At 64.5% G+C, this 57,199-nt stretch carries 51 protein-coding genes, 7 pseudogenes and 1 riboswitch (2 of these 59 cut by a window edge); of the genes and pseudogenes, 32 read left to right on the top strand and 26 right to left on the bottom strand.

Annotation, left to right across the window (positions count from 1 at the left end; translation table 11 throughout):
- The 3 genes in view from MPSD_RS17590 to MPSD_RS17580 are tightly spaced (each overlapping or abutting the next) and all read left to right on the top strand, a layout consistent with a single transcriptional unit that may run on beyond the window.
- Positions 1 to 293, top strand: the end of a protein-coding gene (locus MPSD_RS17590) for an NADH-quinone oxidoreductase subunit B family protein (RefSeq protein ID WP_086084946.1). It extends 463 nt beyond the left edge of the window; only the last 293 of its 756 coding nucleotides appear in the window; the start codon falls outside the window, past its left edge; its stop codon occupies positions 291 to 293.
- Positions 293 to 1,585 carry a Ni/Fe hydrogenase subunit alpha gene (locus tag MPSD_RS17585; protein WP_086084947.1) on the top strand — a complete coding sequence of 431 codons (1,293 nt, stop codon included), beginning with the start codon at positions 293 to 295 and terminating at the stop codon, positions 1,583 to 1,585. Before MPSD_RS17590 ends, MPSD_RS17585 begins: the two co-directional genes overlap by 1 nt.
- Complete coding sequence (locus MPSD_RS17580; RefSeq protein WP_020786907.1) at positions 1,582 to 2,055, top strand: hydrogenase maturation protease; 474 nt, start codon at positions 1,582 to 1,584, stop codon at positions 2,053 to 2,055. Before MPSD_RS17585 ends, MPSD_RS17580 begins: the two co-directional genes overlap by 4 nt.
- A 10-nt stretch (positions 2,056 to 2,065) precedes the next feature.
- On the opposite strand, the pseudogene MPSD_RS17575 reads toward MPSD_RS17580, so the two are convergent.
- From MPSD_RS17575 to acsA, 8 genes and pseudogenes are all read right to left on the bottom strand, one after another.
- Positions 2,066 to 2,485, bottom strand: a pseudogene (locus tag MPSD_RS17575) (DUF302 domain-containing protein).
- A 53-nt stretch (positions 2,486 to 2,538) separates the two neighbouring features.
- Positions 2,539 to 4,338, bottom strand: a complete 1,800-nt coding sequence (locus MPSD_RS17570) for a PE family protein (protein ID WP_262491445.1) — start codon at positions 4,336 to 4,338, stop codon at positions 2,539 to 2,541.
- A gap of 166 nt (positions 4,339 to 4,504) precedes the next feature.
- Positions 4,505 to 4,924: a pyridoxamine 5'-phosphate oxidase family protein gene (locus MPSD_RS17565; protein ID WP_012395125.1), complete on the bottom strand. Its 420-nt coding sequence runs from the start codon at positions 4,922 to 4,924 to the stop codon at positions 4,505 to 4,507.
- Between the two features lie 101 nt (positions 4,925 to 5,025).
- Complete coding sequence (locus MPSD_RS17560; RefSeq protein ID WP_012395124.1) at positions 5,026 to 5,283, bottom strand: acyl carrier protein; 258 nt, start codon at positions 5,281 to 5,283, stop codon at positions 5,026 to 5,028.
- A 7-nt stretch (positions 5,284 to 5,290) separates the two neighbouring features.
- Positions 5,291 to 6,532, bottom strand: coding sequence for a dihydrolipoamide acetyltransferase family protein (locus MPSD_RS17555; RefSeq protein ID WP_020786911.1), 1,242 nt, complete (start codon positions 6,530 to 6,532; stop codon positions 5,291 to 5,293).
- Positions 6,529 to 7,505, bottom strand: a pseudogene (locus tag MPSD_RS17550) (alpha-ketoacid dehydrogenase subunit beta). The gene MPSD_RS17555 and the pseudogene MPSD_RS17550 overlap by 4 nt, the downstream one beginning before the upstream one ends.
- Positions 7,502 to 8,506 carry a pyruvate dehydrogenase (acetyl-transferring) E1 component subunit alpha gene (pdhA, locus tag MPSD_RS17545; RefSeq protein ID WP_086084948.1) on the bottom strand — a complete coding sequence of 335 codons (1,005 nt, stop codon included), beginning with the start codon at positions 8,504 to 8,506 and terminating at the stop codon, positions 7,502 to 7,504. The pseudogene MPSD_RS17550 and the gene pdhA overlap by 4 nt, the downstream one beginning before the upstream one ends.
- Positions 8,506 to 10,305 carry an acetate--CoA ligase gene (gene acsA, locus MPSD_RS17540; RefSeq protein ID WP_086084949.1) on the bottom strand — a complete coding sequence of 600 codons (1,800 nt, stop codon included), beginning with the start codon at positions 10,303 to 10,305 and terminating at the stop codon, positions 8,506 to 8,508. The genes pdhA and acsA overlap by 1 nt, the downstream gene beginning before the upstream one ends.
- Before the next feature lie 318 nt (positions 10,306 to 10,623).
- Between acsA and MPSD_RS17535 the strand changes: the two genes are divergently transcribed.
- The 9 genes and pseudogenes from MPSD_RS17535 (at position 10,624) to MPSD_RS17495 (ending at position 19,857) form a co-directional block, all read left to right on the top strand.
- A complete protein-coding gene (locus tag MPSD_RS17535) occupies positions 10,624 to 11,604 on the top strand; it encodes an Acg family FMN-binding oxidoreductase (RefSeq protein WP_167470904.1) in 981 nt (326 codons plus the stop codon).
- A 209-nt stretch (positions 11,605 to 11,813) separates the two neighbouring features.
- Positions 11,814 to 12,086: a hypothetical protein gene (locus MPSD_RS17530; protein ID WP_036426478.1), complete on the top strand. Its 273-nt coding sequence runs from the start codon at positions 11,814 to 11,816 to the stop codon at positions 12,084 to 12,086.
- Positions 12,087 to 12,303: 217 nt separating this feature from the next.
- Positions 12,304 to 12,522: pseudogene (locus tag MPSD_RS17525) on the top strand (Mtp family mycobacterial-type pilin); the annotation flags it as partial.
- A 195-nt stretch (positions 12,523 to 12,717) separates the two neighbouring features.
- Positions 12,718 to 13,149: an Hsp20/alpha crystallin family protein gene (locus MPSD_RS17520; RefSeq protein ID WP_015356340.1), complete on the top strand. Its 432-nt coding sequence runs from the start codon at positions 12,718 to 12,720 to the stop codon at positions 13,147 to 13,149.
- A gap of 12 nt (positions 13,150 to 13,161) precedes the next feature.
- Positions 13,162 to 15,199: pseudogene (locus MPSD_RS17515) on the top strand (erythromycin esterase family protein); the annotation flags it as partial.
- 28 nt (positions 15,200 to 15,227) lie between these two features.
- Positions 15,228 to 16,199: a 1-phosphofructokinase family hexose kinase gene (locus MPSD_RS17510; RefSeq protein WP_020786920.1), complete on the top strand. Its 972-nt coding sequence runs from the start codon at positions 15,228 to 15,230 to the stop codon at positions 16,197 to 16,199.
- A 141-nt stretch (positions 16,200 to 16,340) separates the two neighbouring features.
- Positions 16,341 to 17,105, top strand: coding sequence for a universal stress protein (locus tag MPSD_RS17505; protein WP_086084951.1), 765 nt, complete (start codon positions 16,341 to 16,343; stop codon positions 17,103 to 17,105).
- A gap of 208 nt (positions 17,106 to 17,313) precedes the next feature.
- Positions 17,314 to 17,967, top strand: a complete 654-nt coding sequence (dosR, locus tag MPSD_RS17500) for a hypoxia response regulator transcription factor DosR/DevR (RefSeq protein WP_036427243.1) — start codon at positions 17,314 to 17,316, stop codon at positions 17,965 to 17,967.
- A gap of 240 nt (positions 17,968 to 18,207) precedes the next feature.
- Positions 18,208 to 19,857: a sensor histidine kinase gene (locus MPSD_RS17495; RefSeq protein ID WP_223161135.1), complete on the top strand. Its 1,650-nt coding sequence runs from the start codon at positions 18,208 to 18,210 to the stop codon at positions 19,855 to 19,857.
- Positions 19,858 to 19,878: 21 nt separating this feature from the next.
- On the opposite strand, the gene MPSD_RS17490 is transcribed toward MPSD_RS17495, so the two are convergent.
- A complete protein-coding gene (locus tag MPSD_RS17490; RefSeq protein WP_232022573.1) occupies positions 19,879 to 20,661 on the bottom strand; it encodes a universal stress protein in 783 nt (260 codons plus the stop codon).
- A 335-nt stretch (positions 20,662 to 20,996) separates the two neighbouring features.
- On the opposite strand from MPSD_RS17490, the gene MPSD_RS17485 reads away from it, so the two are divergent.
- The 5 genes from MPSD_RS17485 (at position 20,997) to MPSD_RS17465 (ending at position 26,572) form a co-directional block, all read left to right on the top strand.
- Complete coding sequence (locus MPSD_RS17485) at positions 20,997 to 21,893, top strand: universal stress protein (protein ID WP_036427245.1); 897 nt, start codon at positions 20,997 to 20,999, stop codon at positions 21,891 to 21,893.
- A gap of 131 nt (positions 21,894 to 22,024) precedes the next feature.
- Entirely contained in the window at positions 22,025 to 23,473 is a 1,449-nt protein-coding gene (locus MPSD_RS17480) for a bifunctional aminoglycoside phosphotransferase/ATP-binding protein (RefSeq protein ID WP_020786926.1), read from the top strand.
- Between the two features lie 103 nt (positions 23,474 to 23,576).
- Entirely contained in the window at positions 23,577 to 24,566 is a 990-nt protein-coding gene (locus MPSD_RS17475; protein WP_020786927.1) for an Acg family FMN-binding oxidoreductase, read from the top strand.
- 28 nt (positions 24,567 to 24,594) lie between these two features.
- The gene (locus MPSD_RS17470; RefSeq protein WP_086084954.1) at positions 24,595 to 25,695 is read left to right on the top strand and encodes a 3-oxoacyl-ACP synthase III family protein; all 1,101 of its coding nucleotides are present in this window, start codon (positions 24,595 to 24,597) and stop codon (positions 25,693 to 25,695) included.
- On the top strand, positions 25,679 to 26,572 hold the full coding sequence (locus MPSD_RS17465; RefSeq protein WP_020786929.1) for a beta-ketoacyl-[acyl-carrier-protein] synthase family protein: 894 nt from the start codon (positions 25,679 to 25,681) through the stop codon (positions 26,570 to 26,572). The genes MPSD_RS17470 and MPSD_RS17465 overlap by 17 nt, the downstream gene beginning before the upstream one ends.
- A 6-nt stretch (positions 26,573 to 26,578) precedes the next feature.
- Here the strand turns inward: MPSD_RS17465 and MPSD_RS17460 are convergent, their stop codons facing one another.
- Positions 26,579 to 27,472: a haloalkane dehalogenase gene (locus MPSD_RS17460; RefSeq protein WP_020786930.1), complete on the bottom strand. Its 894-nt coding sequence runs from the start codon at positions 27,470 to 27,472 to the stop codon at positions 26,579 to 26,581.
- A 434-nt stretch (positions 27,473 to 27,906) separates the two neighbouring features.
- Between MPSD_RS17460 and MPSD_RS17455 the strand changes: the two are divergent.
- The 3 genes and pseudogenes from MPSD_RS17455 (at position 27,907) to MPSD_RS17445 (ending at position 29,470) form a co-directional block, all read left to right on the top strand.
- Positions 27,907 to 28,342: pseudogene (locus MPSD_RS17455) on the top strand (SRPBCC family protein).
- Positions 28,343 to 28,351: 9 nt separating this feature from the next.
- A complete protein-coding gene (locus MPSD_RS17450) occupies positions 28,352 to 29,137 on the top strand; it encodes an SDR family NAD(P)-dependent oxidoreductase (RefSeq protein ID WP_012395102.1) in 786 nt (261 codons plus the stop codon).
- 90 nt (positions 29,138 to 29,227) lie between these two features.
- A complete protein-coding gene (locus MPSD_RS17445) occupies positions 29,228 to 29,470 on the top strand; it encodes a hypothetical protein (protein ID WP_096370429.1) in 243 nt (80 codons plus the stop codon).
- A 497-nt stretch (positions 29,471 to 29,967) separates the two neighbouring features.
- On the opposite strand, the gene MPSD_RS17440 is transcribed toward MPSD_RS17445, so the two are convergent.
- From MPSD_RS17440 to MPSD_RS17420, 4 genes and pseudogenes are all read right to left on the bottom strand, one after another.
- On the bottom strand, positions 29,968 to 31,170 hold the full coding sequence (locus tag MPSD_RS17440; RefSeq protein WP_420811865.1) for an ISAs1-like element IS2404/ISMul1 family transposase: 1,203 nt from the start codon (positions 31,168 to 31,170) through the stop codon (positions 29,968 to 29,970).
- Between the two features lie 265 nt (positions 31,171 to 31,435).
- Positions 31,436 to 31,915 (bottom strand): annotated as a pseudogene (locus MPSD_RS17425) (IS1380 family transposase); the annotation flags it as partial.
- Positions 31,899 to 32,024: a hypothetical protein gene (locus MPSD_RS30280; RefSeq protein WP_257535291.1), complete on the bottom strand. Its 126-nt coding sequence runs from the start codon at positions 32,022 to 32,024 to the stop codon at positions 31,899 to 31,901. The pseudogene MPSD_RS17425 and the gene MPSD_RS30280, both read right to left, overlap by 17 nt.
- A 72-nt stretch (positions 32,025 to 32,096) precedes the next feature.
- Complete coding sequence (locus tag MPSD_RS17420) at positions 32,097 to 32,585, bottom strand: IS110 family transposase (RefSeq protein ID WP_086085771.1); 489 nt, start codon at positions 32,583 to 32,585, stop codon at positions 32,097 to 32,099.
- 634 nt (positions 32,586 to 33,219) lie between these two features.
- Here MPSD_RS17420 and MPSD_RS17415 point away from each other — a divergent pair.
- The 5 genes and pseudogenes from MPSD_RS17415 (at position 33,220) to MPSD_RS17400 (ending at position 38,143) form a co-directional block, all read left to right on the top strand.
- Positions 33,220 to 34,458, top strand: a complete 1,239-nt coding sequence (locus MPSD_RS17415) for an FAD-binding oxidoreductase (RefSeq protein WP_020786935.1) — start codon at positions 33,220 to 33,222, stop codon at positions 34,456 to 34,458.
- Between the two features lie 306 nt (positions 34,459 to 34,764).
- On the top strand, positions 34,765 to 34,920 hold the full coding sequence (locus tag MPSD_RS28195) for a hypothetical protein (protein WP_156091950.1): 156 nt from the start codon (positions 34,765 to 34,767) through the stop codon (positions 34,918 to 34,920).
- Between the two features lie 12 nt (positions 34,921 to 34,932).
- Positions 34,933 to 36,117, top strand: a pseudogene (locus MPSD_RS17410) (IS30 family transposase).
- 17 nt (positions 36,118 to 36,134) lie between these two features.
- The gene (locus tag MPSD_RS17405) at positions 36,135 to 37,313 is read left to right on the top strand and encodes an acyl-CoA dehydrogenase family protein (protein ID WP_086085772.1); all 1,179 of its coding nucleotides are present in this window, start codon (positions 36,135 to 36,137) and stop codon (positions 37,311 to 37,313) included.
- Positions 37,314 to 37,414: 101 nt separating this feature from the next.
- The gene (locus MPSD_RS17400; RefSeq protein ID WP_020786938.1) at positions 37,415 to 38,143 is read left to right on the top strand and encodes a 3'(2'),5'-bisphosphate nucleotidase CysQ; all 729 of its coding nucleotides are present in this window, start codon (positions 37,415 to 37,417) and stop codon (positions 38,141 to 38,143) included.
- An 18-nt stretch (positions 38,144 to 38,161) separates the two neighbouring features.
- Here MPSD_RS17400 and MPSD_RS17395 read toward each other — a convergent pair whose 3' ends face one another.
- Complete coding sequence (locus MPSD_RS17395; RefSeq protein WP_020786939.1) at positions 38,162 to 39,034, bottom strand: DUF3159 domain-containing protein; 873 nt, start codon at positions 39,032 to 39,034, stop codon at positions 38,162 to 38,164.
- 108 nt (positions 39,035 to 39,142) lie between these two features.
- Between MPSD_RS17395 and MPSD_RS17390 the strand changes: the two genes are divergently transcribed.
- A complete protein-coding gene (locus MPSD_RS17390) occupies positions 39,143 to 39,688 on the top strand; it encodes a PadR family transcriptional regulator (RefSeq protein ID WP_020786940.1) in 546 nt (181 codons plus the stop codon).
- Positions 39,689 to 39,691: 3 nt separating this feature from the next.
- Here the strand turns inward: MPSD_RS17390 and MPSD_RS17385 are convergent, their stop codons facing one another.
- From MPSD_RS17385 to MPSD_RS17375, 3 genes are all read right to left on the bottom strand, one after another.
- Positions 39,692 to 40,891 carry a MalY/PatB family protein gene (locus MPSD_RS17385; RefSeq protein ID WP_020725778.1) on the bottom strand — a complete coding sequence of 400 codons (1,200 nt, stop codon included), beginning with the start codon at positions 40,889 to 40,891 and terminating at the stop codon, positions 39,692 to 39,694.
- 67 nt (positions 40,892 to 40,958) lie between these two features.
- Positions 40,959 to 42,038, bottom strand: a complete 1,080-nt coding sequence (locus MPSD_RS17380) for a DUF190 domain-containing protein (protein WP_012395090.1) — start codon at positions 42,036 to 42,038, stop codon at positions 40,959 to 40,961.
- A gap of 188 nt (positions 42,039 to 42,226) precedes the next feature.
- Positions 42,227 to 42,301, bottom strand: a riboswitch (Fluoride riboswitch).
- On the bottom strand, positions 42,301 to 43,167 hold the full coding sequence (locus tag MPSD_RS17375) for a metallophosphoesterase (protein ID WP_020786942.1): 867 nt from the start codon (positions 43,165 to 43,167) through the stop codon (positions 42,301 to 42,303). (Overlaps the previous riboswitch by 1 nt.)
- Positions 43,168 to 43,568: 401 nt before the next feature.
- Between MPSD_RS17375 and MPSD_RS17370 the strand changes: the two genes are divergently transcribed.
- Entirely contained in the window at positions 43,569 to 43,889 is a 321-nt protein-coding gene (locus tag MPSD_RS17370; RefSeq protein ID WP_015356326.1) for a DUF732 domain-containing protein, read from the top strand.
- Between the two features lie 71 nt (positions 43,890 to 43,960).
- On the opposite strand, the gene MPSD_RS17365 is transcribed toward MPSD_RS17370, so the two are convergent.
- Positions 43,961 to 44,956, bottom strand: coding sequence for an alpha/beta fold hydrolase (locus tag MPSD_RS17365; protein WP_011740650.1), 996 nt, complete (start codon positions 44,954 to 44,956; stop codon positions 43,961 to 43,963).
- Between the two features lie 52 nt (positions 44,957 to 45,008).
- On the bottom strand, positions 45,009 to 46,343 hold the full coding sequence (locus MPSD_RS17360) for a M23 family metallopeptidase (protein ID WP_086085773.1): 1,335 nt from the start codon (positions 46,341 to 46,343) through the stop codon (positions 45,009 to 45,011).
- Between the two features lie 32 nt (positions 46,344 to 46,375).
- Between MPSD_RS17360 and MPSD_RS17355 the strand changes: the two genes are divergently transcribed.
- The 4 genes from MPSD_RS17355 to MPSD_RS17335 all read left to right on the top strand — a co-directional run bounded on the left by MPSD_RS17355 (position 46,376) and on the right by MPSD_RS17335 (position 49,826).
- The gene (locus MPSD_RS17355) at positions 46,376 to 46,849 is read left to right on the top strand and encodes a hypothetical protein (RefSeq protein WP_020786944.1); all 474 of its coding nucleotides are present in this window, start codon (positions 46,376 to 46,378) and stop codon (positions 46,847 to 46,849) included.
- A gap of 41 nt (positions 46,850 to 46,890) precedes the next feature.
- Positions 46,891 to 47,388: a hypothetical protein gene (locus MPSD_RS17350; RefSeq protein ID WP_232022571.1), complete on the top strand. Its 498-nt coding sequence runs from the start codon at positions 46,891 to 46,893 to the stop codon at positions 47,386 to 47,388.
- A 61-nt stretch (positions 47,389 to 47,449) separates the two neighbouring features.
- On the top strand, positions 47,450 to 48,652 hold the full coding sequence (locus MPSD_RS17340; RefSeq protein ID WP_420811937.1) for an ISAs1-like element IS2404/ISMul1 family transposase: 1,203 nt from the start codon (positions 47,450 to 47,452) through the stop codon (positions 48,650 to 48,652).
- 283 nt (positions 48,653 to 48,935) lie between these two features.
- On the top strand, positions 48,936 to 49,826 hold the full coding sequence (locus MPSD_RS17335; protein ID WP_086085505.1) for a CDP-diacylglycerol diphosphatase: 891 nt from the start codon (positions 48,936 to 48,938) through the stop codon (positions 49,824 to 49,826).
- Positions 49,827 to 49,901: 75 nt separating this feature from the next.
- Here the strand turns inward: MPSD_RS17335 and MPSD_RS17330 are convergent, their stop codons facing one another.
- Positions 49,902 to 51,068, bottom strand: a complete 1,167-nt coding sequence (locus tag MPSD_RS17330; protein ID WP_084472566.1) for a PPE family protein — start codon at positions 51,066 to 51,068, stop codon at positions 49,902 to 49,904.
- Positions 51,069 to 51,818: 750 nt separating this feature from the next.
- On the opposite strand from MPSD_RS17330, the gene MPSD_RS17315 reads away from it, so the two are divergent.
- Positions 51,819 to 52,304, top strand: coding sequence for a hypothetical protein (locus MPSD_RS17315; RefSeq protein WP_232022569.1), 486 nt, complete (start codon positions 51,819 to 51,821; stop codon positions 52,302 to 52,304).
- Here the strand turns inward: MPSD_RS17315 and MPSD_RS17310 are convergent.
- The 5 genes from MPSD_RS17310 to MPSD_RS17290 form a co-directional block, all read right to left on the bottom strand.
- The gene (locus MPSD_RS17310) at positions 52,298 to 53,032 is read right to left on the bottom strand and encodes a hypothetical protein (RefSeq protein WP_015356320.1); all 735 of its coding nucleotides are present in this window, start codon (positions 53,030 to 53,032) and stop codon (positions 52,298 to 52,300) included. The genes MPSD_RS17315 and MPSD_RS17310 overlap by 7 nt on opposite strands.
- The gene (locus tag MPSD_RS17305; protein ID WP_020786949.1) at positions 53,029 to 53,895 is read right to left on the bottom strand and encodes a TIGR03619 family F420-dependent LLM class oxidoreductase; all 867 of its coding nucleotides are present in this window, start codon (positions 53,893 to 53,895) and stop codon (positions 53,029 to 53,031) included. Before MPSD_RS17305 ends, MPSD_RS17310 begins: the two co-directional genes overlap by 4 nt.
- Positions 53,896 to 53,978: 83 nt before the next feature.
- Positions 53,979 to 55,505: an FAD-dependent monooxygenase gene (locus tag MPSD_RS17300; RefSeq protein ID WP_086085504.1), complete on the bottom strand. Its 1,527-nt coding sequence runs from the start codon at positions 55,503 to 55,505 to the stop codon at positions 53,979 to 53,981.
- Positions 55,498 to 56,148: a TetR/AcrR family transcriptional regulator gene (locus tag MPSD_RS17295; protein WP_041299381.1), complete on the bottom strand. Its 651-nt coding sequence runs from the start codon at positions 56,146 to 56,148 to the stop codon at positions 55,498 to 55,500. The genes MPSD_RS17300 and MPSD_RS17295 overlap by 8 nt, the downstream gene beginning before the upstream one ends.
- 62 nt (positions 56,149 to 56,210) lie before the next feature.
- Positions 56,211 to 57,199, bottom strand: partial view of a Na+/H+ antiporter gene (locus MPSD_RS17290; RefSeq protein WP_020786952.1) — the 3' portion only. It continues 604 nt past the right edge of the window; only the last 989 of its 1,593 coding nucleotides appear in the window; its start codon lies beyond the right edge, outside the window; its stop codon occupies positions 56,211 to 56,213.

The raw sequence follows: 57,199 nt of genomic DNA, 5'->3' as shown, positions 1-57,199 counted from the left end.
GTAAACCGCGGCTGCCGGCCAAGACGGTGTGCACGGAGTGCAAACTGCGCGGCGTGACGTGCGTGATTGTCGCCGAGGGTACCCCGTGCCTGGGCCCGGTCACCCACGCCGGCTGCGGTGCGCTGTGTCCCAGGCACCATCGCGGCTGCTATGGCTGCTTCGGTCCATCGGCGGCACCGCAGACCGCGACCTTGATCCCGCTGCTGCGCCGGGACGGCATGTCCGAAGGCGGTGTCGACCGGGTGTTCTCGACTTTCAACGTCACCAGTTTCGCCGCGGAGCGGAGCAAGTGATGGCACCTGACAACCGGACGCTGAGCGTCGGAACGTTGACACGTGTCGAAGGCGAAGGGGCGCTCTACGTTTCGCTCAAAGATGGCGAGCTGGACCGAGTCGAGCTCAACATCTACGAGCCGCCAAGGTTTTTCGAAGCGTTCCTGCGCGGCCGCGCGCACACCGAGCCGCCCGACTTGACCGCGCGGATCTGCGGCATCTGTCCGGTCGCCTACCAGGTCAGTGCCTGCAATGCGCTCGAAGGTGCCTGCGGTGTCGAGCTGGACGCGGACCTGATAGAGCTGCGCCGGTTGCTGTACTGCGGCGAATGGATACACAGCCACGTCCTGCACATCTGCTTGTTACACGCACCGGACTTTCTGGGCTATCCCGACGCGATCGCCTTCGCCCGAGACGAACGTGAGATCGTCGAGCGCGGGTTACGCCTGAAGAAGGCCGGTAACCAGCTGATGGAGTTCGTGGGCGGGCGGGCGATCCACCCGATCAATGTTCGGCTGGGCGGATTCTATTCCGTCCCAACTCGATCGGACTTCGCGCCGATGGCTGAGCAGTTGCGCCGCGCTCTGGACGACGCGCTGGCCGCCGTGGAGTGGGTGGCCGGGTTCGAGTTCCCCGACCTCGAGTTCGACCATGAGTTCCTGGCGCTCACTACGCCCGACCGCTACCCGATCGAGAACGGCACCATCGCGCGCAGTGCCGGACCGGTCTTTCCGGTGGCCGAATTCACCGACCACGTCGTGGAGCTGCAGGTGCCCCATTCAACCGCCCTGCATGCCACATTGGACGGCGGCTGCCATGTGACCGGTCCGCTGGCCCGCTACGCGCTGAACTCGTCGTTACTCACCCCGATAGCCGCGCAGGCCGCCGCCCGGGCCGGACTTTCCGCCCAGTGCCGAAATCCATTCCGCAGCATCATCGTTCGTGCCGTGGAAGTGGTGTACGCGATAGAAGAGGCGCTGCGGATCATCGAGAACTACCAGCGGCCGGCGCGACCGTTCGTCGAGGTGCCGGCTCGGGCCGGGGTGGGCCATGGCGTCAGCGAGGCGCCACGGGGACTGCTCTACCACCGCTACCGTATCGACGATGCCGGATTGGTGTCGGCGGCCACCATCGTTCCGCCCACCTCGCAGAATCAGGCGGCCATCGAGGCCGACCTGGCCCGGGTGGTTTCGGAGAACCTCGCTCTTGACGACGAGGTGCTCACCACCATGTGTGAACGTGCGATCCGCAACTATGATCCGTGCATCTCGTGCTCGACACACTTCCTGACACTCACCCTCGAGCGTGGATGAACGCAGCTGTCGTCGTCATCGGGCTCGGCAATCGCTACCGGCGTGACGACGGTGTCGGGGTGGCCGCCGCCACGGCGTTGCGGGAGCTGGCGTTGTCGGGCGTTCGTGTGGTGACCGACCTCGCGGATCCGATTAGTCTGCTCGAAGCGTGGTCGGGTGCCGGGCTGGCCGTGCTGATCGATGCCGCGGTCGCGACGCCAGCAACACCGGGCCGGGTGCGTCGCTGTGCCCTGGGCGACCTGGCGGCCGGATCCAGCGGGGTGAGTTCGCACCGGGCCGACGTAGCCAAGGCATACGCACTGGGACAAGCCTTGGACCGGGTGCCCGAACGGCTGGTCATCATCACCGTCGACGTCGCCGACATCGGCCACGGCGTTGGTTTGACGCCACAGGTCTTGGATGCCATTCCGGTGGTGGTCGGCCTGGCCGTCGATGAAATCGGTCGCCCGCGGCCACGCGCCGAAGTGTAGCGGACGTCGATCAGGCCGGCGCGGCCGCTTCGGTGGCGGCCAGCAAGGCGATGGCGGCGACTAGCTTCTGGGTCGCCTCATCGGCGATCGAGATGAGCGCCGCCTCGCCCGTCACCGCGAGCAGCATGCCCGGATTCACCGCCTCGACCAGCACGTCGCCCGGGCGGTCCGGGTCGGCGCGAACCAAGACGTTGCAGGGCAGCAGCAGCCCGATCTCGTGGTCGGCTTCGATGGCCCGGTGCGCCAGGTCCGGGTCACAGGCGCCGAGGATCAGATAGTCCTCCATCTGCGCGCCGAGTTTGGCTTACAGCGTCGCCTTGACATCGATCTCGGTGAGCACCCCAAGCCCTTGGGCGGCCAGAGCCGCCCGGGTGCGTGCCACCGCGTCATCGAACGGGGCCGTCAACCTTGTCGATAACGCGAGGCCCATGGTGATTCCTTCCGTAGCTGACCCCGACGGTGAGGTGCCGGGCGGTGTGTCGCTCATGGTGCTAACTCGGTTGGCGCCCGAGCCGACCACCGCGTCCGTAGCGACGAGCTAGAGCTATCTGAGCATCGACGCACACCGTATGGGAGGGTCCGAAGTCCCTTTCTCGCAGAGACATTCGTCGTGAGAGGCAGGTATGGGACCGGCCGGGCCGAACGCACCGGAATTGGGAATGGCCGCCGACCCATTACTCGGGTGCAATCGCCTCGGCGACGCGTTGGGGTATCACGTTCAGCAGGGTAGGAACGACACCCGCAACTTGCATATCGGGGATCGTGATGTCGAGCGGGGCGGGACTCCCCGTGCCCGGAAGTTCGATTGTCGCGGTGATCGGTTGCGGCTGGGCCAGCACTCCGCCGAAGGGCATCCGGACCAGGACCGGCGTGTTGGCGCCGACGACGATGGGAGGCGTCAGGGGCGTCAACGGGATAGTCACCGTCTCGCTCACCGGCACCCTTAGCTCCACGACGGTTTCGCCGTTGAGGAAACCGTCCAACACGTAGGCGGGCATATCGAGCAAGGCGCCGACAGCCCCCACACCGTTTCCCGTGGCCACCGCTCCGCCGGAGCACCGTCAGGCCCGTTGCAAACCCATCGAGCGTGGCGATCGGCGGGCCGATTGCGGCCAAGGCGATCGAGTTGACGACCGTGCTGGTGGCGTTGAAGCTGTTCTGCACCATTTGCGTGAGAATGGCGCCCGGCGGAAGCAGGTCGATCAGGTCCTGCTGCATCTGCGCAGGCAGTGACATCAGCGGGAGTAGCTCTCCCGCTGGGCCCTCGACGGTGATCTGCGAGAGGTTGTTGATGTTGACTCCGCTGAGGAAAAGATCCACCGCGGCTCGCGGGACGTAGTCCACCGCGTCGTTGTAGTCGCCCGCCATCACCGCTTGGTTGGCCTTGTCGACGTCGCCGAAAAAGTTGGGCAAAGTCTGCGGCAGCTCCGCGCCCGCGTTCTGCAGCGCGTCCACAACTACCTGGCCGTAGCCAACTTGCTTGCCGAGGTATCCCTGCAGCTCCGCCGGGAAATTCACGGCGTCGGCGACGGCGAGTCCGATGTTCGCCGGCAGGTTCGCCACAGTTGCGGGGAGGTCTTGCGCGGCGGCCGCGAGTCCGCCGCCTATCGTCCGGGCGTATTCGGCTTGGTTTGCGATCACCTGCTGCGCGGCCGGGAACGGATGGGCAGCCCAGTCGCTATAGATGGTCTGCAGATTGGCGCAGGTATTGGCGAACAGGGTTTGCCATGGCCCCTCGGCAACGGCAGGCGAACCGGTTGTCGGAGCGAACGGGCCAAACCCGAACAGCCCGGGCAACAGGGAGCCGCCGCCGAGAACAGATATGGCGGCACCAATCTCTGGCGGGGCGCCCGGGAGAAGTTCTCCCACCGAGATTGCACCGGTGATCGGGCCCAACTCGGTGTTGCCCGCACTCAACTCGGCGAGGAAGGCGCCGCCGGGCGCCGCGGCCGCCGGAGCCGGCGAGTTCGCCGGGTTCGCCTGGCCCAGCCGGGCGTTGGCGAACTCGGTGTCGAGGTATGCGGCCGCGCCGCCGCGCAAGAGGCTGACAAATTCGTCGTGAAATGCTGCCGCCCGCGCACTGAACGTCTGAAATTGCTTGCCGTAGGTACCGAAGAACTCCGAGATAGCGATCGACACATCATCAGAGGCCGCGGCGGCGACGGTAGTTGTGGGACCGGCCCCGGCAGCCGTCGCATCCTCGATCTTCGAGCCGATACCCGCCAAATGCCCGGCTGCGTTGCTCAACGCGTCGGGTTCGGCGACTACCAGCGACACTGCCATCCCCCCCGGTTCGACGTACGGCCCCGTGCGGCCCATCTTCACAGGCGAGCACGTCAGCCGTATCCGAAATCTGTCGTTTTCAGGGCAGATCTAACCCAGATCTAACAAACTCGCCGTGCTGGCGCCGGCGATCACGAGTCGGCGCCGGCGCCAGCTGGCGGTTGGTTTATTCCTGGCCCGGTGGACCGAACTGGAACCGCCGACCTGTCACCGCGTCCGGCAGAATCCGCACATAGTGGGTTTTCTCCGTTGCCGTCCACGTCAACAGGTGAGCGCTCTCGGCCTCCGCGATCTCCTCGTCGGTGCGCATCGAACGGGCCCTGCCCTCGACGATGACGCTCCAGCCCTCGCTGGAGGTGTGATCGTCAACTTCGAACAGGACTTTGTGGTTTATCGCCGTGCTGACCAACTTGGTGCCCTCGGCCGTGCGGAACAGCACGGTGCGGCGCTGGACGACGAAGTTCACCGGGAAGATCTGCGGCCGCCCGTCGACGCTGGTAACCAGCCGTCCTAACGTGACGCTTTTCATCAGGTCCCAGCATTCGTGCACGGGCAGGATGGTGATCCCATCACCGGCTCCCGACATCAGCCAACCCCTCTCCTTTGGTAGGTCACAAGCATGATGCTATTGAAGTCGGCGGCGCGCATCGCCGGCCCAAGGTCCTACCGGGCAGGGACCAATGTCGTTCAAGCGGTTTTGGACGCGTGTGTCTCGACGTAGGTCACGACATCGTTGAGGGTGCGCAGGGTCGCGTAGTCGGATTCGGGGATGTCCACGTGCATCCGTTTGTGGATACCGAGTAGAAAGTTCAGCCAATCCATCGAGTCAAGATCGACCTGATCGCGCAGCAGCACATCGTCACAGATGTCATCGGCGTCGACCTCGGGCGCGATGGTCGTCAATACCGACAGGACCACGGCGCGGGTGTCTTGTTGTGTCGTCATGTGCCCATCACTTCTCTAGCAGGTCGGGCTGCTGAAGCAGCTCGTTGATCGCGGCCAGAAATAGGGCGCCACGGTGTACATCGCTGGCCCGGTGGTCTGCGGCGAGGGTGCCCTCCACGGTGGTGACAACGCGAATCCCGCCGTCGATGACGCACACTCGTTGGGCCGGTTTCCCGAACCCGACAATGGCCACCTGCGGCGGGTAGATCACGCCGAAGACGGTGTCGACGCCCTGGTCGCCAAGGTTGGTGACCGTGATGGTCGGGTCCGACATCTCCGAACTGCGCAGCGAACCGGCGCGTGCCCGCGCGACGAGGTCGGTGAGGTCACCCATCAATTCGTCGAGCTTCTTGTCGGCGACGTCGTGGATGGCCGGGGCGACCAGCCCACCCCCGCGAAGTGATATCCCGACCCCGACATGCACGCCGGTGGCGGCCTGGAACCCATCGTCGCGCCAGAAGCCGTTGAACTCGCCGAAGCGTTGGGCGGCCAGTCCGACGGCCTTGAGCAGCAAGACGGCCGGCAGCACCCGCTCGGTGATTGAGCGTTGCGCATTTCGGGTGGTCAGCCAGTTCAGTGACTTCTCCATCAGGATTTCGTCGGCGAGATAGTAGTGCGGGATCTCCCGCTTCGACCGGCTCATCGCCGCGGCGATGGATTTGCGCATTTGCGCGGCACGCTCGGCGATCTTGTTCTGGGCCGTGGATTTGGCCCCGATGGATTTGGCGGACGTGCTCGCAGCCGTGGCCGCGGGCCGCTTGGCAGGTACGGCGCTGGCGGCGGCGTGCTCGACGTCGCTGATCGTGACCGCCCCTTGGGGGCCGGTGCCGCTGACCGCGTCGAGATCGACATGCAGGGATTGGGCCAGCCGGCGGGCGGCGGGGGAGACCCAGCGCCGGTGGCGCGGCGCCGCGGTGGCGCCGTGGGCGGGCGCCGGTGCCGATGCGGCTACCGTGGGGGCGGGTTTGGCGCGCTTGCGGGGTCGCTGGCGCGGCGACTTCTGCGGACTGGCTCCCGGCTCCAGCAGGGTGGCCAGTACCGTTCCGACTTCGACAGTATCGCCGACGGGGACGACCAGCTCATCGACCGTGCCCTCCTGCCAGCACTCGATCTCCACGGCGGCCTTGGTCGTCTCGACGATCGCCACGATCTGTCCGCGGCTTACCTTGTCACCCGGCTTGACCAGCCATTCGTTCAGCGTGCCCTCGTCCATGTCGGAGCCCAGGGCGGGCATTTTGAACTCGATCATGACTGGTCACCGAACAGCGCTTGGACCGCGGCAATGATCTTGTCGGGTTGGGGCAGCGCCGCCTGCTCCAAGTGTTTGGCATAGGGGATGGGGACCTCCACACTGCACACCCGCGAAACCGGTGCATCCAGGTCATAGAAGGCGCCCTCCATGATTTGCGCGGAGATCTCGCCGGCCAAACTTCCACTGCGCCAAGCTTCGTCGATCACCACCGCTCGATGCGTCTTGCGGACGGACTCCAGGATCGTGTCGGTATCCAATGGACGCAACACCCGCAGATCGACGACCTCACACTCGATTCCGTTCAGCGACAACTCGTTTGCCGCGTCCAGCGCCTTGGCCAGGCAGCCGCCGTAGGCGATCAAGGTGACGTCGGTACCGCTGCGGCGCACCGCCGCCTTACAGATGTCGGTCGGCTTGAGCACATCGATATCGGCGGAGGTGTTGTACAGCTGTACGTGCTCGAAGATGATCACCGGATCCGGGTCAGCCAGCGCGGGGGCGAGCATTCCGTAGGCATCCTCGACCGTGGCGGGGGCGAGGACCTTGATCCCCGGGACGTGGGCATACCAGGGCTCCAGGCTGTGTGAGTGCTGCGCCGCCAGCTGACGTCCGGCGCCGGTCGCCATTCGCACCACGATCGGTACCGAGAACTGCCCGCCGGACATGTGTCGCAGGGCGGCCGCGGTGTTGACGATCTGGTCGAGGGCCAACAGGCTGAAATGACTGTCATCACTTCCACGATGGGACGTAACCCGTTGAGTGCCGCGCCGATTCCGATGCCGACGAAGCCCAGCTCGGACAGCGGTGTGTCGCGCACCCGCTCGGGTCCGAACTCCTCGAGCAAGCCCTTGGATGCGGCGTAGGTGCCCCCGTAGCGGCCGACGTCCTCGCCCATCAGCACCACCCGCGGGTCGTTGCTCAACGCGTCGTGCAAGCCATCGTGGACAGCGGTTCGGTAGGTGGTCTTCATCGCGCCGGCTCCCAGATCGATTCCGCGGTCGCATCGCAGCTATCGGGCGGAGTCAGTACGTCGCGTTCGAGATCCGATGCTTCCTCCCATGTTCCGGCATCGGCGAAGGCAACCGCCGTAGCGATCTCGTCGGCCGCCGACCCTTCGATGTCGCGCACGTCGTCATCGGTCAGCGTGCCGCTGTTCAGACACTGTTCGGTGAACAGCCGGATCGGGTCGCGCTCGCGCCATCGCTGCACTTCCGCCTTGTCCCGGTACAGCTCGGGGTCGAACATCGAATGGGCCCGGAATCGGTAGGTACGGAACTCGATGAAGAACGGTCCGCCGGTGCTGCGGATGTGGTCGACACCCTGCTGGGTAGCGCTCATGCAGGCCGCTACGTCCATCCCGTCGACCGCCAGCGTCGCAACGTTGTACGACGCCGCCTTGACCGTGAGGTCGGTCTGCGACTGGGCTCGATGCAATGCGGTGCCCATGGCGTACAGGTTGTTCTCGCATAGGAACAGCACCGGCAACTTCCACAGTGCCGCCATGTTCAGTGACTCGTGAAACGCGCCTTCGGCGACGGCTCCATCACCGAAGTAGCATGCCGTGACCCGATTTCGCTTCAGCATGGAGTCGGCGAGCGAGATGCCGACCGCCAGTGGCAGGCCTCCGGCGACAATGGCGTTGCCGCCGTAGAATCGCCGGGCCTGGTCGAACAGATGCATCGACCCGCCGCGACCTCGCGAGCAGCCCTCCTGCTTGCCGAACATCTCGGCCATGATCGAGGTCATCGGAATACCGCGCAGCAGCGCGTGCGCGTGCTCGCGATATGTCGCCACCACCGCGTCGTCCTCGGCAAGCACTCGCAGAGATCCGGCGGCTACCGCCTCTTCTCCGACGTAGAGATGCAGAAATCCGCGGATCTTGGCTGCGCTGTAGAGTTCCGCGCACTTCTCTTCCATCCGGCGCACCCGCACCATGTCCGACAGCAGCTCGCGCGCCAGCTTCGCATCCATCACAGTGGCACTCCTTGGGGCTTGGGTTCGGGAAATCCCACGACGGTGGATGTGTCCCCCTCGGGGAGACCGAGTTCGCGGGCTTTGAGCAGCCGCCGCATGATCTTGCCGCTGCTGGTGTGGGGCAGTGCGTCGGCGAACTCTATTTCTTTGGGCGCCACGGCCGCTCCGAGGTGTTTGCGGGCGTGCCCCAGCAGCTCCAGCCGCAGGTCGTCATCGGCGGTAAAGCCGTCCTTGAGTACCACAAATGCTTTGATGATTGCGCCGACGGTCGGATCGGGCTTGCCGATGACCGCCGCCTCGGCCACCGCCGGATGATCGGTCAGCACGCTCTCCACCTCGAACGGGCCGATGAGGTGGCCGGCGGATTTGATCACGTCATCCTTGCGGCCGACGAACCAGAAGTAGCCATCGGCGTCCTTCTTGGCCAGATCTCCGGTGAGGTACAGCCCGTCGCTGAAGCACTTTCGATATCGGTCCTCGGCGTGTAGATAGCCGCGGAACATCGAGGGCCAGCCCGGCTCGAGGGCTAGCTCACCTTCTTCGTCGGGATCATCGATCACCGAGGTGGTGCCATCGTCGTTGTGGCGCAGGATATATGCGTCCACCCCGGGCAGCGGCCTGCCCATCGAGCCAGGTTTGATGTCGAAGGCCGGCGTGTTGGCGATCATGATGCCGCCAGTCTCGGTCTGCCACCAGTTGTCGTGAATCGGCAGGCCCAGCACCCGCTTTCCCCACCACACCGCTTCGGGATCCAGGGGTTCGCCCACGCTTGCGATGAAACGCAAGTGGGGGAAGCAATACTGTGCTGCCAATTCGGCGCCCGCTTTGATCAGCATCCGGATCCCGGTCGGGGCGGTGTACCAAACCGACACATTCTGGTCTTGCAGGATCCGGTACCAGCGCTCGGCGTCGAACTCGGCCTGGTCGACGATGGACGTCACGCCGTGCAATAGCGGACTGATGATGCCGTAGGACGTTCCGGTGACCCAGCCGGGATCTGCTGTGCACCAATAGATGTCGTCGGGGTGTAGGTCGAGTGCATACAGGCCGGTGATGTAGTGCATAGTGACCGCGCCGTGCACATGTATGGCGCCCTTCGGTGTTCCGGTGGTGCCACTGGTGAAGTGCAGCAGGGCCGGGTCGTCGGCGGTGGTGGGTTCCGCCGGCGCGTTGTCGTCCGCGGCTGCCATCAGCTCCCAGAGGCTGAGCGTGCCGGGCAGCTGATCGCCCGAGCTCTGAGCGTCCACCACCAAAATGTGGCGCACCGACGTGAGTCGTTCGCGGATCTTGGCGATCTTGCGCCGGTAGATCGCCGCCGTGGTCACCAGCACATCGGCTTGCCCGATCTCCACTCTGGTGGCGATCGGCTCCGGGCCGAATGCCGAGAACAGGGGCGAAACCACGCTGCCGTTGCGCAGCGCGCCCAGCATCGTTATGTACAGCTCGGGGATGCGGCCCATGATGGTGAACACGCGGTCACCCTTGTTGACGCCGAGCCCGCGTAGCACCGCGGTGAATTTCCGGACCAGCCGGCCCAATTCCGCATAGCTGACGTCCTGAGTGGGGGACTGGTCCTCCCGGCTTTGGTCGGTGACAAACCGCAGGGCGGTACGGGTCGCGATCGGACCAGCGCAGTGCCGATCCACCGCCGCGAAGGCGATGTTGCACTTGTCGTCTCCCATGCCTTCGCACAATGCCGGCACATCGGTCCACCGGAATTGTGCCCGCGCCCGCTGGTAGTCGGAGAGGTTGGGGGCGACACGAGAGTCGTGGGCAGTCTTGTGAATAACGTCCATGGGTGGTCCTAGCGGCGGGGGCCAGCGACTTTTCGTGCCGGATGCTCACGGCGGCAGGTTTTTGCCATGGCCGTTTCCTTTGGTTGCTGACGCGCCTCCATCGTTTTCCCGGGATGGTGTGCGGCAATAGAGAAGAAAGTCATCTATGTCAGCGGTCGCCCGTCCCGCCACGCAAGTGGCAACCTGGTGAACGCGAGTTGGTGCTCCTGGGAGCCCGGCGAGTCTCCCGGGGCCCTATGTCGTCGCGGCGGGGGCCAAAGGCCCTTGCGTCGGATGTTCTGATGCCCGATGGTCGAAGATGGGAGGCAGGTGAGTGCGATGACCGAGACGATGGTTGACACCGAGGTGATTGCCAGGGCTGTCGAGCTGGCAAGCCGCGCTCCATCGCTGCACAACAGTCAGCCCTGGCGATGGGTGGCTGCCAGCGGCGCCGTCGACTTGTTTCTCGACCCGCATCGGATGGTGACGTCGGCCGATGATTCGGGCCGCGAAGCGGTGATCAGCTGCGGCGCGCTGCTCGATCACTTCCAGGTCGCGATGGCCGCCGCCGGCTGGGACAGCAACGTCGACCTGTTTCCCAACCCCAACAATCCTGACCATCTGGCTTCGATCGACTTCGCGGCGATCGACGACATTGCCCAGGCCCGGCGTGAGCGGGCCGAGGCGATATCGCGGCGCCGGACTGACCGCCGTCCATTCCGGGCGCCAGGCGACTGGGAGTCGTTCGAGCCCGTACTGCGCAGTTCGGTGGACACCGAAACGGTCACGCTGGCGGTGTTGGCCGAAGACGCGCGGCCCCGGCTGGCGGAGGCGTCTCGGCTCACCGAGGCGCTGCGCCGCTACGACGACGCCTACCATCATGAATTGGCCTGGTGGACGGCACCTTCCAGGGAGTCTGAGGGGATACCCCAGAGCGCCCTGGCGTCTGGAACAGCGGCCCGGGAAGTAGCGGTGAACCGTTCGTTCCCGGTCGACTGGCGTAGCGAGAGCAGTTCTGCGGGCCGGCATGACCACGCCACGATCGTTGTGTTGTCGACGCCGGGCGACAGCCGCGCGGATGCGCTCAACTGCGGCGCGGCACTATCAGCGGTCCTGTTGGAGTGCACCCTGGCGGGGCTGGCCACTTGCCCGGTCACCCACCTCACGGAGATGGACGCCGGCCGTGCCACCGTTCGCGAACTCACCGGTGGTCAAGCCGAGCCACAGGTATTGGTTCGGGTCGGCATTGCGCCAACGGGTGCCGCCCCGGAGTTGACGCCGCGGCGGCCGCTGCGCGATGTATTGGAGATCCGCCGCTAGCGCCAGGTTGTGGCTCGGGCAGGTGGCGCTATTTGGCCGCTGCAATTTGCCGGTGGGCTCTTTCGCGGGTACCGGCCGGCGGCTACCGTGGAATTACCAGATTTGCTTCTCGCATAGGTGACTTACGGCCCTATGCGGTGCGTGAAGGGCACCGAATCATGGGGTCACCCTGGTGACTCAACCAGTGCCGTGCGTACATAGGTAAGGAAATGGAAGTGGTTTCTGCGCTGGGCGGTCCGCCGTTATTGACAGACTCTGATGTCGATGCCATAGCCTGCCGATTCGTGAGGTCGCCCTATGCCGACAACACGATGTATCGCGAATGGCCGTTAGATCGGCGCATTGAGGGCTTTTTGCGGCGTGAGGGGCTGGTCCGCCTCGCAGAGGACGGCGATGCGTACGATCTCATTCTCGGCCGTGTCATGGCCTACATCAGTGCGGTGCCGCGCCCAGCTGTGGAACTGCGAACATCGGAGCGCTAGCCGGTGATCACCGGGGGCTGCTCGGGTCGGGCGGTGTCCGCCGGCAGACACCGACTCTTAGCACATTCGCCGACATCCCAGACCAATTTCAGCCAACTGCCAGGCAACTTGAATAGGGTTCCTGCTGTGCATCGGTTCATACGTCTGGCTGTCCTGGTTGTCGCGGGCATCATCGCCGCCGTGCTCGCTATGGCGGACTTCGGGCTTATCGCCAACGCCGGCCCCCACCTACTACTGGTGCCCGGGCCAGCCTTTCGATCCGACTTGGGGGCTCAACTGGGATCCGACGACCTGCCACGATGATGTTCACCGGGATGTCGATGGCGCCGACCACAGTCGTGACTTCGTGCCCGGCGACCTTCCCGTCGATGAACAGCCGTGGCTGGACGAGCCGGCGCCTCCCGCGCCGCCCGCCGCGGGTGGTGGCGGCGCTTAAACCGGTTGTTGCGGCCGACCGGCCGAGGTTGCCGGCTGCCCCGTCGGTCGTGGTGCCCGTGTGATCTGAGCCCACCCATTGCGGCGATCCCCAGAAAGCCGCGCCAGTCGGGGACTTCCGTCCCTATTGGCGGCCGGCATTTGGTGGTCGGATGGACAGTGGTCAACACGGTGATTTCGAGATCGAGGAGAAATCATGGGCACCCTTTCCGTTCAGCGCCCCGCAAGGTCGCTTTTCCCGGAGTTTTCCGAGTTGTTCGCGGCTTTCCCGTCTTTCGCCGGGCTCCGTCCTGCCTTTGATTCGCGGCTGATGAAGCTCGAGGACGAGATGAAGGGCGACCGCTACGAACTACGCGCAGAAATCCCTGGTGTCGACCCCGAAAAAGACATTGAGATCACGGTGCTCGACGGGCAGCTGACCATCAAGGCCGAGCGCAGTGAGAAGAAAGAGTTCAACGGGCGATCAGAATTCTGCTACGGCTCGTTCATCCGGACCGTGCCGCTACCGTCCGGCGTCACCGAAGACGGCATTGAGGCCTCCTACGACAAGGGAATTCTCACCGTCTCGGTTCCCGTCGCGGAGGCGAAGCCGGCCGAGCGCCGGGTACGGGTCCAGTCCGTCAACTGACACGACCGCGGGTACGCAAGGACGAGCGCGGCGAGAGCCGATCGGAACGCACCGCGGCGGGTCTTCCGGGACCGTCACGAGGCCGGCCAGGTGCTGGCAGATCTGTTGACCGCCTACCGCGACCGGCCAGACGTGATTGTCCTGGGTTTGGCGCGCGGCGGAATACCCGTCGCGTGGGAGGTCGCGGCCGCGCTGCACGCACCGTTGGACGCCTTCATCGTGCGCAAGCTCGGCGCTCCCGGCCACGAGGAGTTTGCCGTGGGTGCTCTGGCCAGTGGCGGCCGCGTGGTGGTCAACGACGACGTCGTGCGGGGCCTGCGGATCACGCCGCAGCAACTTCGCGACACCGCCGAGCGCGAAGCCCGGGAGCTGGTCCGGCGCGAAGCCGCCTACCGCGCGGGCCGTCCACCTCTGGACGTGGCCGGCAAGACGGTGGTCTTGGTCGACGATGGTTTGGCGACCGGCGCCAGCATGTTTGCGGCGGTGCAGGCGATACGCGATGCCGAGCCCGCGCACATCGTGATTGCGGTGCCGGCCGCCCCCGAGTCGAGTTGCCGAGAGTTCGCCGGCCTCGTCGATGACGTGGTGTGCGCGTCGATGCCGACCCCCTTCCTCGCGGTCGGGGAGTCTTTCTGGGACTTCCGTCAGGTCACCGACGAGGAGGTTCGCAACCTGCTGGCTACCCCGACGACGGGGATCCCGGCGCTCAGACCTGCGGTACCCACGCCGGCCGAGGTGATCAGAAATGTGGCCATCGACGCGCACGGAGGGGTACCGCCGCGCGAAGCGCTGGAAGCCGTCATCGGTGACGCCCGGATCGTCTTGATCGGCGAGAGCTCGCACGGCACGCACGAGTTCTACGAAGCCGGGGCCGAGATTACGAAATGGCTGATCGAGCAGAAGGGTTTCTGCGCCGTGGCGGCCGAGGCGGACTGGCCCGACGCGTATCGCGTGAATCGATATGTGCACGGGCTGGGGGAGGACCAGAGTGCCGAGCAGGCGTTGCGCGGTTCCCGCCTGGATGTGGCGCAACACCGTGGTTCGTGACTTCGTCGACTGGCTACGGGAGCGCAATCAGCGCTGCGCGTCAAACGGTCAGCGTCAAGCCGGTTTCTACGGCCTAGACCTCTATAGCCTGCATCGGTCGATGCAGGAGGTGGTCGCCTTCTTGGACAGGGTTGATCCGGCGGCGGCGGCGCGGGCCCGGGCTCGCTACGCGTGCTTCGACCACACGGCTGCCGATGACGGCCAGGCGTATGGGTATGCGGCGGCATTCGGTGCCGGCCCCTCCTGTGAACGCCAAGCGATCGAGTAGTTGGTCGACACGCAGCGCAATGCGCTCGACTACGCGCGCAGAGACGGACTCATCGCCGAAGACGAGGCCTTCTACGCCCAACAGAATGCACAAACGGTGCGCAATGCCGAGGTGTATTACCGGGCGATGTTCAGTGGCCGTGTCACGTCATGGAACCTGCGCGACCAGCACATGGCCGAGACGCTGGCGGCGCTGCAGGCGCACCTGGATCGCCATCGCGAAGCGGCGCCCGCCCGGATAGTGGTGTGGGCCCATAATTCTCATGTCGGCGATGCGCGAGCCACGGAAGTGTGGGCGGACGGACAACTGACGCTGGGGCAACTGGTCCGTCAACGCTACGGCGATGACAGTCGTCTGATCGGGTTGTGTACCTACTCCGGTACGGTCACCGCCGCCAGTGAGTGGGGCGGCATCGCCGAACGCAAAGTGGTGCGCCCGGCGCTGCACGCAAGTGTGGAAGAACTGTTCCACGACACCGGCAAGGACGCCTTCCTGGTTTCGGCGGCAACCAGCCCGGAGGCCGCTGACCCCTTGTCCGGGGTTCGATTGGGCCGGGCGATCGGGGTGATCTATCTTCCGGCCACCGAGCGGCAGAGCCACTACTTCCATGTCCGTCCCGCCGATCAGTTCGACGCCATGATCCACATCGACAAGACCCGCGCCCTCGAGCCCCTCGAGACCACGAGTTTGTGGATCGCCGGGGAGACGCCCGAAACCTACCCGAGTGGCCTGTAGCGCCCGGCGATCAGCGGAGCCAACGCGGATGACGAGTCCGGCCGATCCGGCGGTGCGCGGACCACAGATCGTCACGCTGACCATGAACCCGGCGCTGGACATCACCACCTGTGTCGGCGTGGTGCGGCCGACGGAGAAACTGCGTTGCAGCGAAACTCGCTATGACCCGGGTGGGGGAGGCATCAACGTCGCGCGGATCGCGCACGTCCTCGGCGGCTCGGTGTTCGCGGTGTTTCCGGTGGGCGGATCGCATGGCGCCCACGTCAGCAAACTGCTCAGCGAAGCCGGTGTGGCCTTCGGCGAAATCCCGATAGCGGCATCGACGCGGGAGAGCTTCACCGTCAACGAATCCAGCACCGGCGAGCAGTATCGTTTTGTGCTTCCCGGACCCGTGCTGGCACCCGAAGAGCAGGCCCAGTGCCTGCAAGAATTTGGATTTGCCGCGCGCTCAGCGCAATTCGTGGTGGCCAGCGGCAGCCTGCCGCCGGGCGTGCCGGCCGACTTCTATCAGCGGGTCGCCGAGGCTTGCCGTGGTCTGGGCGCACGTCTGATCCTGGACACCTCCGGCGGCGGGCTCAGCCACATCCGTGCGGGGGTGTACCTCCTCAAGGCCAGTGTGCGGGAGCTGCGCGAGTGCGTCGGTCGGCCGCTGGTTACCGAGGCCGAGCAATTGGCCGCGGCAAGCGAACTCGTCGAAACGGGTCGCGCAGAGGTCGTGGTGGTGTCGTTGGGCTCTGATGGTGCACTGCTTGCGACTCGCCGGGCGCGGCATCGATTTCGAGCGGTTGAGATGCGAGGCGGCAGCGGGGTTGGGGCCGGCGACGCCATGGTTGCCGCGACCACGGTCGGTCTGGCTCGCGGATGGCCGCTGGTCAAGTCGGTTCGGTTGGGCATTGCGGCGGGTGCGGCAATGCTGCTGACGCCGGGTACGCAAGCCTGCGAGCGTGCGGATGTCGAGCGGCTGTTCGAGCACGTCGCCGAACCGGTGGAGGTCGCCTAGGGGTTGCCGCAACCCCCGAACGCGGATCTGTGGTCGGCCCCCCAACAAGGAACTGCCGCGGCAGCGGTCCAACGGCCCTCACATTACGGACGCAGGCGCAATAGGCTGGGATGGAGCGGATCGAAGTAATTGGGAGCCTTCATGAAGCACCTGGACGCGAAGTCGGTGGTGGCGGGCATCAACGGCTCGCAGGCCGCGATCAACGCTGCCAAGTGGGCCGTAGACGAGGCGATCAGCCGGCAGCTGCCCCTTCGCCTCGTCTATATCATCCCCAGCCAGCAGACGGGATCGGTGCATGCCCCCGACTGGGAGCTCGAGCGCGCGGAGCGGGCACTGGCCGAGGCGGAGGGTGCCGTCCAGAGCGACGGCCATCCGATCGAGGTCGAGACCGTTGTTCGTGCTGGTGAGCCCGCGCAGGTCTTGATCGATGAATCGCAGGAGACGGCACTGATCTGTGTCGGCACCGCCAGGCGAGGACCGGCGACGGACGGGTTACTGGGCCCGACCGCGGCGGCGTTGGTCCGGGGTGCACACTGCCCGGTGGCGGTCATCCGGACCAATCCCGATGGATCCCCGACGGAGCTGGGGGTAATCGCTGTCGTCCTCAACGACGACGCCGACAATGACGAAGTTGTGCACGCGGCCATGGAGGAGGGGCGGCGTCGCCACGCGGTCGTTCGCCAAATCGATCGCCGGCTGGACAGCTGGGTGCGCCGCTACCCGGACGTGCCGGTCCAGGTTGTCGCCTCCGGTACCGGCGCACGATCCGTCGAAAACCACAGCAGTGCCATCGACCTGGCCGTTGTGGGCGAAGCCGACGCCGATGAGTTGCCGGGACTGACCACCCCCAACTGTCATCCGATATTGGGCTACCCCGACTGCTCGGTTCTGCTGGTTCGGCATTAAACAGCCTGGCTGGCGGGCCAGCGCCGGCGGGCCGGCCGCGATACGTCACCGGATGCTACCGGCCGCGGCGCCCACCCCCGCCGGGCGCGAGTACCCATCGCCGGCGAAAGTGGGGAATCATGGGGTGTGGAAATCGTCACCCACGGCTCCATGATTCTCAGTTCGCACCGTCATGTGGAAGGACTGGCAATGGTTAGGGTTTCTCGCCATGGTTAAGGTTTTTTTGGTCGACGACCATGAAGTCGTTCGGCGCGGACTTGTCGACCTGCTCGGGTCCGACCCAGATCTGGAAATCATCGGCGAGGCGGGCTCGGTCTCCGAGGCGATGGCACGAATCCCGGCATTGCAGCCCGACGTCGCCGTGCTTGATGTCCGTCTGCCCGACGGCAACGGCATCGAACTGTGCCGCGACCTGCTTTCGGACCTGCCGGAATTGCGGTGCCTGATGCTGACGTCGTTCACCTCCGACGAGGCGATGCTCGAGGCGATTCTGGCGGGGGCCAGCGGCTACGTCGTCAAAGACATCAAGGGAATGGAGCTGGCGCGGGCCATCAAAGACGTCGGTGCCGGCAAATCGCTGCTGGACAACCGCGCGGCCGCGGCACTGATGGCGAAGCTGCGTGGCGGGGCCGAGCAGAAGGATCCGCTGTCCGGATTGACCGAACAGGAGCGAACGCTGCTCGGACACCTCAGCGAGGGGTTGACGAACCGGCAGATCGCCGCCCGGATGTTCCTCGCCGAGAAAACCGTGAAGAACTACGTGTCGCGCCTACTGGCCAAGCTGGGCATGGAGCGGCGAACGCAGGCGGCGGTGTTCGCTTCCCGTTTGGGTCAGGGAACACGGTCCGTGCAGGGCGATTGACGGCCCTCGCGACGAAATCGCGGACGCGGCTGAGACTGGGGGAGTTCTCCCCGGCTTGCGGCCAGGTTGTGGTCGCTCAATTTCAATGGGATTAAGCTAAATATCGGTTCCCGACGCTGCGAACGCAGCGTCACCTGCGGTAGTACCGAAAAGGCATGGGTGGAGGTACCGGGTCGGGTGGGCAGCGACGAAAGCGGCCCAGCGTTTGCTGGACTGGGCCGGCCAGGGCTGGTTAGCAGGATGCACGCGCAGCTAGACGAGTTGCTGGCAGCTCGCGATCAGATGGAGCAGTTGCTGCGGGTGATCGTCGAGATCGGCTCCGATCTCGACCTCGACGCAACGCTGCGCCGGATCGTCCTTGCCGCCAGGGAGTTGACCTCAGCCCCCTACGGTGCCTTGGCCGTCCGTGATCCCGAGGGGACACTGATCAGGTTCATTCACGCGGGAATGGACGATGACGTGGCCCGTCGCATCGGGCATCTGCCGGTCGGCAAGGGGGTGCTGGGCGTTTCGCTGGTCGAGACACCCGCGCTGCGTCTGGACGACCTGACCATGCACCCGGCGGCCTGCGGCTTCCCCGAACACCACCCGCCCATGCGAGCGTTTCTCGCGGTACCGATCACGATCCGGGGAACCGTGTTCGGCAGCTTGTATCTGACCCATGTCGATCCGGGCCGCAAGTTCTCCGAGTCCGACGAGTTCGCCGCCCGCGCGTTGGCGTTTGCGGCCGGTGTCGCTATCGACAATGCCCAAGTGTTCGAGCGCGAGCGCACGGCCGTGAAGTGGATGGAGGCCAGCCGCGAGATCACCACGGCGCTGATGTCCAGCACCGAGTCGCGGCGCGAGCCCCTGCAATTGATCGCCCAGCGGGCCTGCACGCTCACCGATGCCGAACAGGCCATCGTTCTGGTGCCCGTCGAGTCCGACCTGGCCACCGACGAGATCGACACCCTGGTGGTCTCCGCCGCGGTAGGGCTGCATGCCGAGGAGGTTGTCGGCCAGCAGGTTCCGGTGCGCGGCTCTACCTGCGGCGACGTTTTTCGGTCCGGCGAACCATTGATCAGTGAGGCTTTCAGTTACCCGATTGAGGCATTCACCGACGTGGCGCAGCGCTCGGCCATCGTGATGCCGCTGAGCGCCCACGAAAAGATCGCCGGGGTGATTGCCGTCGCGCGGGGCGCGGATCAGCCGCCATTCGATGCCCGCTGCCTGGATCTGGTGAGCCAGTTCGCCACCCACGCGGCGATTGCACTGCTGCTGGCTTCGGGCCGCGAGGACGCGCGGCAGCTGACCATCTTGGCCGAGCGCGAGCGCATTGCGCATGACTTGCACGACCACGTCATCCAGCGGCTGTTCGCCTCGGGTATGGATCTGCAGGGAACGCTGGCCAGGGCCCGCTCCCCGGAGGTCATCGACCGGCTCAACCGTACCGTCGACGATCTGCAAACGATCATCGAAGAAATTCGCAGCACCATCTTCCAGCTGAAGTCTCCGTCGGGTCGCGACGGCGGCTTTCGGCAGCGGATTCAGCAGGTGGTTGCCGACCTGACCGAACACCGTGACGTTGTCACCACAATCCATATGCATGGGCCGATGTCGGCCGTTCAAGGTGAGCTTGCCGACCACGCCGAGGCGGCGGCCACCGAAGCCATCAGCAACGCCGTTCGCCATTCCGGCGCCGGGCGAGTGACGCTGGACGTCAGTGTCGGCGACATGTTCAGCCTCGAAGTCGTCGACGATGGCTGCGGCATATCCCCCGACGTATCGCGGCGCAGCGGCCTCGCCAACATGCGGTCGCGGGCCGAAAAGCTCGGCGGCACTTGCGGGATCACCACGCCCACCGAGGGCGGAACGCGGATCAGCTGGACCGTTCCATTCGGCGATCTCTGACTTCGGGCTCGGTCAGCGCGATCAGCGGCGGACCACCAGCACCGAATGCCCGCTGCGCTGGGGAAGACGCCGGCTCACCGCGCCGACCATTCGTGCCACATCGCCAGCATCATCGCTGCCGACCACGGCCAACTGGATAGGTTCCTCGGTCTTGGCGAGGAAGTCGGCCGCACCGTGTCGTGCGGCCGCGGGCTGGACGTGGACATCTCGATAGCGGGACACCCAGCGGTCAAGCCGGCGATGGAGTTGCTCGTAGGCAATCTCGCCCAGGCCCCACCGCCACACTCCCATCGCCAGAATCGGCGCCCCGCGCAGCTGGGCCTCCCGGAAGCCGTGCTCGAGCACCGCATCGTTTCCGGGCGAGTCATCGACGACAACAGCGATCCAGGACGTGTCCGACAACTCGGTGTCAGGATCGGTGCGGATGATGGCCGCTGGGCAATGCGCTCGCTGCGTCACCGCCTCGGCGGTCGAACCGAGTAGCTTGCGCGCCACTCGACCGATTCCCACCGATCCAACGCAAACCATTGCCGCAGTAAGTGATTCGCTGACCAACGCGGCCTCGGCCGATCCTCGCACGATGTCCACTTCTAACTCGACTGGCACTTCGATGGCATGCAGCGCAGCCGAAGCCGCGTGCAACGCCGCTTGTGCGTATTCGACATCCAGGGCGGCCTCATCGTTGGTCGATGCCGCCCGCTCGGGAACGGCATGGACCAGGCGTAGGGGAATGCCGCGGCTGGCGGCCTCGGGGACGGCCCAGCGCGCGGCGTTGATCGCGGCCTGTGAACCGTCGACGCCCACAACAACGCACCTAGGCGCTTGCGGATGGCTCATGGCACCCTCCCATCCGGGACCGCTGGCCTGCCCTGGCGTCGGTGGGCCGCTCACGGCAAGAGGCTATTGAGCTGCCCTGAGGCCGGGGCAGGGCCGTTTGACCCCGGTTTTGCGGCTTTGGTAACGCGCGGCCGACCGGAATCTGCGCGACGTCGGCATTGGACCTCGATCGGCCGGCAAGCCACAGCCTGGGTGGTGCCGATAATGTCAGCCCGGGCCTCATGACCACGTGGCTGATGACCAAAGCCTCAAGACCGATGGCCGTTTGGCGAATAACGTATTTGATGACCGAGGAGGATCAAATGTCTGCACCGATGAAACACCTTGGCATTGTTGTTGGCGTCGATGGCTCGGCTGCCTCGTCTGCGGCGGTTTCGTGGGCGGCGCGTGACGCCACATTGCGTCATGTTCCGCTGACCTTGGTTCACATGGTGAACCAGGCGGTGCCGATGTGGCCCGAGATGCCCATGATGACGAGCATGTCAGCGTGGCAGGAGGAAGACGGCCGCCAGGTTCTCGAACAGGCGGGAAAGATCGCCCAAGAGGTCACGCAGCAGGGTCGCGACACCCAGATCAAGAGCGAGTTGAGATGGTCGGCGCCGGTTCCCACGTTCGTCGAACTGTCGCAGGAAGCGGATTTGGTGGTGGTCGGCAGCCACGGCCGCGGGGCCGTCGCTCGCGGCCTGCTCGGCTCCGTTAGCTCCGGGGTGGTGCACCGGGCGCACTGTCCGGTGGCAGTGATCCGAGACGAAGATCCGGAGGCGCCCCAACCCGAAGACCGTGACCGGGCCCCCGTGGTGGTGGGCATCGATGGCTCGTCGGCCTCAGAGCTGGCGACCGCGATCGCATTCGACGAAGCGTCGCGCCGGGGCGTCGAACTCAAAGCGGTGCACGCCTGGAGTGATCTTGAAGTGGTTGACCTGCCCGGGTTGGACTGGTCGACGGTAAAGGGAGAGGCCGAGGAGACTCTGGCCGAGCGTCTGGCCGGCTGGCAGGAGCGCTATCCGGATGTCACGGTGGATCGAGTGGTCGTGTGTGATCGACCGGCGCGACAATTGATCGACCAAGCACAGACCGCGCAGCTGGTCGTTCTGGGCAGCCACGGCCGGGGCGGATTTACCAGCATGCTGGTCGGTTCGACCAGCAACGCGGTGCTGCACGCGGTTCACACGCCGGTCATCGTGGCCCGGTCCGCCTGAGATCGGCACCAACCGGGCTGGCCGCCCATACCCGCCGATAACCGAGAGCCACGGAGGCCGCCATCAGCACCGACAGCGAATCTGCCGAGTCGCCGGATGCCACCCACAGCCCTAACACCGCCTATATCGAGGTGCACGAAACACATACCGGTGTGGTGGTGCTGGTCGGCGAACGTGCATACAAGGCGAAGAAACCGGTGCTGACCGACTTCCTGGACTTCCGTACCGCGGAGCAACGGGAGCGGGCCTGTGCCCGCGAGGTCGAGCTGAACAGTCGACTAGCCCCCACCAGTTACCTCGGCGTCGCGCACTGCACCGACCCGACCGGGGGGCCGGCCGAACCGCTGGTCGTAATGCGTCGCTACCACGACAGCGACCGGCTTGCGTATCAGATCAGCAGCGGCGGATCCGACGAATCGGTGCGCGCGTTGTTGGACACCATCGCCACAGTGCTGGCCCGCTTTCACGAGGGCGCCGAGCGCAGTCCGACAATCAACCCCGCGGGCGAACCGGCCGCGATCGGCCGACGCTTCGGCGACAACCTGGCAGAACTGCATCGTTATGCGGGGACGTCGTTCCCCGACGAGTCGATCGGGCGGATCGAAGACCTGGTCGCGGCATTCATCTCCGGCCGCGAGACCCTCTTGGCCCAGCGCATTGCCCAGGGATGCATCGTCGACGGTCACGGGGACCTGCTCGCCGATGACATCTTCTGCGCCGAAGGCGGACCCGCCCTGCTCGATTGCCTGGAGTTCGACGACAGACTTCGTTATGTCGATCGCGTCGATGATGCCGCGTTTCTGGCGATGGACCTGGAGTTCTTGGGGCGCAAGGACCTGGGGGAGTACTTCCTGGATCGCTATCTCGCGCACTCCGGGGATGTGGCGCCGGCGTCACTACGAGACTTCTACATCGCTTATCGCGCGGTGGTGCGCGCAAAGACCGACTGTGTCCGGCTGTCGCAAGGCAAACCAGAGGCCGCCGCGGATGCCGCCCGACACCTGGAGCTAGCCGCCCGGCACCTGGAGACCGGCGCAGTTCGGTTGGCGCTGGTGGGCGGGAATCCAGGTACCGGAAAGTCGACGTTGGCGCGTGCTCTGGCCGAACAGGTTGGCGCACAGGTCATCTCAACCGACGATGTGCGCAAGGAACTGCGCGACCGCGGTGACATTCACGGCGAGTCGGGTGTTCTGGACGAAGGCCTGTACACCCGCGACAACGTCACGGTCGTTTACGATCTGGTGCTGAGCCGGGCGCGCAGGTGTTTGCAAGAGGGGCGATCGGTGATCCTGGACGGGACCTGGCGGGATCCGCAATCTCGCGCGCGGGCTCACCACCTTGGCGGCCAAACTCATGCGGCCTTGGTGGAACTGCTGTGCACCCTGCCGGTCGATATGGCCGCTGACCGAATCATCACCCGAGCGCCGGGCAATTCCGAGGTAACTGCGGAGATCGCCGCGACCATGGCGGCTCAACATGCCGGCTGGGATACCGCCCTACCGATGGATACCTCCCGGCCAATTGAGTTCTCCCTAAACGAAGCCCACGACGCTTGGTGCCGAGCGATCTACCCCGAGTAGGCGGGGCTGCGAGCCTAAGTCCCTGCCGTGAAGGACCAACGGCCCTGGCCAACCTGCGGCGCAAGTTTCTAGCTGTGACGTCACAGACGCAAGGGTGGTGGCTATGACGGCGGCGACGGCGCCCGACGAAACCGTGATTCGAGAATCAGTGGCGCTTGCCAGTCGTGCTCCGTCGCTACACAACAGCCAACCGTGGCGGTGGGTCGCCGAAGCCGACACACTGCAACTGTGGGCTGATCGAGCCCGTTCGATGCCGGCCACCGACCACGCGGGCCGGGAGCTGATATTGAGTTGCGGTGCTGTCCTTGACCACCTGCGGGTCGCGACGTCGGCTGCCGGCTGGGAGAGTGTCACCGAACGGACGCCCGATCGGGGCAATCCAGATCATCTGGCGACACTGCGGTTTCACCCGATGCAGGCCGTCACCGCGTCCCAGCGCCATCGGGCGGATGCCATCGGGCAACGCCGCACCGACCGTTTGCCTTTTGACCCGGTCACCCAATGGGCGGCGATCGAGCCGGTGCTGCGTCACGCCGCGGTCCGGTATGACGTGCTGCTGCACGTGGTGGCGGACGATGGCCGAGCGGCGCTGGCCGAGGCGTCTCGGTTCACCGAGAACTTGCGACGTAACGACACCACGTATATGTCCGAACTACGATGGTGGACTTCGCCATTCAGCTCGAACGCCGACCATGCGCCGGAAGGTGCCCTGCTGTCGACGTCGGAAGCTTCCCGAGTCGACGTTGCGCGCAGCTTTCCCCCGGCCGGCGGGGGGCGACGTCGCTCCGCTATCGAGCATGATCAGTCTAAGATCGTGGTGCTCTCTACCGATTCCGACGACTTGTGTGACGTGCTTCGATGCGGTGAGTCGTTGTCGGCGGTGTTACTCGAGTGCACGATGGCGGGCCTGGCGACCTGCACGCTGACCCACATGACCGAGATGGCCATGAGTCGCAACATCATCGCCGAGATCGTCCAGACAACAAGCCTTCCGCAATTGCTCATCCGAATCGGCAAGTCGCCGAGACATGATCAGCACGTGGAACGCTCCGGCCGTCGCCCAGTCGACGACGTCCTTGAGTTCCGGCTCTGACCGGTGCTACCGCAAGGAGGTCTCACGCATGACGCGACATTGGCTGGTGATGGAGACCCCGAACGGTCCGCGCGCACCGTATGTCACCCGGATCGCCGGTGCTGGTCGGCATCTACCCGAAACGCACCTCACCACAGACGAATTGATGTCCAGCACCCGCCATCGCACCCACATCGATCTGGAACGGCTGACCGGGATCCGCGAGCGCCGCGTCTCGGTGGGCGATGAGGATTCCTACAGCCTGGCCACCGCCGCCGCCCTGGACGCGCTGGCCGCTGCACGCCAGGATCCGGCGTCGCTGGATGTGGTGATCAATTGCAGCATCACCAAGTTCCGCGGTGGCCTCACCCAATGGCTCGAGCCATCGATGAGCAGTGCGGTGGCCCGCGGCATTGGGGCACACCGTGCGATGACGTTCGACGTGTCCAACGCCTGCGCCGGAATGCTCACCGGGTTAACGATTTTGAACAACTGGATCCGGCAGGGGGTGGTAGAGCGCGGCCTGGTCGTCAGCGGTGAATACATCTCACAACTGAGCCACAATGCCGCCCGCCACATCCGCAACATCATGAGCAAGGAGTTGGCCTCGTTGACCCTGGGAGACGCTGGCGCCGCGCTGCTGCTGGAGCGAGCTCCCGTCGGTTCCGCGGGAATCGCGCTGGCCGGATTCACAACCGTCGCCGACTACAGCCGGCTGTGCCTGGCCTACCCGCGCGGACACGACCCGGGCGCGCGGATGCTCACCAATGCCCGCGCGATCCACCAGGCCGCAATGGCCAATACGCCGTTGCTGCTCGAGGAGGTCCTCGAGACGGCCGGAATCTCAATTCACGACATCGACCATGTGATCACCCACCAGACGTCGGCACGTGCCATCCGTAAAGGCATGGCCAAGATGTCGGAAGCCTTTGGGGACAAGCCCCGCCATGACGCGGTGATCACCGTGGACCGCTACGGCAACACGGCATCGACAACACACACCGTGGCCCTCATCGAGGAACTCACGGCCGGACGCATCGTGGCAGGGGAGCGAATTGCCTTGATCGCTCTGGCCTCGGGGCTGGAAATCGGGATCGTCTTGCTGACCCTGGATGAGAAGATGGTGAGCCGCTATGGGCACAGTGATTGACCGCGTCGACGTTGCACATTCGGGCTGGCGCAACCGGCACAGTGCGCTTCACCTAGCCGTTGCAGCTGCCAAAGACTGCCTACAGGGCACCGGATGCGACCCCGACGAGTTGGATCTTGTGGTCAATGCGGGGATCTACCGCGACCGCAACCTCGGTGAGCCGGCATTGGCGGCACTGATCCAGGACGACATCGGCGCCAACCCGGAGGACCCCCACGCCGGTGCTCACGGTACGTTCTCCTTCGATATCGCCAACGGGGCCTGCGGGGTGCTCACCGCATTGCAGATCGTTGACGGATTCTTGCGGACGCACAGCATCAGTCGGGCGCTCATCGTCGCCAGCGATGCCGATCCAGGCCATGGAATGAGCGAGCACTTTCCCTTCTCCGCCACGGGGGCCGCGCTGCTATGCGGCTGGAGCGATGACACCTACGGCCTGAGCCGGGTGCAGTGGGCTAACGCCGTCAACGGGAAGGCAGACGAATCATTCAGCGCAACAGTTGGTTTCGCTGACGCCCGCAACGTTCTGCGATTCGCGGAGTCGGCCGAGGCGGATGAAGAGTTTGCCGCTGTCGCGGCACATGCGGTGCGCGAATGCCTGGCGGCGAACTGCGTGGCGCTTTCGTCGGTCGACATGATTGTTGCCGCCCCGCCCAGGCCCGGGTTCCGCGCCGCGTTGAGCGCTCGGCTCGGGGTGGCGGCAGAGCTGATCGGGGTTGCAAACGATCGACGCATGCACACCGCAGCGCTGCCCGCCGCGTTCGAGCAGCAGATCGCGCGGGTTCCGGTGGGCGCCCAGATCCTGTTTGTGGCCGCCGGGGCCGGCGTCACGGCCGGCGCCGCGCTTTACCGCCGCCCGCCAGGTCGCGCTGCCTGAACGGGCCTACTGCCAGGAAATGATGCGCTCGGCCAGCTCTGGCCCGCTGTCTTCCTGGATGAAATGGTTGGCGTTGATACGGGCGTGCGGCTGGCCCGCCGCACCGGGAATGTGCTTGATCAGTGGACGGTCGGCTCGTCCAAGGAGTGGGTCGCGCTCCCCGAAGATGGCCAGGAAAGGCTTCTCCCAGCGGCCAAGGGCGTCCCATGCGGCACGGTTGGCCGCAACCGCGGGATCATCGGGTGAGATCGGCACCAACTGGGGGAAGGCGCGGGCGCCAGCCTGGTAGCTCTTGTCGGGGAAGGGGGCGTCGTACCCGGCCCGCACGGCGGGGGGAACTTTGCGCACCGTCCCGGCCGCAACAAGGCGACCGGCGGGCAGCACCGGAGAGTAGCGCGCGAAGGCCCGCCAGATGTGAAACGCCGTCGGGGTGCGCCCGCGTGCCGTGGGAAGGAACCCATTGGCCACCACCAGCCGCGCAATCGCGTCACCGTGTTCGGCGGCGACGCGCAGTCCGATCAGCGATCCCCAATCCTGGACGAAAAGCGTGGCCTCGGCCAGGCGCAATTCTTCAAACCAGGACTTCACCCATTCGACATGGCGCAGGTATGTGTAGTCCGCGATACGAGTGGGCTTGTCGGAGCGGCCGAAGCCGATCAGATCGGGCGCGAGCACACGGTATCCGCCGGCAGCAAGCGGTGGGATCATGGTGCGGTACAAGTAGCTCCACGTGGGCTCCCCATGCAGCAGTACTATAGGTGGCCCGTCGGCAGGACCCTCGTCGATGTAGTGCATCCGCAAATGTGGGGTATCGGTTGCCGCGACATCGACGTAGTGGGCCGCAAACGGGTAACCGACCAGATTCTGGAATCGGGCATCCGGGGTCCTCGCCACATCCATGAATCAGCTCCTTCCAATAGCGGCCACCCGGTGTTCGTCGAGCAGTTTGCGACCATGTTGCCTCCCGCCGGGCCCGCACAGCGTCAAACCAGACGGTGCGGCGGAGCGCAACGGGCAGTTCAAACTGCGTGAGTCGGTCTGCTGCCAAAGTGCGCCGGCTCAGTATATGCCATGCGCGGCGCACGACCGCCGGGCCATCGCCGATTCGAGGCTTAAAACCAACCAAGCCAAGCTATTTCGCGTGGATGGTGGCTGACGATCAACCCATCGCGAGTCGCTGGCAAACAACGGTCGGTGCCGATCTCGCCGAGTGGCCCTCGGCAATGTCAGGCCCTCGTTTCGAAACGGTGCGCCGCCGCGCGGGGCAGCGACAGCGCGACGCGGTGGCGTCTAGCATGTGCGGGGGATGCGGCTTCGGCCAGACAGGAGATCTCATGGTCGAGATTCACTTGGAGCGAACCATCGCTGCGCCGGTTGAGCAGGTCTTCGACTGGCTGGCCGACCCGACCAAGTTGGCCGCGGCCCCCTTGGTACTCAAGGCCGGCTACACCAAAGACTCACCCCCGCCCGGCGCTGGTGCGGTGCGCGAGGTGACCGCGCTGGGTGCCTGGTTCCGGGAGCAGATCACGGCCGTCGACCGTCCACGCAGCTACTCCTATCTCATCTTGCGATCCTTCCCGCCGTTGATTCATCAGGGGGGGCACCCTGACGTTCACGCCGTCAGACGGTGGAACCCACGTCGACTGGCTGACCACCTATACCCACCCGGCGCGTGCGGGTGGCAGGTTCTTGGAGGTGGTCAGTCGCCCGATATTGAGGTCGAGCTTCGTCGCGGTCCTGGACGGCTGCGCGGCAGCACTGGAAAGTTAGGGCGGCCCGGTGCTCGATCATCGGGCGTCCCGCACGTTTGTGGTAACCGGTGCGTCCTCGGGCATTGGCTTGGCCACCGTAGGCCGCTTGCTCGAACAAGGCTGCGCAGTTGTCGGTGCCGACGTCGTAACCCCGCCCCACGACCTCGGTCCGCGATTCACGTTCGTGACCGCCGACGTCACCGACGAGGACGCGGTCGCCGGCGTGTTCGACGCCGTGCCCGACCGCCTCGATGGGGTGGTGCATTCGGCTGGGGTGGCCGGTGGCGGCCCGGTGCATCTGCTGGCGCGCGCTGAATGGGACCGAGTCATTGGGGTCAATCTCACCGGCACTTTTCTGGTAGCCAAGGCGGCGTTGGCCAGGATGATCGAGCAACCCCGGGTGGACGGCGAACGCGGCTCAATCGTGACGCTGGCCAGCATCGAAGGTCTGGAGGGCACCGCCGGCGGTAGTTCTTACAACGCCGCCAAGGGCGGTGTTGTGTTGCTGACCAAGAACATTGCGCTCGACTATGGGCCCAGTGGTATCCGGGCGAACGCGATCTGCCCGGGCTTCATCGCCACCCCCCTGGCCGAAGGGGTCTTCGGCATGCCGGGAATGGAGGGCCCGCGTGCGTCGATCACCAACGAGCATGCGCTGCAACGATTGGGAAAGCCGGAGGAGATCGCGGCCATGGCTGCCTTCTTGCTCTCACCCGACGCTTCTTTTGTGACAGGCCAGGCCATTGCCGTCGACGGCGGCTACACCGCCGGGCGCGATCACGGGGTGGTTCGGCTCTTCGGTCTCCCACAGTAAGATAGGGAGATAGGGCGGATTCGACTGGTCGTCGCAACACCTCGATGTTGGAGGTGTTGAATGGCTTGTCGTCAGCAGGCAGCAGACCGGGTGATCCGGCCGAAGCTGCGATCGCCGGGGCATCGGAAGTATCGGCGTCATGTCGAGGTGGCCTTCTGGGGACAGATCGCTAAAGGGCTTCTCGCCGAAGAAGCCGCGGGCATTGTGGGCGTGGCGTCCGGCGGTCGGGGCACGCTGGTTCCACAACGCTTTGATGTGAAGTTCCAGCCCTCGGGCCGCTGCCTGTCTTTCGCTGAGTGTGATGAAATCGCGCTTCAGGGCAACGGTGTTTGAGCAATCGTCCGGGCGATTCGGCGCGACCCGTCCACGATCTCACGGGAACTGCGCCGCAGCGCCGCTGTTCGCTACGGAAGCTGCGGTTCCCGGGCCTCGGTCGTGCTGTGGAAGGCCGATATGGCCGCATGTCGGCCCAAGACCGCGAAATTGGCCGCCAATCCGCAACTGCATCATTATGTGCAGCAACGCCTTTCAGGGCGAAGTGGCATCAAACCAGACCCGCGCAAAAAATCCGGGCTAGGGCGGCGTCTTCGACCGCTACGACGCACGGGCGCACCAGACACCCAACCGGGTGCAGAATGCGCCTTCCGCGTGTCAGACCGAGCCATTCCCCTATTTGCTGGGTACCCCATCCGGCTCCGGCCCAGCAGGCAACGGCACGATAACCGGTATCGACGCTACACCCGCCGGAAGCGGGCCTGGTAATGGCCCCGAGGGGCCCGGGACAACTCCCGGCGCAGCGGCCACCGGGTCCAGGGCTCCGGCGTTGTTGATTAGCAGGCTTGTGAACTGGGGGATTGTGGATTGAGGAGGTCTAGGCGGCGGTTGGCGGTCAAAGCGGTGATCCGGCAGGCTTCGGCGATGTTGTCGGCGCCGTTGAGGCGGTGCAGATTGATCGCGGTGTTGCGTAGCGTTGCTAGGACCTGTGCGCCGTTTCCGGTATGTGCCCTTTGACGGTCTTCGTCGAAGGTGACGTCGCGTATCCAGTGCAGGCTGTTCTCGATTCCCCAGTGTTGACGCATCCAGGTCATGATCGCGGTAGGGCGGGCGTGCTCGAACGGCAGGCTGCAGATGGCATAGACCACCTCCACGCTGCGCTGGTCGGTGGCGGTGATCAAGCGTTCACGAGTGATCCGGATGATTTGTTTTGCGTAGGGGAAGCCGATTCCTCGTGCAGCGGTGATGATTTGCAGGGTGCGGGTCTCGACACGGCCGTGGCCGCGGGAGTCGTCGGTAGCGGCTGCGGGCACCTCGGCCCAGGGCAGCGCGGTGATACGCGCAAATATTTTGGCTTGGTTGGACTTGACGATCATCAGGTAGTGCGACTTCAAGGTGGCGCAGATCAACTTCGCGGTGACGACCTGGGTATGCATCGCATCCACGGTGACCAGCCACCGCAAGCTACCCGGCAGCAGCGTGAGCAGGGCACGTACGCAGGGAATTTCATTGCTTTTCTCGGCGACAGCGAGTTGACCGAGCACCAATCGGGCACGGTGGGCGAACACCGACACGAGATGCGTGGCTGTCGCTTTGGCGCGTAAAGCACCACGCAGCATCTTGCCGTCCAACGCGATCGGCACCAATCCACTGGGGTCGCTGCTGGCCACGTGTGCAGTGAAGTAACTGCCCATCCTGGCGTTGAGGTCGGCGGGGTCTAGCCGAGACAAAACAGCGCGGAAGGTCTTCTCACTGGGCCGCCGGAACCGGACCCCTAATTGGGCCAACACATCATCGGGAGCGGTGGCCGCCCATGTGGCAAAACCAGCATAGCCGCGCATCCCCGCGGCAGTGGCCAGAACCGCGATCGCCAACAAAGCCATCAGCGAATACCTCCGACCGCGTGGGTCCCTCGGGTCTGGCACCGAGGCCAACACATCGAGAAACTCCGATCCGATGAGCTCGCTGCGCTCACCAGGACTCCAGCGGTCGAACACCTCTGGAACCGACGACACAGGCAATACTGAAACGGTAGGCACGGGCAACTCCAGACCAACGACGAACAGTAACCAACTCGATCGTTCTCCAGATAGCCCGTGCCTACACTCCGGCCCCAATAGCGCGGCACCAAAGATCATCAACCCAGCTCACAAGCCTGCTAATCAACAACGCCGGAGCCCTGGGGCCCGAGGGAGTCGCTGGCCTGTCCAGCCTTTCCTGTGCGCTGCGGTCGGGCCTGTCGGCGGGGTCGGGTTGTTGCGCCCGTTGGGGGTTGTATCTGATGGTGCTGTGCCGCAACGCAAGCTAGGCCTTTGACCAGGGCTAGTGGGTGGGTAGGTGCAGAACCGGCCGGCGTTGTGGGCGGGGCAGCCGGGCCGGGACGTCGACGATCTTGCGGCGCAGGGTCGATCCGCGTGCCCGCGTGTGTCGGTCCCCAGCCAGGACGCCGGTAGCGCGCAGCAGGTTGGGAGAGATCGCCGCGCAGAGCACCCAGGTGGAGTTCGCGGCGAAGTGGCCTGACGGGATGTGCGCCATGGGTCCGTCGATTAGGCCGGCGAACACGGTTTCGATGATCGCGTGTTGGCGGTGGGTGATGTCGGCCGCCTCGACGGGTAGGTCGGTGTTGGTGAAGAACGGGTGATACCGCCAGACCGGGAACAACGCGTCGGGGCGGCAGGCGTCCTTGACACGACGGACGACCAGGCGTGCGGTGATCCGGTCTTTGGTGGATGCGAAGGCGGTGTAGGGGATTTCGGCGACTTCGGCATCAGAGATCCAGCGACGAGAGTCCCTTGCACGGAATGTTCTTGTCGGCGATCTTGGTGTGTCCGAACGCTATCTCTCCGAAACCGCCCTTGCTCTGCTCAGCCGCGCTGATGATCAACCCGGCCAACACGTTGTGGTCCCAGCCGCGTTCACGGCATGGTTAAAACTCGCAGAGCCTCATGCGAATCGCCAGCCCGACTTACACCACTGCATGGGACGCGACGGCACGCCGCGCGGTAGCCAGCACCACCGCCTCGTAAGCATCCTCGAATGCCGACTGCGTGGGGGCGGCGTCGAATCGCTGGTGGTGCAGCCACCGGTCGGGGTGTTCAGTCCACGCCTTGCCGTCGTAGTTGACGATCCCGTGACGCACCAACAATTTCGACAACCGATGTCTGATCCGCATCAAGTCCGTTCTGGCGGCTTCTCGGGCGCGGACCAGATCCTGGGTAACATCCTCGGCCGCACTCGGAATCCACACCGGCACAACCTCGTCCAGCCGCAACAACCGCGCCAAATTCAGCGCGTCGCGCGCATCGGTTTTCACCCGATCACTCGCCGGGCGAAACAAGTTCGACGACGCCGCGACCTCGCATCGCAATCCCGCCGCCGACAACGCCCGCGCCAACCCGAAACCCGTCGGACCGGCCTCGTAGACCACCGCGCACGGGCCGGGCAGCTTGCCCACTCACTCGATGACCTTCGCGTGCGACGGCGTCAACCGCGCCCAAAACACGTCCGCGCTTCGCCCATCGATCGTCGCCGCGACAACCGAACACGCGTGCACATCAAACCAACACTTGTACGCTCGCAAAACACGGGGGCCTCCTTAACACCTGTCGGAAGGGCCGAGCACAGAACCGCGCTCGGTAGCCCACGAGATTGCGTGAGCGAGGCCCCGGCCAGTAAGTACGCCACTCGGCGAGCAGTCACCACATACGGTCTCATGCACCGCCTCGGACGCATCCCGCCCGCCGAAGCCGAAGCCCGCTACTATTCCCAACTCGTGACCGGTCGACCGGCTGGCTCACAGAATCCCGAGGGGGCATGAAACCGCATGAAATCCGGGATGGTTCACACCGGCCCGCCGCGGAAGTTTTGCGGAACTCGGGACAACCTCTTTCCCGCCGAACATGATGGAGTTTGGCATGGCTCTTGAGGCGTGCGATTTTCGAACCTTGGAGAACCTGTGCCCGGGGCGAGTGGGTGCTCCCGGCTCCCCGCTCTATGAGGCCGGGCGCAGAGTTTTTTCGCGCGCCGGACGCATCCGGTCGCCAGCGGCCGTGTTGCGTCCAGCTGATCGAAACCAGGTTGCCGCCATCATGGCCTGGGCGAATGCGGCGGGGATTCGGCTATCGATTAGGTCGGGTGGGCACAGCTTTGATGGATTCCCTGTCCGTGACGACGGCGTATTGCTTGACCTGCGCGGATTGAGCGCGGTCCGATACGCCCCGTCGGGATACCTGCACGCGATGACGGGCGCGACCGTCGGCGACATTGCGCGCGCGCTGGATGGAACTGGGCGGGCGATGCCCATCGGCGAATGTCCCACCGTGGGCGTCGGCGGGTTAGTGCTTGGCGGCGGGTTTGGCCAATGCACTCGCCACTTCGGCCTCACCTCGGACTTCTTGGCCGAGGCGACGGTTGTCACTGCCAGTGGACAGATTCATGTGACCAACGCAAATCTGTTCTGGGGGCTGCGTGGCGGCGCTGGTTGTGTAGGAATCGTCACGGACCTGGTGTTTCACACCGTACCGATCCAGCAAGTGACAGGTGTGACTCTCGGCTGGCGTTGGGACGCGGCAGTCGAGGCGATTCTTCTGTTCACTCAATTGATGCACACGGCGCCGAGCGAACTCGATCTGCAACTCAGCATTCGAACGACAGGTGCGGACCGTTATGCCGACGAAGCAAGCGCCGGCCCTGCCGACGTGATTCCCGGCACGCCCCGAGTGCGTATCGATGGCCAGTTTCTCGGCAACCAAGACGACGCCCGCTCGCTCATGCGGCCACTGCTCGAGCACCCTGCCGCCTTGCATGCATCGATCCGCGAAGAATCGTTTTTCGATGCCGTGTTCGTCTCGAACGATTTTCTTCACGACCCGGCACCCGCGACCCTCCGTCCACACCGAATAGCCAGCGACATCGGCCGAGGTGCACTCGGTGCAGTCGAAGCGGCCGCCATCGTCGGACAGATCAACGAACTTCAATTCGCGCCCGAACTGCCTGGCGGCGCAGTGGGCATCGAGGCGATCAACGGTGCAGTTGCCGCATTCACGCCGCAGGAAACCGCCTTTTTCCACCGCGGGCAGGACTTTGTGTATCACTGGGGGCTGGGTGACCGGTTGCCGGCTGACGCGGGCCTCGCCGCCCGGCACGACGCCCTGTTGCAAGAAATCCGGCACGACCTTGCCGGCGTGTTGACGGGCGGGCGTTACGTCAACTATGCCGACATCTTGGACACGCCGAACGACTGGTGGGGCGACGACACCGACCAGCTGATGTCCGTTGTTCAGGAGCACGATCCGGACCGCATCCTGATCTCCAGGCTTAACCCCTAATGGCCCAGGCCGGAGGCGGGACTGCGGTTAGAGGCTGTTCACATACTCGTGTGACTAAAGTGACTGGTCATATCGGTGTGATCACGATCGGGCGTCGCGCAATGGCATGAGACGGAGCCCGCGGTAGCAGATGGACACCACATCCCCTTGCTGCTGGGAACCCCGTGAATGCCTGTCTACCTTGTCGAGTCCAGGCAAACCAGTTGCCCCGTTGCGGGTTGCCCATGTCGTGACAGAACAGCGCGGTATCCCTGGGACCTCACCGACGAACAGTGGAATCTGCTGCGCTCAGAGGTTGAGGCGGTGATGGCGGATTCGAGTGGTCGTCGCAACACCTCGATGTTGGAGGTGTTGAATGGTTTGTCGTCAGCAGGCAGCAGACCGGGTGATCCGGCCGAAGCTGCGATCGCCGGCGTGGCGTCGGCGGTCGGGGCACGCTGGTTCCACAACGCTTTGATGTGAAGTTCCCGTTGCCTGTCCTTCGCTGAGTGTGAGGAAGTCGCGCTACTGCGGGTTCAGGGCAACGTGTTTGAGCAATCGTCCGGGCGATTCGGCGCGACCCGTCCACGATCTCACGGGAACTGCGCCGCAGCGCCGCTGTTCGCTACGGGAGCAGCGGTTTCCGGGCCTCGGTCGTGCTGTGGAAGGCCGATATGGCCGCATGTCGGCCCAAGACCGCGAAATTGGCCGCCAATCCGCAGCTGCATGATTATGTGCAGCAACGCCTTTCAGGGCAGATTAGCCACCCCGACGGCGGCACCATCGCCGGACCGCAACCGCCCCGATTCACCGGCCGCAACAAGCCCCACCGCAAGGACCGACCGTGGTCGCTAGCGTGGAGCCCAGAGCAGATTGCCAACCGGCTCAAAGTCGATTTCCCCGAGGACAAGTCCATGCGTATCAGCCACGAAGCGATCTACCAATCGCTCTACATCCGGGGCGGGGCGCGCTCAAATGGGAGTTGGTCTGGTGCCTACGCACCGGACACGCACTGCACGCGCCTCGGGAACGATCACGACGCAAGACCTGGGCCCACGTCACCCCAGAGGCGGCGATCTAAGCCATACCTGCCACCCGAGGGTGATCAGGACCCTACGACAGCCCCGAAACACCCTTCCAACAAGTTAAGGAAGGCGATCTTCCCATCGGGCTCGAACGCTCTCGGCGATCGGCACCGTCGTCGAGCGTACGACCGGGTTCACCATGTTGATCCACTTGGCCCGCGAAGAAGGGCACCGGCACAAACACTCGGTCAAGAACGGTCCGGCCCTGGCCGGCTACGGCGCAATAACGATGAAGGACGCCCTGGCAAACACCATGTCGACCCTGCCGCAGCAGCTCGTCCGGTCGCTGACCTGGGATCGCGGCAAGGAAATGTCCGCGCACGCCCAATTCAAAGTCGAGACCGGCATCCCTGTCTTCTTCGCCGACCCCCAGTCACCACGGCAACGCGGCACGAATGAAAGCACAAACGGCATGCTGCGCCAATACTTTCCCAAACGCACCGACCTCCCGCGATGGTCTGCCGAGGAAATCGAGGCCGTCGCTCACGCCCTCAACACCAGGCCACGCAAGACACTCGGCTGGAAGACACCGGCCGAAGCATTCCATGAACAGCTACTCTTGCTCCACCAAACCGGTGTTGCATCCACCGGTTGAACCCAGATAGAGAACAGATGATATCGACAACGAGTGGCCAGGTTGTCGCGCTGGCCCGCACCATGCGGGACCTGGTGCGGGCCGAAGCCGGCGAGTCCGAACGCCGGCGCACGCTCACCGACAAGATCGTCAACGAAATGTGGTCCACCGGACTGATGTCGGCATTCAATCCGACTGCGGCCGGAGGAACCGAGCCCGCGTTTGCCGAGATGATCGAGACATGGATCGAAATGGCCTGGCAGGATGGGGCGTTCGGTTGGATTGGGATCGCGAACCTGCCGTCGACGTTCGCCGCCGCCACGTATCTCCCCGACGACGGCTTCGCTGAGGTGTTCAGCGCCGCCGACAACCGAGTCACGATGGGCGGCCAGTTCTTCCCCAACGGGCAGGGAAGCGCCGTCGACGGCGGCTACCGACTGAGTGGATCGTGGAGCTTCGGCTCGGGGACCGGTCATGCGCAGTACATCGCGGCGGGCTTCTTCCCGATGGATGACGGTGAAATGCGCTGGATCCGTGAGGGTGTTCCGGACATGCAGGTGGCCGTGGTTCCGCGCGAGCAGATCACCTTCAATGACGGCTGGTTTGTGCAGGGGCTCAAAGGGGCCGGTTCCTATGACTACAGTGCCGAGGACGTGTTCGTGCCGCAGGGCCGCACCTTTGGACTATTCGCCCGGGAGCCGCGACGGGGAAGTTCGCCGGCCACTCGGATGGGGCTGATGCCGGTGACCGCGGCCGGCCAGGCCTCGTGGGCGCTGGGGGTCGCCAAGAGCATGCTTGACGATGTCACCGAACTTGCGGCGACGAAGTACCGGATGAGCGACATGGCCGCTCTGGCCAGTCGCCCCACTTTCCAGAAGGGCCTGGCCCATCACGTCGCGGCATGGCGCGCGGCGCGCCTGCTGGTCCTGGATGCCTTCACCACCGCCGAAGCCGCGGTCGGTGCCGGCCAGGAACTGACTCCTACGTTGCGTTCGGACATGCGCGCGGCGGCCGTCTTCGCCACCGATACCGCTCGAAGCTGCGCCGAATGGGCACATCTGGTGGCCGGAACGAGTTCAATCCGCGAGGGTAGCCGCCTCGAACGGGCGTTTCGTGACATGTACACCGGAACCCAGCACGCCTTCATCAGTGAGAAGGTCGCCATCGATTGCGCGCAGATCTGGCTCGGCATCGTCGAGGACCAGTTCGGACTCTGAGTTCACGCTCGATCCTCGGGGTGCGGAGGAAGATTTACCTGCTTGGCCAGTGATGTAATTTGGGTAAGAATTACCAATCTATCGCCGGAAATGGGTGTTGGATGAACGACCACGCTGTGGCTGCGTGGCTGGCCACCGAGGCAGGTCGCCTGCTGCTCGGAGTGCGGGAGGAGTTCGCCGCAGCCGAGGGTGCCCAGCGTAAGGCGGCGGGGGACAAGCGATCTCATGACTTTCTGATGGACAAGCTGGCCGCCGAGCGTCCCGGGGACGCGGTGCTCTCCGAGGAGGGTGCCGACGACCCCGTCCGGCTACGCAGCGAGCGAGTCTGGATCGTTGATCCGCTCGACGGCACCCGCGAATTCTCCGAACTCGGCCGCGTCGACTGGGCGGTGCATGTCGCGCTGTGGCAGGCCGGCCAGCTCGTCGCCGGGGCCGTGGCGCTCCCGGCGCAGGGCATCACCTTGGCGACACCACACGTCGAGCCACCCCCGGCGGCACCCGACAGGCCGCGCATCGTGGTTTCGCGGACTCGTCCACCGGCCATCGCGCTGGCTGTGCGCGACGCGTTGGATGGCACCTTGGTGGAAATGGGCTCTGCCGGGGCCAAGGTGGCATCGGTCGTGCAGGGCTTGGCCGATGTGTATGTCCATGCCGGCGGGCAGTTCGAGTGGGACTCGGCCGCCCCGGTGGCGGTGGCCCGATCCGCTGGGCTGCATACGTCTCGTATCGACGGGTCGGCATTGACCTACAACCGGCCGGACCCCAAGCTTCCCGATTTGGTGGTATGCCGCCCCGAGCTCGCTACCGCCGTGCTGGCTGCTACCGGCTGAGACTTGCTCGTGGCGTCGCTACGATTTCGTCTGCTTCGGAAGAACTTTCGCCAGGATGCTGGATGCGACATTGCCGGCCACAATCAGCGCGATCGCGGCGAGGGAGTCAACCGAGTTGGTGAGCAGACCCGCAATTCCGGTGACCGTGAGGAAGGACGGCAACCAGCCGACAGTCTGTAGGACGGAGGGAACCAGCGCCGGCTCGCCGTTGGCCAAATCGAACTTGGCGGCGGCGTAGTCCGGGTAGAAGTCGGTAATCGCCGCCGCGAAGAAGATCGCCGCCAATTGAAGGATCCACCCGGTCGAGAAGTTGGTGCCGTCATGCCACAAGTAGTCGCCGATGAAGCCGACGGTTCCCGCAAAGGTGAAGGCGCCCGCCCACACGATGGTGATCACCGTGTTGATCTTTTTGAACAAGGGGCTGTCCCAATGCTCCGGTGGCGTGGTGTCTTTGGCGTAGGCCATCGTGAATGGCCGTCTGATCAGCAGGGTGAGCCAGGCAAAACAGGCTAGGGCGGCGTTGGTGAGCTCCCCGGACCACAACTCGAGCCACTGGATTGCGTTGTCGGTCGCGAACAGGCCGACGACCAACATGGCGCCGAAGAACGCGGTGCCGAAGACCTCGAGGGCGTGAACCCTGACGCCACGGCTGAGGCCGGCAAGCATCACCAGCGCGGAGAGCCCCAACGCGCCGGCCGCCGCCAGCTCGAAGCGCCCGGGTCCGGACAGGATTGCTAGCAGTGCCCATGGGGCGATTCCCGCAAGCGGCGAGCGAAGGAACCCATCGAGGGCGCGTGCGGGGCTGAAGACCTTGGCCGGTGGCCGATCCGGCTGCTTGTCGTTGTCGACGCTGCAGAAGGCAGGCACACTCGGGCGGGCACTTTGAATCACCTGTACTCCTTACGTTTCCGACATTCCAATATCGACATGTCAAAAGTGACATGTCAATGTTGGCATGGCATTGGTGACATGTCAAAACTGGAGGGTTAGTATGGTTGGGTGAGCCTGCGACATGCGGCGTTGGGGCTGCTCTCCCAGGAGCCGGGAAGTGGATATGACCTGCTAAAGCGGTTTCAGCTGTCGATGAACAACGTCTGGCCAGCAACGCAGAGTCAGCTCTACAGTGAGCTTAACAAGCTGGCTGCTGCCGGACTAATCAAGTCCTCGGACCTGGGGCCACGGGGGCGCAAGGAGTACGCGATCACTGACGCGGGACGCACCGAACTCTACCGATGGATGACTTCGCCGCAGCAGGACCCACCGGTCCGCAATGCCGCGCTGCTGCGGGTCTTCCTGCTCGGCCAGCTAGATCCCAGTCAGGCCCGTAGCTACCTGGAATCGTTGTTGTCTTTGTCCGAGCAGGAAAAGACGCACTACGAACGGATCCGCTACGCCTACGACTGGGCTGAGGATGACGACTCCTTCTTTGCCCGGGCCGCGCTGGAGCAAGGGTTGCGGTGGGCCCAACAGGAAATCGAATGGGCCAAGTGGGTCATTGCCGGGTTGGACCAGCGCAGCGGCGTCGCGCCGGCGGGGCAAGGCTGAGGGCTACCGCAGCTCGCCGAGCGCCTTGCCCATCCGCGTCACTGCCTCAGTCAGAATGGCCTGGGACGTAGCGAAATTCATGCGCACGTGCCCGTCTCCGCCGGTTCCGAACACGTGGCCCGAACTCAACGCCACTCGGGCGTGATCGAGGAACCAGCTGGCCGGCCCGGATAGATCTGACACCACCGCAAGACCGGACGCATCCTGCTCGGAAATTCCGAGGTCTCGACAGTCCAGCCAGGCCAGGTAGGTGCCCTGCGGCCATCGCAGCCGCACCCCGGGAAGCTGCGCGTCCACCAGATCGCTCAACAACGTGCGGTTTGCGTCCAGTCCGGCCAGCAGCGCGTCAAGCCAGTCGCCGCCGGTTCGGAACGCTTCGGTGTGCGCAATGATGCCCAGGTGACTCGGCCCGTGGCTGACCTCTTCCGGCATCCGGCGTAGATCGGCGGCGGCCTCCGGACCGGCAACAGCCAACGCCGCCTTGACGCCACCCAGATTCCACGCCTTGGTGGCCGATGTCAGCGACAGCGCATTCTCGGAGCCGGGCACCGTCAGGTACGGGGTGAAACGTGCTCCGGAAAAGACCAGGGGAGCATGAATCTCGTCCGACACCACCCGCACGTCATATCGACGGGCGCGTTCGGCGACGCCGCGCAGTTCGTCGCAGCTGTGCACGGCACCGGTCGGATTGTGGGGATTGCACAACAGGTAAGCCACGTTGCCACCTGCGCGGCGCGCGTGAGCGAAGGCCTCTTCCAGCGCGTCCAGGTCGATCCGGCCATCAGTGCCCAGCGGCGCTTCGACCACCCTTCGGCCGTCGTGTGACACGAATGCGTAGAACGGGGCGTACACCGGTGAATTGACGATCACGGTGTCACCGCGATCGGTGACCAGACGCAGCATCTCAACGATGCCCATCATCACGTCCGGAACGATCGCCGTCCGGCCGACCTCCAGGTCGTGCCATTGCCAACGCAGCGCAGCGAATTCGGCAAGGGCTTCGGCATATGCGGTGCCGTAGGGGTATCCGGTATCGCCGTTGTCGACCGCTCGATGAAGCGCGGCGGCCACCGTGGGTGCCAGGTTCACGTCCATCTCCGCCACCCATAAGGGCAAGACATCGGCCGGGTGCGCACGCCACTTCATGCTTGTCCGGGTGCGTAGTTGCTCGAGTGTCAGTTGCTCGAGCGGGTTGGGGTTCATGGGCGATTACGTTAGCGGGCTGTGCGGTACCGACTTCACCGGACGTGGCTTGGGCTGTGCCACCTGGCTAGTAGTCGTAGCGGGCGATGACCGGTCCGCCCCGACCGCCATCGCCGTCGTCAGATACCAAGGCGGGCACCATTTCACTGGTGACCAATCCATGTTCGCGGGTCAATTCGTCAACCACTTCGAATGATTCGGCGATGTTGGTCGGGGTATCGATCACGATGGTGACGACCGGCACTTGGCGGCCCAGTGCGAACAGCTTGTCGCCGTGGGGCTGATGTTCGCCGTTGAAGCCCCAGATGCCGCGCAGCACGGTAGCCCCGTCGGGCCTCCGGCGCCGGTATAGGCGTCGCACGATGGCCCGGTGAATGGGAACCCCGTCGTGCCGGGCCGATTCGGAGGTGTAGATCATCAGCTTCTGCCACAGCGGCAGACCGTGTTCGTCGGCTGCGGGCAGGGCATGGGGACGGCCCAGCAGTTCACCGTCACGCTTGCAAACCCGAACTCGTTCGAGCGTGATCAGTGGACGGCGCAATAGCCCACCGAGCTCCGGCAGTACCCGACGGATGCGATCGCCCGAGCCAACGGCAATGATCATCATCGGGACGTCGGCGTTACGGCCGAAGAACATGGCGCGTTGCCGCCGCCCGTGCGCGGTGCCGTCAACACCCAGGAAAACCGAGGCACCAGCCAGTTGGCGTCGGTACATCAGATCGCAGATGGCCAGATAGGCGGGCATACCGTAGGCGCGTTCTTTGCGGCCAACGTAGACGGTCAACTTGGCGGCTTCGTGAAGTTGCTCTGACAATTCCAGTGGTGGCAGGTCCCCGCGCACCATGCGGGCGCGCTCGAGAGTGAGCAGCCCTCGTTGCTTGATGGCAAGCACCGGGTCGAGTAATGCCTCGATTTTGGGCCTACGGTCGGTACCGATGATCACCACGGGCGGATCCTCGGAGAGGGTCAGCGATTGGTCGGTCCGCAGGTGGCGTCCCGTCCCGAATCCACCGGCTCCGCGCAGCACGACGCTGGACGCGATGTTGTGTTCTTGGTAGAGGCTGAGCAGCACATCGGCCAGGAAGCCGTCGTCGGTTCGGCGCCGCTCACCCAAGTAGGCGCTCACCTTGAGGCAATCGTCATCCATGCCGGCCCCTGAAGCCGTGCTGCCTAGGAGTTTTCATGCCGCAGCGCCGCCGCTGCAACCGATGTTCGCCTCGTGGGCATCGGGTCGGTGTGTGCCTATGGGATGACCACCGTTGCGGCGCAGCTCGATTCGGGCCACGCGCGGCGCAGGACAAGCGCGGGAGTTTGGATATGCCACCTGGGACTCCTTTGTTCGCAGGTGCCATCAGCCGGCTGGCGGTTCAGAAGTCGAGCTTCCTGGCGAGCCCCATCGCCGCTGCTAGTTAACCGACGGCCTCTCGGTGGGTCAAGTCCGAATTCGAAGGCCCGTCGGTCCCGCGACTACTCAGCCGGTGCGATCCCAGAGCGGCGAGGTTGACTACCACCATGTTGTTGTCGATGGGATGCCCGTTTTTGCTCAGGCAGTCCACCACGGTGCGATAACCCTGCCCGTGCAGTACCGCCTGATAACGGTGGTGAAAGTGTCCGTGCCAAAGCCGACCCGGGCGGACGGCGTCGACAACGCAGCGCAGCCGCTCGCGATGCAGCTCGGACCGACGCAGCTCGAGTTCCGGGAACCCGCGCCGGTCGCGCGCCGCGCTGGGAACGGTGATTCCGGCCGGGCAGTCGTGACAAAACATGGCATCGGCTTCTCCGGCGGCCGCCGCAGCATTCGCCTGGCGCATGGTCAGTAGCTCCTGCTCCCACCAGGAGCGGCCCCGCTTGCGCAGGAAACGGTCGATCGAATAGGCGCCACCGAGGGCCAGACACCGGGTCTGGCCCCATAGCCAACGAAAACCCCGCGGCAGGTGCGCGAGGTGACCACGCAGGTATCGCAGACCGTCCTGGTCGATGGGCCAACCAAGCAATCGTTCGAAGTTCTCGTGGTTGCCGTCGACGAACCCCAAGACCATCCCGCACCGGTCCAAAGCTTCTTCGAGCGAATCCAGATACTCGTCGGTGAAGTTATAGCCGAAATCGCCGAGCTGAATCAGCACTGTCGCTTCGCGTTTGGCGGCGTGCTCGATCGCGCCGACGGCGTACTTGGCGTCGGAATGCCAATCGCCGGCGATCGCGACGCGCAACGGTTGGGCTAGAAAGGACCGCGTAGTCGGCTGTCGCAGCATCTGAGAATCCGGTGAGCCGTTCATGGACCGCCCTCCTAGCTCTGCGATCGAGCCGCCCAACGGCAGTCATCGAGTCCCAAAGACCGTTGGCATTTAGTCGCCGGGTCTGGACGAGGCCACCGCCTATTTTCCTTTCGAGGATACGCGGCAAAATCTGGACGGGTCAACCGTGCGGCATTAGCCCCCACCCGGTCTCGGTGGCTGCCGGTCTGCCGAATCTATTCCCAGCGCTCGCAAGTGGCGGGTCGGCATCTTTGCGGGCCGCGTCGAGCATCGGTAACCTTGGTGGTATCGCAGTGAAGTTCGCTGCAATCTCGCTGCAGGTGCCGGACTTGGCCGGGCCTTTGCGATGCGCCAATGCCCGGCAAGGCATCGTGCAGCGGGATTCAGGCCGGCCAGCCCCCGATCAAAGGCGGTGTGAGCCAATGAAATTGCTAATCGCGGTAATGGGCGTGTGCGCCGCGGTCGTATTCGGTGCGCCGGTGTGGGTTGCCGGTGTTGCCCGCGCCGGCGATGATGTCGGATTCCTGGTCGCTTTGCAGCGGATCGGCATCACCTATCCCAGCCCAGCCCAAGCAATCGATGCCGCCCGAGCGGTGTGCGTGTGCCTGGATCGTGGTGAATCCGGTCTGGCCGTAGTTCAGGAAGTGACGGCGCGCAACCCCGGCTTCGACATGGACGCTGCCGCGCACTTTGCGGTCATCTCGGCGACCTACTATTGCCCGCATCACCTCGCCGTGACCTGACGCGGCCCAAGGGTGTTAGTAGCGCAGCGGCGCGGGCGGTGCCGAAACAACGCCCTGTGGCCCACTTTCGGCTAAGCGGGACCATCGCATTGATCGACCAGAACCGCGCCATCGGCCCGGTCTCCGAGCGTCTGCAGGGCAACGTCCCCGCCCGCGGCGGTGACACGCACGATCTCGGCTAGCTCCGCCGGGGCGTCGCATTGCAGGTAATGGTCGGCGGTGGGAACCACCCAGTAGCGGCTTCGGCCGGGTTGGTTCTTCAGATACGCCTGCCATACATGGTTGGGGACACGCAGCGGCGCGACGGTGTCGTGCAGTCCCCACACCAGCGTGGTGTTGACGGTTATCGTGGAAAGTGATTCAAGCCAATGGGTTTCACCTGCAGCACGTTCATGCAGATACTGAACTGTGTCTGGTAGTGCCTGGATTCCATCGTTATGCGCAAAACACCTTGCCAAAGCGGTGATCTCGGGATCTTCCAGTGCCCTGCGTGGCATGAAGGTACTCGCACCGAGACCGGCCGCGAGTAGCTCGGGCGTCGTCGCGGCGGCGGTGGCTCGTGCCGTCGCGGGGTCGAGCAGCGCGGTTTGGAATGCGGTGAGGTTCGACAGCGGAAGGTAGATGTTGGCGTTGGTGATGATGAGGTCGATGGGCAGCGCCGGTGGATCCTCAGCGGCCAGCATTCCCAGTGCGATCATGCCGACGCTGCTGCCGCGGTCGTGGGTGAGCATCCGGAACTCGGTGAGCTTCCAGACCCGTCTGATCGCGTGAACGAGCAGACGGGCATCGTCATACAACGAGTAGACGTAAGGTTGCCGCGGCTTGTCGGACAGCCCGTAGCCCGGGAAGTCCAGCACATAGATGTCGAACTCCGAGCCCAGTTCGCGCGCCAATGCGAAGTAGTCGATGCTGGAGGTTGGGAAGCCGTGAACCAGGACCAGGGCTGGCGCGTCGGGTGTGCCACAACGGCGGGTGAACACCGTGACCTCGGCATCGGCATTGGCGGCAGTGGTTGAACGCCAGCGTAATGTCGAAGCACCGCTTTGCCATTCGGCGAAGATGTCCAAGACCATTCTCCTGTGCACTATTCCAACCACCGCGGGTGTGCCCGGCGGCGGCTTACCCGAAGTTCACGATTGCCAGCAAGACCGGAAGCTGCTTGGTGCGAGGCTCCGGGGCCGCGAGCCGGTCAGGTCCGAAGAAGGAGCCGCTGAGGTAGTTGTCGGCATCCCAGACGGTCGCCGGGCTGACCTGTCCCTGGTAGCTGAAGGTGTCCAGCACGTAGGGCAGTGCATCGGCTTCCAGCAGCGAAGGGCCGTCCATCAGCTGGAAGTGCAGATGTGGGGCGTTCGAATTGCCGGTATTGCCCAGCTTTGCGATCTCTTGGCCCTTTTTCACCTTGTCGCCCGGTTTGACCAGCAGCGAGCCTTTGATGAGGTGGGCATACATCGCATACGCGCCACCGCCGATGTCGAGGACAATGTGGTTACCATCGACGTTGTCCACCGTTATCTTCGCCGCCAATGCCGGATCCGATGCCGGCAGGATGCCCGGCACGTTGGCTTCCATGTCATCGAGCGTCGAGGTCACGGTGCCGTCGGCCACCGCATACACGCTGCTGCCGTAGGAGATATAGCTGTCGTTGTTGGTCTTGTCGCCGGCGAAAAAGTTGCCCTGGTCGTTTGTTCTCATCCAGTCGATGGCGAAGCGCTGGCTGTTGTTCAGCTTCATGTTCAGCGGGAGGATGGAGTCGCGATGGGCCCAACCCGGTTCACAGCAGCCGTTGAACGCCACCCAGTTGTTGCCGCGCAGCGGCGGACTGATCACCCGCGGCGTGCCGGCCGAGATGTCGAACGGCGCACCCAGGGTGTCCAAGGGGCCGGATTCGGCGCTTGAGCCCGGGGCAGTCACCCCGGCGCCATGCAGCCGCAGCATCACCGCCTTGGGGAACTGCGCCAACTTGTCGAACGTGAAGTCAAGCAGCAGCGCACGTGATCCTTGTGGCGGGATGGTGAAATCGGTTGACGGTCTTCCGGTCAGCTGTCGCAGCCGGTTGCAGTTTCCATAGCTGCACTTGGGGTCGACCAACTGGGTACCCGAGAACGAGGTGAGTACCTTGCTGGGGTCCTGGGCGTCGACTACATCGACGCTGGTGAGGGCCGCCGGAGCCCCGGTGGCGTTGGTGATCTGCACGTCGTACGCCAGGTGGTACTTGCCGTCGGTGCCGGGGAACGGAAACGTCGGCCGGCTGATTGGCGCGATGGTCAGCGGTGTGAACGCGTCGGGAACCGTTACTCCCTCGAGCGCGTTGTCTGTGCCGTTGGCGTTGGTCGAAGCGCCTTCGGCGCCAGTGATACTCGATGAGCATGCGGCAACAGAGAGTGCTAACCAGAAGACAGCCAACGACTTCCAGAACGGACTGCGCGCCCGGTGTCGTGGTTGCTCGTATGCCATCAGGTATGCCTCCTTGGTTGACGCCGGACTCCGTGAGCTTAGTCATTGAGAACCGCTACTTCGGCGAAGCCATCCGCCACCGGCTTACCATGCTGCACATGATCAGTACCCGGGTAATCGGCGTTGGCGAATATCACATTAGCAATGAGCAAGACGGCGTGATCAATGCACGGTATCTGTCGACGGCGGCGATGAAGTCCGGCGGTGCGATCGGTGTCGGCCGCGCGCGAGGCGACACTTCCAATGGTTTTCCCGGCGATTACCGGGCCCAATATTTCGATGCCGCCGGTGATTTAACCGGTGATCTCGATCTGCGAATACAACGGAGTGGAGCCTCCTACCGGTTGACCTGGCGGCACCGGCGGCAAAATGTCAGCCTGCCGGCGGCGGTTGGCGAAGTCATTTTTGAAGGCATCGGCTTTCCGAGTGGGGACCGGTCGATGGCGGTTAGCTATTGGATGACCGAGCAGGTGTCAGCCGCGATCGAACGTCGGCCGTTGCTGTGAAGCGCCGGGCCCAGCAGAAACCCCCGATAGGGTACCGGTTGTTGCTACTGGTTGGCGTGCTGGCGCTGGCCCTCACGGGCTGTGTGGGTGCGCCGCCGGAGCCACGCCTTTGGGGTGCGTTCACCGAACGAGGCCTGAGCAACATGCCGATGAAACCGGGTATGAATGTCCGCGTATTCAATGACGTGAACATGGATGCGCACGGTTACATCAAGTATGACAAGTCGAATGGCCGGCTGACGTTACAGCCGGGTACCTACCGCATTGATGGTTGGTCGCTGACCCTGTTCGGGTTTCAGCTGACACCACAGCAGCAGGCTGCCACCTACTCAGCGCCCGGATACGCGTTCTTCTGGAATGCCGACGAGAAGAAGGCCGAGATTCTCGGGTCCCTGCAAGACCCCCTGTATGCCCAAAAGAGCATCATCAACGGGATCCTCACGGTCCGCAAGACGACCAGGGCTCCGGCGTTGTTGATTAGCAGGCTTGTGAGCTGGGTTGATGATCTTTGGTGCCGCGCTATTGGGGCCGGAGTGTAGGCACGGGCTATCTGGAGAACGATCGAGTTGGTTACTGTTCGTCGTTGGTCTGGAGTTGCCCGTGCCTACCGTTTCAGTATTGCCTGTGTCGTCGGTTCCAGAGGTGTTCGACTGCTGGAGTCCTGGTGAGCGCAGCGAGTTCATCGGATCGGAGTTTCTCGATGTGTTGGCCTCGGTGCCAGACCCGAGGGGCCCACGCGGTCGGAGGTATTCGCTGGTGGCTTTGTTGGCGATCGCGGTTCTGGCCACTGCCGCGGGGATGCGCGGCTATGCTGGTTTTGCCGCATGGGCGGCCACCGCTCCCGATGATGTGTTGGCCCAATTAGGGGTCCGGTTCCGGCGGCCCAGTGAGAAGACCTTCCGCGCTGTTTTGTCTCGGCTAGACCCCGCCGACCTCAACGCCAGGATGGGCAGTTACTTCACTGCACACGTGGCCAGCAGCGACCCCAGTGGATTGGTGCCGATCGCGTTGGACGGCAAGATGCTGCGTGGTGCTTTACGCGCCAAAGCGACAGCCACGCATCTCGTGTCGGTGTTCGCCCACCGTGCCCGATTGGTGCTCGGTCGACTCGCTGTCGCCGAGAAAAGCAATGAAATTCCCTGCGTACGTGCCCTGCTCACGCTGCTGCCGGGTAGCTTGCGGTGGCTGGTCACCGTGGATGCGATGCATACCCAGGTCGTCACCGCGAAGTTGATCTGCGCCACCTTGAAGTCGCACTACCTGATGATCGTCAAGTCCAACCAAGCCAAAATATTTGCGCGTATCACCGCGCTGCCCTGGGCCGAGGTGCCCACAGCCGCTACCGACGACTCCCGCGGCCACGGCCGTGTCGAGACCCGCACCCTGCAAATCATCACCGCTGCACGAGGAATCGGCTTCCCCTACGCAAAACAAATCATCCGGATCACTCGTGAACGCTTGATCACCGCCACCGACCAGCGCAGCGTGGAGGTGGTCTATGCCATCTGCAGCCTGCCGTTCGAGCACGCCCGCCCTACCGCGATCATGACCTGGATGCGTCAACACTGGGGAATCGAGAACAGCCTGCACTGGATACGCGACGTCACCTTCGACGAAGACCGTCAAAGGGCACATACCGGAAACGGCGCACAGGTCCTAGCAACGCTACGCAACACCGCGATCAATCTGCACCGCCTCAACGGCGCCGACAACATCGCCGAAGCCTGCCGGATCACCGCTTTGACCGCCAACCGCCGCCTAGACCTCCTCAATCCACAATTCCCCAGCTCACAAGCCTGCTAATCAACAACGCCGGAGCCCTGGCAAGACGACGAACTACTACTTCGGCCATCAAAATGGCATCAAGCTCGATGGGATCAAGCTGGAGATCTACGACCCCGACATCAAGACCCCGGACGGCCAGAGTTCGACCGATCACGCGTTCGCGCAACTGGTTGTCGAACGGTTTTAGTAACCCCGCAGGAGCGGCGGTGACCAGATCGAATCACGGCGAACCCGTCTCTCTTCGGCCCGACGATCTCGTGCTATACAGATGATCTAGATGGGCGAAAAACGTTCAGGGACAGTGAATCGCGCGGACAGTGAGGCGGATTTTGTGCAGAGCGCAGCACGAACGCGGCTGGATGCCCTTCGGCCAACCGTTTCAGCCTGCAGGCTGAAATTGTCCAAAGCGATTGCCGGGCTCGCGCATCGCGGCGTGTTGGTGGTGGCTCTGGTGGCGGCCGTGGTGGGGACCTTGGCTGGTGCGCGAGGAGCGGTAACGCCGGCTACCCGGCCACCGGCCGACCGGGATCAACTTTGGAAGATTGTGCACGACCGGTGCGAGCGTGACTATCAACGTAGGGGTGCTTATGCCCCCTGCACGCTGGTGGACGAAAGCTCCGGCATCGCCTTGTACAAGGCCGCCGGTGACCCATATCAGTTCCTGTTGCTACCACTGGCCCGGGTCAGTGGAATCGAGGATCAGGCCCTGCAGGAGCCGTCGACTGGTAAGTACCTCTATGAGGCCTGGGCCGATCGATTCGCGGTGACTGCTCGGCTGAACAACGCGCTTCCGGAGTCCCATCTGGTGCTCACGATCAATGCAAAGAATGCACGCAGCCAAGATCAGCTGCACATTCACATATCGTGTTCGTCACCAGCGACATTGGCCACTTTGAAGGAGGTCAACGCAGCTGACTACGTTCGCTGGAAGCAGCTCCCGGTCGATTTGGGTGGCAATAGTTATCACGTCTTGGCGGTGAACACCGACACCCTCAAGTCCAAGAACCTATTCCGCGACATTCACGATAAGGTGGCCGCCGATGGCAAGAAGATGGAAAACGCCTCGGTCGCGCTCGCCAACGTGGCGCCGGATCGGTTCCTACTGCTGGTAGTCGAGGGAACGGACGAAGATCCGGTTGCCGCAGAGACCCTGCAGGACCACGACTGCTCGGTCGCCAAAGCCCTGCGCTAGCGCAATGGCGCAGTTGCCGTTTCGGACGCGGCCCTCGGCGCGGTGAACTGCCGGACGGGCCCGGTTACGGCCTGGTTATCCGCCGGAGAATGGGCGGGGCATCACGGTCAGTCGCACTCCGTATCGGGGTGTGACGCCGCCGCGGCCTGTTCCGGTCATTGCCATTCCGGGCATTCCGGGGATGCCGGATGCGGGAACCTCGTCGGTGGGCAGGGTGGTCAGCGGGGTGGCCTGCAGCGCTTTGATGGTGGTGACCTTCGGCTCGGTCCAGCTGGGCGGGACCGACATTTGGCCAATTCTGTTGCCACTGGTCAGCTCTGCTGCGATCGGGCCCAGTTCGGCGCCCAGCGCCGGCTCACCACCGAGTGCGGCGAGCGCGTTGGGGGCGTCGGCGGCGGCGTGGGGGATGAGGCCCAGCGTGTCGTCGGTGCCGATGATTCCGCTGCCCATCGACTGGATGTCCTGCATCGAACCGATCGTCGCGTAGAACGCCAGCAGGCCGTCGAGGATGGTGAAGTCGTCGGCCAAAAACGATGGGAAGGGGATCATGTTGATCAGCTCTCCCAGCGGTATCAGGATTGCTGAGAGTTCGGGAGCGATCGGCAGGAGCGCAACACCTATGGCGTCGATCAGATTTCCTAGCCAGTTGCCGCTGTCAGCGGCCACATTGGCGGTGGAGTTGGCCACTGCGGCGCTTTGAGCGCCCAGGCCGGCGGGGTTGGTGGTCTGATGCGGGGAAGTGAAGGGGGTCAACGCTCTTGCGGCGGCCGAGGTGGAGGAGTAGCTGGTCATCGCGGTGGCGTCGGTGGCCCACATCTCGGCGTATTCGGCTTCGTTGGCCGCGATCGCCGCGGTGTTTTGGCCGAAGAAGTTCGTGGCAATCAGTGCCGCGAGTTCGGCGCGGTTGACGGCGATGGCCGGCGGCGGCACCGTCATCGCGAACGCCTGCTCGTAGGCCGCGGCCGCGGCCGAGGCCTGCATGGCCGAGTGTCCTGCCTGGACGGCAGTGGCCTCTAGCCAACCAACATAGGGCAGCACTGAGGCGACCATTGCGGCCGAAGACGGACCCAGCCATTGGAAGCTGGTCAGGTCTGCGATCATGGCCCGGTAAGACTCGGCGGCGGAATGCAATCCGACCGAGACGCTGTTCCAGCTTGCCGAGGCGGCCCTGAGCGAGGCCGAGCCCGGGCCGGTGTACAAGCGGGTCGAGTTGATCTCTGGCGGCAACATCATAAAGCTCATGACCAATGCTCCGTGCCTCGTGAATGGACCTGGTGACGGCTGTGTCACCGGTGGTTGCAGATGAGTCGGCGCCGGACGTGATCAGTCCGGGTGCAGTGACCGGCGCCGGGATTGCGGGGTGTTCGACTTCGATTCAGGTGACCGATGGGTCTACTGGCTCGTGTTTGGCGGGTATGGCGTTGTGTGAAGCGTCGGGGGTATTGAGCGCGCAGGCATCCCGTTCATCGCATTTTCCCTGAGGGTGAAATGAATGAGACCGATGAATCGGCGGTCCCGCTGGTGGGAACGCCGTCGGCGGCGCACCAGCTCACGGAATACGTGTGCGCGGTCGTCTAACAGTATGTTGCCATTGTCAACTGTGAACGGGGTTCGGAGTTCTCCGTTGACGTCGCTATTGTCAACGGAGCGGCTGGAAAACGGGGCGGGGTAAAACGGGGGATGTTGTCGTACTCTGCTCAGCTGAGTCTCTGCGCATGGGCTCATCTGAGTCCTATCGTAAAGCTCCATTACCAGAATAGTTCAGAGCTGTGTCAAACCTGTGTACACGGCGGGCCCATTCTGTCGATCACTGGAGTCCATGTCCACATAATTGACAAATGGGCATGATTTGACGCCCGCGTCTTTTGGCCTCCCGCGGAAATCTGAACCGCCGCAGCGTTTAACATCGTTGCACGGGGCTCGATGCGAGACGTTGGTCACAGTCCAATTGGGTGAAAGCCCTGGTGGCGCACCAGAAAGTGGGCGAACAAGGTGGCGGCCCGGTGGTTCGACAAACGACGAGTTCTTGCGGCCTGGGCCCTGGGCTGCGTCGTGCTGTCGTTGCTCACTGCCCCGGCGGTCAAGGCGGTACCTAACACGCAGTGCACATTGACAACATCCGTACAGGAAGTGCACAGCATGAGGGAATTGCCACCCGCTCTGCTGCAAATGCTTCCGCCTATCGCCGATGTCGGAGAGCCGTTCAACAGCACAGATTCGGTCGAGGACCCCGCTCTGCCCTTCCGTCGATTGATTCGGGCCGGCCACCGCGACGTCGACTGGTTTGTCTGGTACGAGCACGGAGGTCTCGGCTATTTCTGGCAGGCGGTGGTGGCACACGTTGAATCGGGTGCCCCGATCAGTACCTTGGCAAATGCCGGAACCGTCTCTGACCTGCTCTGCGCCTTGACCGACGCGGTGTTCGCCGGCAAAGTCCCGCCCTACCCGCCTGGCACGTGGGCTGCGTTTGGCTATTGAGGCCACACTTCCCAGGTGACCATCGTACGCATCGGTCCGGCGAACACCGGTTGCACCGCTCCTGATCGCCAGCGCTCTTCGGCGATCGGCGCCAGCGCGTTGGTTGCGGTCAGCGGATCCCCGTCGAGGTACACGACGGTGATGTATTGCGGGCCGGGATACCAGCCGCGTGGCAACGGATTCCACGCGGTGCTCGAGCCGAAGGTCCAAGCTCCCGCAACGCCAGGGCTGGCCAGCAGCGCCGGGTAGTGTTCGGCGTGCAGCCATTGCAGCCACGTATCGGGGCGGGTGCCAGTAGGTTCCTCGACGATCAGCACTATCCCGCGGTGTGGCCGAAACGGCACGACCTCCGCAGAGATAAGCGCGCTCGGTGCGGAGTGCCGATGCAGCAAGCGCACACCGCTCACCCGCAATAGCGGTCGCTTGACGGGGAAGCGGCCAGTGTCGGCCAGCGTGCGCCCCAGTGCCACAAAGTCGTCGAAGGTCTGCCGCACGGGTTCACCGACGAGGTAGTGCACCGCGTTGCAAATCTTGCCCAGCGGTCCGCGAGCGGCCAGCCGTGAGCTGAGGTAGTCTCCATCGGCGATCCAGCGCAGGCCGTGCACGATGCCGGGGAGCTGGTATTGCTCGGGCATGTGATCGAGCAGGTGCCAGCGCAGATAGTTGCCGTCATCGTCGGGCGGCGCGGCTGCGGTCAGGCTGAATATCCCCGCGGCGGTCCGGATCACGGTGAATCCAGCTCGGCCAGTGCGTGCAGGTTATCCAGGTACTGCTGCCGCGAGGAGTGCGCGAACGTGGCGCAGATGGTGGTGGCGCCGTGCGCGGCGAGGTCGGCGAGGAGGTGCCGGGTTCTTTCCGGGTCGCCGATCGGGTTCAACGGCTCTGGTGAACTGAGCACGACTTCGAATCCTGATCCAATATCGAAGCGGCTCAGCCAGTCCCGAACTTCGCCCAAGCTTATTCCGAAGGGAACCCACCCTTCGGCGAGGCTGGTGGCTCGCCGCAACGAACGCAGGGTGCGCCTTCCCACCCAGATGGGAAGGCGCTTCTGGACGGCACACGGGTCGACCACCATGTCGCGAAACGAATAGAACTCGCCGTGGTATCTGGGTTCGGGTACTGACAATGCGGCGCGCAGCGCGCGCAACGCGTCGTCGGCTCGCGCGCCCCGGTTTTCAAACGGCGCACCGATGAGGTCAAATTCTTCTTTGAGGCTACCGACGCCGACGCCGAGGATGAGCCTACCGTTGCTGACCGTGTCCAAGGTGCCGTAGCGCTTGGCGATCTCGAGCGGGTGGTGATAGCCGAGCACCAGGACGTTGGTAGCCAACCGGATTCGCTGGGTGCGGGCGGCGAGGTAACCCAACGTCGCCAGCGGATCCCAGTAGCGTGTCCCGCGGCGCCGTTTCTCCGCGGCTGGCAGCGCGATGTGCTCACTGCAGGTCAGATGGTAATAGCCCAACTTGTCTGCGGTTTCGGCGATCTGGGTCAGGTCTTCGATCGAGGCGGTCTTCTCCCAGGGGGCGCTGACCCCGGGTAGCAGTGTGACCACCGGTGTGGCAATGGACAGCTTCGCGGCTGCGGCGCTCATCGCGATTGATGCTAACAACCTCTTGGATGGGCGGGGTCGTCCCTGGCGGCTCGGTCTCGGCGAGCGGCGTCGCCGGGCGGAGGTCAGCCGCCCAGGTGCGAGCCGAACCAGCGTTGCAACGCGTCCCGCAGGCTGCCTCGGGCCCCGGTGTCGAATGCGTTTGCTGCCCAGGCGACATAGCCGTCGGGCCGGATCAGCATCGCGGCGGCCGGACGATCGGCGATCGAGGTGTGCACAATCTCGACGCGATCGGCCCAGCCCTGTGCCGCAGCCGCGGCGTCACCGTCTGCGAGGTCAATCAGTAGTGGACGAGCACCACACATCAGCTCATCGATACGTCGTCCATCATCGGTGGTCAGTACGGGAACCAGCCGCCCGGACAGCGGGTGCTCGTCGCCGACGGGGTAGATGAGGTCCGACCCGGCCAGCAGCGCCCCCATCTGTTTGGTGACTTCGGGAATGGTGAGCAGCTCGCCAAATAGCTCTCGCAGGGCGCCGACTTCGGGCCCGGGGGCCATCAGCGCGGTCTGGGCCAGCGAATGCATCATGACTCGAGCGCCCACCGGGTGACGTTCGGACTCGTAGGTGTCGAGCAAACCATCCGGGGCCCAGCCGTTGAGCTCGGCGGCAAGTTTCCATCCCAGGTTGAATGTGTCCTGTAGACCCAGGTTCAGGCCGGGGCCGCCCATCGGGCTGTGCACGTGAGCGGCGTCGCCTAGCAGCAATACCCGCCCGCGACGATATCGCTCCGCGTGTCGAGTGTTCTGTCCGTTGATGCGGCGCAGGGCGTGGGGGCCGGGGCCTTTGGGTCTTTTCAGGGGGATGTCGACGCCGAGCACCCGCTGCACGCTTTCGCGCAGTTCGGCCAACGACATCGGCCGCTCCTCGACGGGGGGACCGAACTCGATGGTCCCCAGCATGGACCGGCCCGGTTCAAACTCGGCAAAGATCACCCCACCACGGTCGAAACGGCTGTGCCCGAATGGAAGCCGACCGAATTCTGGAATCTCGACAGCACGGTCCGCGGTGCGGAACTCGTCGGGAAGCTGCACATGCGCCAGCCTGCCGACGGTGGCTGAGGTGCATCCGGGGAACTCGATGCCCAGCGTCTTTCGCACCAGGCTGCGGCCTCCGTCGGCGCCAATCAGGTACCGGGAGCTGATTTCGTAGCTGCGCTGTGGTGAGGACACCTCCGCCACAACGGATTGCGAGTCGCAGCGAAACCCGGTGAGTTCATCTCCCCAACGTAGGTCCACACCAAGAGCGCTAGCCCGCTGTTCTAGCAGTCGCACCAGTCTGGGCTGTGGCATCAGCATTGTGTAGAGGGAATTGTCGTTGAGGCCCAGGAAGCTCAGCGGCATGGCGGCGAACATCCAGCCCTGCGCCGGTTGTGGTGGACTGTCATCGCCGCTGAAACTCTGATAGAGGCCCCGCATGTCCAGCATCCGGACAACCTGCCCAACAAGACCATTGGCCTTTGGTTCGGCACTGGGTCCGGATAGCTTGTCGAGTACCACGGGCCGGATGCCGGCCAACGCGAGTTCGCAGGCCAGCATCAGCGCGTTTGGTCCGGCGCCGGAGATCACGACATCGGCCGCCACGTCAACCACGTTGTTCCCCCGGTTTGGCGGGTTCGGGCATTCCGGCGGCTACGGAGGCGAAACCCGCCCGGATCAACTCCGTGATGGCCACTGGTGGATCGGCCGTCGCGTAAGTATCCATTGCCGCGTCGCCGACCGCGCGCACCACTGCTACCACCAACCTTGGATACATGTCGTTCTCGGGGTCGGTGCCGGTGCGTTCGGCGATTGCGTCGCGCCAATCCTCCAACAGCTCGCGTGAGGCCCCTTCGCGAATTTGCGGGTTCATGAGCAATTTTCGGACTTCGGCAAGCTCACCACGGCTCGGGAGTCGGTCCTCGTCCGCCGTGGCTTCGTGGAGGTCGGCCTGCAGCGGTTCCAGTACGGCGTGCGCGATCGCGGTCCAGAGCGGTTCGCCGGCGGGGCGCTCTCGCAGCGCCGCGATGCTGCGTCGCATGCGTTCGGTTTGCCGGTAGGCCAGCGCCTCATATTTGCCTGTGAAGTAGTTATTGAAGGTGCGTAGCGACACCCCGGCCACATTGGCGATGTCTTCGCGGGTGACGTTATCGAGCCCGCGTTCGAATGCCAGTGCCAGTGCTGCGTCGCTGAGCGCCCGTCTGGTGTCGGCCTTCTTGCGCTGGCGCAGACCTGTCGGCGGGTGATCGTCGGGCACGGCAAGAGCATAGTGGATAATTGCCCATCGGGCAAAATTGCCTGCCAGGAAATTATCTACGGTCAATCATGTTCGACGGGGTCGAGTAGCTGGACCTCTTCCAAGTCCATGTCGGCTTGCACTTCGCGCAACACGATGTCATCGATGAGGTTCTGGTTGCGCAGCGCCGTGATGGCGTGGCGTTGATGTTCGAGCACCCCAAGACGCACCCGTCGGACCAGATCGGTGCGCTGGGCGAGGTCGCTGGGCGCGGAATCGTCGCCGTTTTCCCGGATGATCGTGGCGCGCTCCTCGTATTCCTTGGTCAGCCGTTTCAACAGGTCCGGACTCACCCCGAGCTCGCTTGCGACGTCCGGCAGGACCTCGAGGGCGGCTTCGGCGCTGCGGGTTCGGGCCAGTTGAACTTCGTCGGCGTGCGCAACGTCCCCGGGTACTCGGGCCCACCGGACCACCGCGGGCAGCGAGCTGCCCTGGACCAGCACGGTCACCAATATGACGACGGATACGACAAAAATGATGAGGTTTCGATCCGGGAACGGGGCGCCGCTGTGGGTGGTCATGGGAACCGCGAGCGCGGCGGCGAGTGACACCGCACCGCGGAATCCAGCCCAGCTGGTGATGCAGCGCTGCCGAAAGCCGACGTGGCGGGTGTCCTTTTTCAGGAAGCGGTCCAGCGCGACCCCCAACACGGTGGTCACCTCCACCCAGACGATTCGGGTCGCGATGATCACGCCGGTGACAGCGAGTGCGATGAACGTGGCGCGCCGAAGTCCGCCGTCGACATTGGAGATGTGGTCTATCGCACCGGGGATCTGAACGCCGACGAACACCCACAAAGACCCGTTGATGAGGAAGGTGGTGATGTCCCAGAAGGCGTAGGACTGCATCCGCGACCGCGCCCGGATCACTCGCGGACCCGTGTAGGTGAGAACCAAAGCCGAGATCAGCACGGCGACGACACCGCTGCAGTGCATGGATTGGGCGAGCAAGAACGCCGCGAACGGCGTCAGCAGGCTCAGGGCTCCCTCCTCGAGCGGTGCATCGATTTTGC

Source organism: Mycobacterium pseudoshottsii JCM 15466 (assembly GCF_003584745.1).
Classification (GTDB): domain Bacteria; phylum Actinomycetota; class Actinomycetes; order Mycobacteriales; family Mycobacteriaceae; genus Mycobacterium; species Mycobacterium marinum.
Note: the sequence above shows the minus strand (reverse complement) of the source record. Positions and strands in the feature narration are given on the sequence as shown.

Coding starts and splice junctions, on each gene's coding strand:
- MPSD_RS17360 (WP_086085773.1), bottom strand. CDS start 46,343: ATGGCATACGAGCAACCACGACACCGGGCGCGCAGTCCGTTCTGGAAG.
- MPSD_RS17475 (WP_020786927.1), top strand. CDS start 23,577: ATGACGGCGGCGACGGCGCCCGACGAAACCGTGATTCGAGAATCAGTG.
- MPSD_RS17505 (WP_086084951.1), top strand. CDS start 16,341: ATGAAGCACCTGGACGCGAAGTCGGTGGTGGCGGGCATCAACGGCTCG.
- pdhA (WP_086084948.1), bottom strand. CDS start 8,506: ATGGATGCGAAGCTGGCGCGCGAGCTGCTGTCGGACATGGTGCGGGTG.
- MPSD_RS17465 (WP_020786929.1), top strand. CDS start 25,679: ATGGGCACAGTGATTGACCGCGTCGACGTTGCACATTCGGGCTGGCGC.
- MPSD_RS17380 (WP_012395090.1), bottom strand. CDS start 42,038: ATGGATGACGATTGCCTCAAGGTGAGCGCCTACTTGGGTGAGCGGCGC.
- MPSD_RS17405 (WP_086085772.1), top strand. CDS start 36,135: ATGATATCGACAACGAGTGGCCAGGTTGTCGCGCTGGCCCGCACCATG.
- MPSD_RS17460 (WP_020786930.1), bottom strand. CDS start 27,472: ATGGATGTGGCGAGGACCCCGGATGCCCGATTCCAGAATCTGGTCGGT.
- MPSD_RS17535 (WP_167470904.1), top strand. CDS start 10,624: ATGACCGAGACGATGGTTGACACCGAGGTGATTGCCAGGGCTGTCGAG.
- dosR (WP_036427243.1), top strand. CDS start 17,314: ATGGTTAAGGTTTTTTTGGTCGACGACCATGAAGTCGTTCGGCGCGGA.
- MPSD_RS17570 (WP_262491445.1), bottom strand. CDS start 4,338: ATGGCAGTGTCGCTGGTAGTCGCCGAACCCGACGCGTTGAGCAACGCA.
- MPSD_RS17330 (WP_084472566.1), bottom strand. CDS start 51,068: ATGAGCTTTATGATGTTGCCGCCAGAGATCAACTCGACCCGCTTGTAC.
- MPSD_RS17565 (WP_012395125.1), bottom strand. CDS start 4,924: ATGTCGGGAGCCGGTGATGGGATCACCATCCTGCCCGTGCACGAATGC.
- MPSD_RS17485 (WP_036427245.1), top strand. CDS start 20,997: ATGTCTGCACCGATGAAACACCTTGGCATTGTTGTTGGCGTCGATGGC.
- MPSD_RS17510 (WP_020786920.1), top strand. CDS start 15,228: ATGACGAGTCCGGCCGATCCGGCGGTGCGCGGACCACAGATCGTCACG.
- MPSD_RS17305 (WP_020786949.1), bottom strand. CDS start 53,895: ATGAGCGCCGCAGCCGCGAAGCTGTCCATTGCCACACCGGTGGTCACA.
- MPSD_RS17385 (WP_020725778.1), bottom strand. CDS start 40,891: ATGAACCCCAACCCGCTCGAGCAACTGACACTCGAGCAACTACGCACC.
- MPSD_RS17580 (WP_020786907.1), top strand. CDS start 1,582: ATGAACGCAGCTGTCGTCGTCATCGGGCTCGGCAATCGCTACCGGCGT.
- MPSD_RS17560 (WP_012395124.1), bottom strand. CDS start 5,283: ATGACGACACAACAAGACACCCGCGCCGTGGTCCTGTCGGTATTGACG.
- MPSD_RS28195 (WP_156091950.1), top strand. CDS start 34,765: ATGGCGGATTCGAGTGGTCGTCGCAACACCTCGATGTTGGAGGTGTTG.
- MPSD_RS17370 (WP_015356326.1), top strand. CDS start 43,569: ATGAAATTGCTAATCGCGGTAATGGGCGTGTGCGCCGCGGTCGTATTC.
- MPSD_RS17495 (WP_223161135.1), top strand. CDS start 18,208: ATGCACGCGCAGCTAGACGAGTTGCTGGCAGCTCGCGATCAGATGGAG.
- MPSD_RS17375 (WP_020786942.1), bottom strand. CDS start 43,167: ATGAACGGCTCACCGGATTCTCAGATGCTGCGACAGCCGACTACGCGG.
- MPSD_RS17555 (WP_020786911.1), bottom strand. CDS start 6,532: ATGATCGAGTTCAAAATGCCCGCCCTGGGCTCCGACATGGACGAGGGC.
- MPSD_RS17415 (WP_020786935.1), top strand. CDS start 33,220: ATGGCCTGGGCGAATGCGGCGGGGATTCGGCTATCGATTAGGTCGGGT.
- MPSD_RS17530 (WP_036426478.1), top strand. CDS start 11,814: ATGGAAGTGGTTTCTGCGCTGGGCGGTCCGCCGTTATTGACAGACTCT.
- MPSD_RS17520 (WP_015356340.1), top strand. CDS start 12,718: ATGGGCACCCTTTCCGTTCAGCGCCCCGCAAGGTCGCTTTTCCCGGAG.
- MPSD_RS17470 (WP_086084954.1), top strand. CDS start 24,595: ATGACGCGACATTGGCTGGTGATGGAGACCCCGAACGGTCCGCGCGCA.
- acsA (WP_086084949.1), bottom strand. CDS start 10,305: ATGGACGTTATTCACAAGACTGCCCACGACTCTCGTGTCGCCCCCAAC.
- MPSD_RS17585 (WP_086084947.1), top strand. CDS start 293: ATGGCACCTGACAACCGGACGCTGAGCGTCGGAACGTTGACACGTGTC.
- MPSD_RS17400 (WP_020786938.1), top strand. CDS start 37,415: ATGAACGACCACGCTGTGGCTGCGTGGCTGGCCACCGAGGCAGGTCGC.